63 protein-coding genes and 5 pseudogenes (2 of these 68 only partly in view) are annotated in these 56,558 nt (G+C 44.6%); 26 read left to right on the plus strand and 42 right to left on the minus strand.

The window, feature by feature from the left end; genetic code table 11:
* The 4 genes in view from queA to JEU20_RS03155 are tightly spaced (at most 49 nt apart) and all read right to left on the minus strand, a layout consistent with a single transcriptional unit that may run on beyond the window.
* Positions 1 to 724: the 5' portion of a tRNA preQ1(34) S-adenosylmethionine ribosyltransferase-isomerase QueA gene (gene queA, locus JEU20_RS03140; protein WP_198243626.1), read on the minus strand. The gene continues 296 nt to the left of window position 1, outside the view; 724 of the gene's 1,020 nt are visible here — the first part of the coding sequence; its start codon is at positions 722 to 724; the stop codon falls past the left edge of the window.
* On the minus strand, positions 721 to 1,752 hold the full coding sequence (locus JEU20_RS03145) for a MinD/ParA family protein (protein ID WP_198243627.1): 1,032 nt from the start codon (positions 1,750 to 1,752) through the stop codon (positions 721 to 723). The genes queA and JEU20_RS03145 overlap by 4 nt, the downstream gene beginning before the upstream one ends.
* Complete coding sequence (locus JEU20_RS03150; RefSeq protein ID WP_245395083.1) at positions 1,752 to 2,846, minus strand: type III PLP-dependent enzyme domain-containing protein; 1,095 nt, start codon at positions 2,844 to 2,846, stop codon at positions 1,752 to 1,754. The genes JEU20_RS03145 and JEU20_RS03150 overlap by 1 nt, the downstream gene beginning before the upstream one ends.
* Before the next feature lie 49 nt (positions 2,847 to 2,895).
* Positions 2,896 to 3,513 carry a 5-formyltetrahydrofolate cyclo-ligase gene (locus JEU20_RS03155; protein ID WP_198243628.1) on the minus strand — a complete coding sequence of 206 codons (618 nt, stop codon included), beginning with the start codon at positions 3,511 to 3,513 and terminating at the stop codon, positions 2,896 to 2,898.
* Between the two features lie 117 nt (positions 3,514 to 3,630).
* Here JEU20_RS03155 and JEU20_RS03160 point away from each other — a divergent pair, with 117 nt between their 5' ends.
* Together JEU20_RS03160 and JEU20_RS03165 are read left to right on the plus strand one after the other, a co-directional pair.
* Positions 3,631 to 4,539 (plus strand): NAD(P)-dependent methylenetetrahydromethanopterin dehydrogenase, encoded by a 909-nt coding sequence (locus tag JEU20_RS03160; RefSeq protein WP_198243629.1) that lies wholly within the window; start codon positions 3,631 to 3,633, stop codon positions 4,537 to 4,539.
* A gap of 174 nt (positions 4,540 to 4,713) precedes the next feature.
* The gene (locus JEU20_RS03165; RefSeq protein ID WP_198245830.1) at positions 4,714 to 5,613 is read left to right on the plus strand and encodes an NAD(P)-dependent methylenetetrahydromethanopterin dehydrogenase; all 900 of its coding nucleotides are present in this window, start codon (positions 4,714 to 4,716) and stop codon (positions 5,611 to 5,613) included.
* Positions 5,614 to 5,631: 18 nt separating this feature from the next.
* Here the strand turns inward: JEU20_RS03165 and JEU20_RS03170 are convergent, their stop codons facing one another.
* From JEU20_RS03170 to JEU20_RS03205, 8 genes are all read right to left on the minus strand, one after another.
* Positions 5,632 to 6,258 carry a response regulator gene (locus JEU20_RS03170; protein WP_198245832.1) on the minus strand — a complete coding sequence of 209 codons (627 nt, stop codon included), beginning with the start codon at positions 6,256 to 6,258 and terminating at the stop codon, positions 5,632 to 5,634.
* A 162-nt stretch (positions 6,259 to 6,420) separates the two neighbouring features.
* Positions 6,421 to 6,753, minus strand: coding sequence for a c-type cytochrome (locus tag JEU20_RS03175; RefSeq protein ID WP_198243630.1), 333 nt, complete (start codon positions 6,751 to 6,753; stop codon positions 6,421 to 6,423).
* Entirely contained in the window at positions 6,734 to 7,036 is a 303-nt protein-coding gene (locus JEU20_RS03180; RefSeq protein WP_198243631.1) for a c-type cytochrome, read from the minus strand. The genes JEU20_RS03175 and JEU20_RS03180 overlap by 20 nt, the downstream gene beginning before the upstream one ends.
* Before the next feature lie 2 nt (positions 7,037 to 7,038).
* A complete protein-coding gene (locus JEU20_RS03185; protein WP_198243632.1) occupies positions 7,039 to 8,592 on the minus strand; it encodes a cytochrome D1 domain-containing protein in 1,554 nt (517 codons plus the stop codon).
* Between the two features lie 23 nt (positions 8,593 to 8,615).
* Positions 8,616 to 9,224 carry a nitroreductase family protein gene (locus tag JEU20_RS03190; protein ID WP_198243633.1) on the minus strand — a complete coding sequence of 203 codons (609 nt, stop codon included), beginning with the start codon at positions 9,222 to 9,224 and terminating at the stop codon, positions 8,616 to 8,618.
* A gap of 3 nt (positions 9,225 to 9,227) precedes the next feature.
* Positions 9,228 to 10,238, minus strand: a complete 1,011-nt coding sequence (locus JEU20_RS03195) for a class 1 fructose-bisphosphatase (RefSeq protein ID WP_198243634.1) — start codon at positions 10,236 to 10,238, stop codon at positions 9,228 to 9,230.
* A 97-nt stretch (positions 10,239 to 10,335) separates the two neighbouring features.
* Positions 10,336 to 11,415 carry a class II fructose-bisphosphate aldolase gene (gene fbaA, locus JEU20_RS03200; protein WP_198243635.1) on the minus strand — a complete coding sequence of 360 codons (1,080 nt, stop codon included), beginning with the start codon at positions 11,413 to 11,415 and terminating at the stop codon, positions 10,336 to 10,338.
* 97 nt (positions 11,416 to 11,512) lie between these two features.
* On the minus strand, positions 11,513 to 12,499 hold the full coding sequence (locus JEU20_RS03205) for a transaldolase (RefSeq protein WP_198243636.1): 987 nt from the start codon (positions 12,497 to 12,499) through the stop codon (positions 11,513 to 11,515).
* A gap of 132 nt (positions 12,500 to 12,631) precedes the next feature.
* On the opposite strand from JEU20_RS03205, the gene JEU20_RS14750 reads away from it, so the two are divergent.
* A complete protein-coding gene (locus tag JEU20_RS14750; protein WP_214657281.1) occupies positions 12,632 to 12,793 on the plus strand; it encodes a hypothetical protein in 162 nt (53 codons plus the stop codon).
* Between the two features lie 2 nt (positions 12,794 to 12,795).
* Here the strand turns inward: JEU20_RS14750 and JEU20_RS03210 are convergent, their stop codons facing one another.
* The 8 genes and pseudogenes from JEU20_RS03210 to hxlA (JEU20_RS03240) form a co-directional block, all read right to left on the minus strand.
* Positions 12,796 to 13,509 (minus strand): hypothetical protein, encoded by a 714-nt coding sequence (locus JEU20_RS03210; protein WP_198243637.1) that lies wholly within the window; start codon positions 13,507 to 13,509, stop codon positions 12,796 to 12,798.
* Positions 13,510 to 13,609: 100 nt separating this feature from the next.
* Complete coding sequence (gene tkt, locus JEU20_RS03215; protein ID WP_198243638.1) at positions 13,610 to 15,595, minus strand: transketolase; 1,986 nt, start codon at positions 15,593 to 15,595, stop codon at positions 13,610 to 13,612.
* A gap of 117 nt (positions 15,596 to 15,712) precedes the next feature.
* Positions 15,713 to 16,258 (minus strand): 6-phospho-3-hexuloisomerase, encoded by a 546-nt coding sequence (hxlB, locus tag JEU20_RS14970; protein ID WP_245395084.1) that lies wholly within the window; start codon positions 16,256 to 16,258, stop codon positions 15,713 to 15,715.
* 3 nt (positions 16,259 to 16,261) lie between these two features.
* The gene (gene hxlA, locus JEU20_RS14975; protein ID WP_245395085.1) at positions 16,262 to 16,909 is read right to left on the minus strand and encodes a 3-hexulose-6-phosphate synthase; all 648 of its coding nucleotides are present in this window, start codon (positions 16,907 to 16,909) and stop codon (positions 16,262 to 16,264) included.
* 394 nt (positions 16,910 to 17,303) lie between these two features.
* Positions 17,304 to 17,672: a hypothetical protein gene (locus tag JEU20_RS03225; protein WP_198243639.1), complete on the minus strand. Its 369-nt coding sequence runs from the start codon at positions 17,670 to 17,672 to the stop codon at positions 17,304 to 17,306.
* A 109-nt stretch (positions 17,673 to 17,781) separates the two neighbouring features.
* The gene (locus JEU20_RS03230) at positions 17,782 to 18,006 is read right to left on the minus strand and encodes a hypothetical protein (RefSeq protein WP_198243640.1); all 225 of its coding nucleotides are present in this window, start codon (positions 18,004 to 18,006) and stop codon (positions 17,782 to 17,784) included.
* A 141-nt stretch (positions 18,007 to 18,147) separates the two neighbouring features.
* Positions 18,148 to 18,348, minus strand: coding sequence for a hypothetical protein (locus JEU20_RS03235; RefSeq protein ID WP_198243641.1), 201 nt, complete (start codon positions 18,346 to 18,348; stop codon positions 18,148 to 18,150).
* 353 nt (positions 18,349 to 18,701) lie between these two features.
* Positions 18,702 to 19,348 (minus strand): annotated as a pseudogene (gene hxlA, locus JEU20_RS03240) (3-hexulose-6-phosphate synthase).
* Between the two features lie 348 nt (positions 19,349 to 19,696).
* Between hxlA (JEU20_RS03240) and JEU20_RS03245 the strand changes: the two are divergent.
* Complete coding sequence (locus JEU20_RS03245) at positions 19,697 to 20,521, plus strand: HAD-IIA family hydrolase (RefSeq protein ID WP_198243642.1); 825 nt, start codon at positions 19,697 to 19,699, stop codon at positions 20,519 to 20,521.
* Between the two features lie 16 nt (positions 20,522 to 20,537).
* A complete protein-coding gene (dhaK, locus tag JEU20_RS03250) occupies positions 20,538 to 21,527 on the plus strand; it encodes a dihydroxyacetone kinase subunit DhaK (protein ID WP_198243643.1) in 990 nt (329 codons plus the stop codon).
* A gap of 60 nt (positions 21,528 to 21,587) precedes the next feature.
* On the opposite strand, the gene dhaL is transcribed toward dhaK, so the two are convergent.
* The gene (dhaL, locus tag JEU20_RS03255; RefSeq protein ID WP_198243644.1) at positions 21,588 to 22,223 is read right to left on the minus strand and encodes a dihydroxyacetone kinase subunit DhaL; all 636 of its coding nucleotides are present in this window, start codon (positions 22,221 to 22,223) and stop codon (positions 21,588 to 21,590) included.
* A 234-nt stretch (positions 22,224 to 22,457) separates the two neighbouring features.
* On the opposite strand from dhaL, the gene JEU20_RS03260 reads away from it, so the two are divergent.
* The 7 genes from JEU20_RS03260 (at position 22,458) to JEU20_RS03290 (ending at position 28,789) form a co-directional block, all read left to right on the plus strand.
* Complete coding sequence (locus tag JEU20_RS03260; protein ID WP_198243645.1) at positions 22,458 to 22,736, plus strand: type II toxin-antitoxin system RelE/ParE family toxin; 279 nt, start codon at positions 22,458 to 22,460, stop codon at positions 22,734 to 22,736.
* A gap of 9 nt (positions 22,737 to 22,745) precedes the next feature.
* Positions 22,746 to 23,033: a HigA family addiction module antitoxin gene (locus JEU20_RS03265; protein WP_198243646.1), complete on the plus strand. Its 288-nt coding sequence runs from the start codon at positions 22,746 to 22,748 to the stop codon at positions 23,031 to 23,033.
* Between the two features lie 42 nt (positions 23,034 to 23,075).
* Positions 23,076 to 23,978 carry a carbohydrate kinase family protein gene (locus tag JEU20_RS03270; protein ID WP_198243647.1) on the plus strand — a complete coding sequence of 301 codons (903 nt, stop codon included), beginning with the start codon at positions 23,076 to 23,078 and terminating at the stop codon, positions 23,976 to 23,978.
* 76 nt (positions 23,979 to 24,054) lie between these two features.
* Complete coding sequence (gene zwf, locus JEU20_RS03275; RefSeq protein ID WP_198243648.1) at positions 24,055 to 25,524, plus strand: glucose-6-phosphate dehydrogenase; 1,470 nt, start codon at positions 24,055 to 24,057, stop codon at positions 25,522 to 25,524.
* 10 nt (positions 25,525 to 25,534) lie between these two features.
* Complete coding sequence (gene pgl, locus JEU20_RS03280; RefSeq protein WP_198243649.1) at positions 25,535 to 26,245, plus strand: 6-phosphogluconolactonase; 711 nt, start codon at positions 25,535 to 25,537, stop codon at positions 26,243 to 26,245.
* Positions 26,246 to 26,302: 57 nt separating this feature from the next.
* On the plus strand, positions 26,303 to 28,123 hold the full coding sequence (edd, locus tag JEU20_RS03285; RefSeq protein WP_198243650.1) for a phosphogluconate dehydratase: 1,821 nt from the start codon (positions 26,303 to 26,305) through the stop codon (positions 28,121 to 28,123).
* Positions 28,124 to 28,162: 39 nt separating this feature from the next.
* Positions 28,163 to 28,789 (plus strand): bifunctional 4-hydroxy-2-oxoglutarate aldolase/2-dehydro-3-deoxy-phosphogluconate aldolase, encoded by a 627-nt coding sequence (locus tag JEU20_RS03290; RefSeq protein WP_198243651.1) that lies wholly within the window; start codon positions 28,163 to 28,165, stop codon positions 28,787 to 28,789.
* 10 nt (positions 28,790 to 28,799) lie between these two features.
* Here the strand turns inward: JEU20_RS03290 and JEU20_RS03295 are convergent, their stop codons facing one another.
* The 12 genes from JEU20_RS03295 to JEU20_RS03350 form a co-directional block, all read right to left on the minus strand.
* Positions 28,800 to 28,937: a hypothetical protein gene (locus tag JEU20_RS03295; protein ID WP_198243652.1), complete on the minus strand. Its 138-nt coding sequence runs from the start codon at positions 28,935 to 28,937 to the stop codon at positions 28,800 to 28,802.
* Between the two features lie 272 nt (positions 28,938 to 29,209).
* Positions 29,210 to 31,270: a TonB-dependent receptor gene (locus tag JEU20_RS03300; protein WP_198243653.1), complete on the minus strand. Its 2,061-nt coding sequence runs from the start codon at positions 31,268 to 31,270 to the stop codon at positions 29,210 to 29,212.
* A gap of 445 nt (positions 31,271 to 31,715) precedes the next feature.
* On the minus strand, positions 31,716 to 32,162 hold the full coding sequence (gene rplI, locus JEU20_RS03305; protein WP_198243654.1) for a 50S ribosomal protein L9: 447 nt from the start codon (positions 32,160 to 32,162) through the stop codon (positions 31,716 to 31,718).
* A gap of 44 nt (positions 32,163 to 32,206) precedes the next feature.
* On the minus strand, positions 32,207 to 33,118 hold the full coding sequence (locus JEU20_RS03310; protein ID WP_198243655.1) for a YybS family protein: 912 nt from the start codon (positions 33,116 to 33,118) through the stop codon (positions 32,207 to 32,209).
* A 19-nt stretch (positions 33,119 to 33,137) separates the two neighbouring features.
* Positions 33,138 to 33,365, minus strand: coding sequence for a 30S ribosomal protein S18 (gene rpsR / locus JEU20_RS03315; RefSeq protein WP_198243656.1), 228 nt, complete (start codon positions 33,363 to 33,365; stop codon positions 33,138 to 33,140).
* A 33-nt stretch (positions 33,366 to 33,398) separates the two neighbouring features.
* A complete protein-coding gene (gene rpsF / locus JEU20_RS03320) occupies positions 33,399 to 33,818 on the minus strand; it encodes a 30S ribosomal protein S6 (protein ID WP_198243657.1) in 420 nt (139 codons plus the stop codon).
* Positions 33,819 to 34,026: 208 nt separating this feature from the next.
* Positions 34,027 to 35,400 carry a flagellar hook-length control protein FliK gene (locus tag JEU20_RS03325; protein ID WP_198243658.1) on the minus strand — a complete coding sequence of 458 codons (1,374 nt, stop codon included), beginning with the start codon at positions 35,398 to 35,400 and terminating at the stop codon, positions 34,027 to 34,029.
* Between the two features lie 119 nt (positions 35,401 to 35,519).
* Positions 35,520 to 35,969: a flagellar export protein FliJ gene (gene fliJ, locus JEU20_RS03330; RefSeq protein WP_198243659.1), complete on the minus strand. Its 450-nt coding sequence runs from the start codon at positions 35,967 to 35,969 to the stop codon at positions 35,520 to 35,522.
* A gap of 18 nt (positions 35,970 to 35,987) precedes the next feature.
* A complete protein-coding gene (gene fliI / locus JEU20_RS03335) occupies positions 35,988 to 37,334 on the minus strand; it encodes a flagellar protein export ATPase FliI (RefSeq protein ID WP_198243660.1) in 1,347 nt (448 codons plus the stop codon).
* Positions 37,331 to 38,059 (minus strand): flagellar assembly protein FliH, encoded by a 729-nt coding sequence (fliH, locus tag JEU20_RS03340; protein WP_198243661.1) that lies wholly within the window; start codon positions 38,057 to 38,059, stop codon positions 37,331 to 37,333. The genes fliI and fliH overlap by 4 nt, the downstream gene beginning before the upstream one ends.
* On the minus strand, positions 38,046 to 39,065 hold the full coding sequence (gene fliG, locus JEU20_RS03345) for a flagellar motor switch protein FliG (protein WP_198243662.1): 1,020 nt from the start codon (positions 39,063 to 39,065) through the stop codon (positions 38,046 to 38,048). The genes fliH and fliG overlap by 14 nt, the downstream gene beginning before the upstream one ends.
* Positions 39,058 to 39,486, minus strand: coding sequence for a hypothetical protein (locus JEU20_RS03350; protein ID WP_198243663.1), 429 nt, complete (start codon positions 39,484 to 39,486; stop codon positions 39,058 to 39,060). The genes fliG and JEU20_RS03350 overlap by 8 nt, the downstream gene beginning before the upstream one ends.
* Positions 39,487 to 39,544: 58 nt before the next feature.
* Here JEU20_RS03350 and JEU20_RS03355 point away from each other — a divergent pair.
* A pseudogene (locus JEU20_RS03355) lies at positions 39,545 to 41,097 on the plus strand (IS3 family transposase).
* Here the strand turns inward: JEU20_RS03355 and fliF are convergent.
* On the minus strand, positions 41,094 to 41,807 hold the full coding sequence (fliF, locus tag JEU20_RS03360) for a flagellar basal-body MS-ring/collar protein FliF (protein WP_245395086.1): 714 nt from the start codon (positions 41,805 to 41,807) through the stop codon (positions 41,094 to 41,096). The pseudogene JEU20_RS03355 and the gene fliF overlap by 4 nt on opposite strands.
* Positions 41,808 to 41,855: 48 nt before the next feature.
* On the opposite strand from fliF, the gene JEU20_RS03365 reads away from it, so the two are divergent.
* The 4 genes from JEU20_RS03365 to JEU20_RS03380 are packed head-to-tail and all read left to right on the plus strand — an operon-like array spanning position 41,856 to position 44,564.
* A complete protein-coding gene (locus JEU20_RS03365) occupies positions 41,856 to 42,605 on the plus strand; it encodes an IS5 family transposase (protein WP_198243664.1) in 750 nt (249 codons plus the stop codon).
* Entirely contained in the window at positions 42,590 to 43,678 is a 1,089-nt protein-coding gene (locus tag JEU20_RS03370; protein WP_198243665.1) for a carbohydrate porin, read from the plus strand. The genes JEU20_RS03365 and JEU20_RS03370 overlap by 16 nt, the downstream gene beginning before the upstream one ends.
* Before the next feature lie 10 nt (positions 43,679 to 43,688).
* Positions 43,689 to 44,381: a CbtA family protein gene (locus JEU20_RS03375; protein WP_198243666.1), complete on the plus strand. Its 693-nt coding sequence runs from the start codon at positions 43,689 to 43,691 to the stop codon at positions 44,379 to 44,381.
* A gap of 12 nt (positions 44,382 to 44,393) precedes the next feature.
* Complete coding sequence (locus JEU20_RS03380; RefSeq protein ID WP_198243667.1) at positions 44,394 to 44,564, plus strand: CbtB domain-containing protein; 171 nt, start codon at positions 44,394 to 44,396, stop codon at positions 44,562 to 44,564.
* A gap of 133 nt (positions 44,565 to 44,697) precedes the next feature.
* Here the strand turns inward: JEU20_RS03380 and gmk are convergent, their stop codons facing one another.
* Together gmk and JEU20_RS03390 are read right to left on the minus strand one after the other, a co-directional pair.
* Positions 44,698 to 45,318 carry a guanylate kinase gene (gene gmk, locus JEU20_RS03385; RefSeq protein ID WP_198243668.1) on the minus strand — a complete coding sequence of 207 codons (621 nt, stop codon included), beginning with the start codon at positions 45,316 to 45,318 and terminating at the stop codon, positions 44,698 to 44,700.
* A gap of 360 nt (positions 45,319 to 45,678) precedes the next feature.
* Complete coding sequence (locus tag JEU20_RS03390) at positions 45,679 to 45,930, minus strand: EAL domain-containing protein (protein WP_198243669.1); 252 nt, start codon at positions 45,928 to 45,930, stop codon at positions 45,679 to 45,681.
* A 96-nt stretch (positions 45,931 to 46,026) separates the two neighbouring features.
* Here JEU20_RS03390 and JEU20_RS03395 point away from each other — a divergent pair, with 96 nt between their 5' ends.
* Entirely contained in the window at positions 46,027 to 46,953 is a 927-nt protein-coding gene (locus JEU20_RS03395) for an IS630 family transposase (RefSeq protein ID WP_245395203.1), read from the plus strand.
* On the opposite strand, the gene JEU20_RS03400 is transcribed toward JEU20_RS03395, so the two are convergent.
* The 6 genes from JEU20_RS03400 to JEU20_RS03425 all read right to left on the minus strand — a co-directional run bounded on the left by JEU20_RS03400 (position 46,940) and on the right by JEU20_RS03425 (position 52,028).
* Complete coding sequence (locus tag JEU20_RS03400) at positions 46,940 to 48,772, minus strand: EAL domain-containing protein (protein WP_198243670.1); 1,833 nt, start codon at positions 48,770 to 48,772, stop codon at positions 46,940 to 46,942. The two genes, JEU20_RS03395 and JEU20_RS03400, sit on opposite strands and share 14 nt — an antisense overlap.
* Before the next feature lie 181 nt (positions 48,773 to 48,953).
* Positions 48,954 to 49,298 carry a nucleotidyltransferase domain-containing protein gene (locus JEU20_RS03405; protein WP_198243671.1) on the minus strand — a complete coding sequence of 115 codons (345 nt, stop codon included), beginning with the start codon at positions 49,296 to 49,298 and terminating at the stop codon, positions 48,954 to 48,956.
* A complete protein-coding gene (locus tag JEU20_RS03410) occupies positions 49,295 to 49,714 on the minus strand; it encodes a nucleotidyltransferase substrate binding protein (protein WP_198243672.1) in 420 nt (139 codons plus the stop codon). The genes JEU20_RS03405 and JEU20_RS03410 overlap by 4 nt, the downstream gene beginning before the upstream one ends.
* 417 nt (positions 49,715 to 50,131) lie before the next feature.
* Entirely contained in the window at positions 50,132 to 50,485 is a 354-nt protein-coding gene (locus JEU20_RS03415; RefSeq protein ID WP_198245836.1) for a transposase, read from the minus strand.
* Positions 50,481 to 50,786 carry a hypothetical protein gene (locus tag JEU20_RS03420; protein WP_198243673.1) on the minus strand — a complete coding sequence of 102 codons (306 nt, stop codon included), beginning with the start codon at positions 50,784 to 50,786 and terminating at the stop codon, positions 50,481 to 50,483. Before JEU20_RS03420 ends, JEU20_RS03415 begins: the two co-directional genes overlap by 5 nt.
* 493 nt (positions 50,787 to 51,279) lie before the next feature.
* A protein-coding gene (locus JEU20_RS03425; RefSeq protein ID WP_198243554.1) for an IS5 family transposase occupies positions 51,280 to 52,028 on the minus strand; the annotation gives its coding sequence in 2 pieces (ribosomal slippage) (positions 51,280 to 51,689 and positions 51,689 to 52,028; 750 coding nt in all).
* A gap of 89 nt (positions 52,029 to 52,117) precedes the next feature.
* Here JEU20_RS03425 and JEU20_RS03430 point away from each other — a divergent pair.
* From JEU20_RS03430 to JEU20_RS15775, 8 genes and pseudogenes are all read left to right on the plus strand, one after another.
* On the plus strand, positions 52,118 to 52,255 hold the full coding sequence (locus JEU20_RS03430) for a transposase (RefSeq protein WP_198243674.1): 138 nt from the start codon (positions 52,118 to 52,120) through the stop codon (positions 52,253 to 52,255).
* An 88-nt stretch (positions 52,256 to 52,343) separates the two neighbouring features.
* Positions 52,344 to 52,621 (plus strand): annotated as a pseudogene (locus JEU20_RS03435) (transposase); the annotation flags it as partial.
* Between the two features lie 182 nt (positions 52,622 to 52,803).
* Positions 52,804 to 53,028 (plus strand): hypothetical protein, encoded by a 225-nt coding sequence (locus JEU20_RS14980; RefSeq protein WP_198245627.1) that lies wholly within the window; start codon positions 52,804 to 52,806, stop codon positions 53,026 to 53,028.
* 46 nt (positions 53,029 to 53,074) lie between these two features.
* The gene (locus JEU20_RS14985; RefSeq protein WP_245395087.1) at positions 53,075 to 53,902 is read left to right on the plus strand and encodes a transposase; all 828 of its coding nucleotides are present in this window, start codon (positions 53,075 to 53,077) and stop codon (positions 53,900 to 53,902) included.
* Positions 53,881 to 54,102, plus strand: coding sequence for a hypothetical protein (locus JEU20_RS14990; protein ID WP_245395088.1), 222 nt, complete (start codon positions 53,881 to 53,883; stop codon positions 54,100 to 54,102). The genes JEU20_RS14985 and JEU20_RS14990 overlap by 22 nt, the downstream gene beginning before the upstream one ends.
* An 803-nt stretch (positions 54,103 to 54,905) precedes the next feature.
* Positions 54,906 to 55,653 (plus strand): annotated as a pseudogene (locus tag JEU20_RS03445) (IS5 family transposase).
* A 44-nt stretch (positions 55,654 to 55,697) separates the two neighbouring features.
* Positions 55,698 to 56,486: pseudogene (locus JEU20_RS03450) on the plus strand (N-6 DNA methylase); the annotation flags it as partial.
* Between the two features lie 52 nt (positions 56,487 to 56,538).
* A protein-coding gene (locus JEU20_RS15775; RefSeq protein WP_425356670.1) for a transposase crosses the window boundary here: on the plus strand, positions 56,539 to 56,558 show its 5' end (the start). Its footprint extends 190 nt past the window's final position; 20 of the gene's 210 nt are visible here — the first part of the coding sequence; it begins with the start codon at positions 56,539 to 56,541; the stop codon falls past the right edge of the window.

A 56,558-nucleotide genomic window follows, 5' to 3' on the forward strand; every position in this document is an offset into this window, starting at 1 on the left:
GAGTGTTTTTGACCGCCTCCACCACTGCCTCAGAAACCGAATAATATTCCTGATGCATCAAATGCTGACTAAGGTCTTCAACCCGCACCGGTTGAAATGTACCGCTCCCCACATGCAATGTGACAAATACTTGCTTAACGCCTTTTTCTTGCAGCTTTCTCATCATCTCCTGGTCAAAATGTAGTCCAGCTGTCGGCGCAGCAACGGCGCCGGCTTGTTCGGCAAATACGGTTTGATAGCGATCAAGATCCAAAGCCTCATCTTCCCGCTGAATATATGGTGGTAACGGAATATGCCCTACCTCCGACAAAATTTTATCCAGTGTGGGCTCGCCACAAAATGTTAATTTGAATAAATCATTGTCACGCCCATCAACACTGCATTTGAATCCACCAGCCAATACAATTTCACTCCCTGGTTTTGGCGCCTTGCTGGCTTTCACATGAGCAAGTGCTTGTTTTTGACCGATAACACGCTCAATCAATATCTCGACCTTTCCTCCACTTGCTTTACGCCCATACAGTCGCGCGGGAATCACCCGTGTATTGTTAAAAACCAGTAAATCCTTATCAGTGACTAAGTCAATAAAATCCCTAAAATAGCGATCCTGCATATCGCCACTCTGTTTATCCATACACAGCATTCTAGATGCTGTTCTTTCCGCTAAAGGCCTTTGGGCAATCAAGTCTTCAGGCAACACATAATTGAAATCGCTTTTTTTCATATTTTTTGATTGAGCAGTTGATAAATTTTTTCCAGAAGCGCCTCACTATCGCCAAAATAACCAGTCCCAAACCGTTTCCGGTAAACATCACCGAGCTGCGCCATTAAGTCCTGAAATTGTTGTTTTGAAAACGTTTCATCGCTGACCATGAGCATCATCTTTACAATCGGCTCTTGCTCATCATTCTGCTCAAGTGGAATAGCGCTATTCAAATGACGTGATTTTTCAGCTTTGAGGGGCACAGCGTATTTTTTCCAGAAATGACTGAAATAAGGCCGCCGCCGTTCATTTTTAAATTGTTTTTTAATGATATCGGCAAGCGCATACAGGCAACAGCTGACCGATGAATCCGGTCGCGCCAAAATGACAGGTTTTTGATTTTTTACTGCACTTTTTAAAGCAGAATCCTCAACTAAATAGCCTAAAAAATTTACTTTCAGATGCAGATATTTATCAACCGCTTTTTGAAAATAGAAAAATACTTTCTGGCTCTTCCGATAATTCTCTACTCGGTTGACCAAGACAAACAAATTTCTTTTTACGCCATAGTTCCTGAGTATTTTTAATAAGGAAAATGTATCGGTTAACGACGTAGGCTCTGGAGTCATCACAAAAACCCGATATTGTGACGAGGCGACAAAATACAAAACATCTTGATGACATCCGGCCGCTGTATCGACAAGAATATAATCAAATTGTCTTTCAAGTTCAGCCAATGCCTCTGTTAATTTTTTACGCTGCTGTTCTGACAAATCCACACAACTTTGTACACCGGATGCTGCAGGAACAACCCAAATGTCGCCAGGCGCTTGAATCAAAATATCCTGAATTGTCTTTTCGCCTTGAATAACATGTTTCAAGGTAAATTCAGGCTCTATTTTCAACAGCAGGTTGATATTTGCCAATCCGGTATCGGCATCAAATACACAGACTTTTGCATGACGCGCCAATGCCACACCTAAATTCGCAGCTATATTTGTCTTCCCCACCCCACCCTTGCCGCTGGTGATTGCAATGACCGCTGCCATCAGCCGTCCCCCGTCTTCCATTGTTGATAAAATTCAGCATAGCCATCTTGTTTCAAGTGCGTGCACTCCTCGCCAATCAACTCATAAATGTTAGGCAATGGATAGCCATTGAAGCGATTAGCTTTTACCAAGCTATAGGCCCCGACATCTTTAAAAATAATTTTATCCCCAACTTTCGGCACATCAGCCAAGTAATATTCACCAAACACATCGCCTGCAAGACAGCTCGACCCTACTAAAACGACTGCCTGTTCACCGTGTTCAGGAAAATGCAGTGTCGGAGATTTTTGATATTCAAAAATCTCCGGATGCTGATTTACCGAACTGTCCAGCACGGCAATGTTTTTTCCATCGCTTTCAAAACAATCGATTACCTCGGAAACCAAAAAGCCCGCATCACCCACAACAGCCTTGCCCGGCTCGATAAAGACATCTACCTCAAATTGCCGACGCAAAGCCTGTATCAGTGCAATAAAAGCCGAATGATCATTTATTTGTGGATAAAGATAACCGCCGCCTAAATTTATCCATTTAAGCTTTGACCTGTTCTTTGCCAACAAGTCATGCATCCGCACTATGGTTTTCTGCATAGGCTTAACTGTTTTACAGGAAAAGACCGTATGCCAATGCAACCCCTGAATATTTGCCGGCAATCCATACTGTTCAAGTCGCCTGATATCAACACCAAGTTTGGAAACAGGCCGACATGGGTCAAAGCGATTATCGTCGAGAAACGATAGCTTAGGATTGACCCGTAAGCCGCACGAAATAGCTTCAAGTTTAAAACTAAGTCTCTGCTGTTGTGACAAGGAGTTAAAACTAATATGGGTGCAAAGCTGTGCGAGTTCTTCACATTCATCGACTCGCATACCAGGCGTCGTCAAATGAATATCGCCTGCTCCCGCTAGTATCGCTGAAGCAAAACGCGCTTCAAACAAGGAACTGACCGAAAAACCATCCACATAAGGTAGCACCTGCTGCAATACTGCTTGCAATGGTAACGCCTTGATCGAATAGAGCAATTTGCAACCACTCGCGCGTTTCAACTCACCCAATGCTGTCAGATTATGTGCTAATTTTTGCTGATCGATCACAAAAGCCGGTGTCCGTATATCAGCCGATTCAATGATCCGTGTTATTTTCTTATCCAGGGTAAACCGCCTTCTCGGTAATCACTTTATGCATATAAACATCATGCGCAGCCATCGGTACTTTTTCAACCAGCTGACTTTCGAAACACACGCCAACTACTCGTGCATCAGGCCTAACCGATTGCAAAAGACGATCATAATAGCCCGCACCATTGCCTAAACGCCCCCCGTTGCGATCGAATACAACGCCCGGTGTCATAATCATATCCAATTCTTCTACCCTTACTCGTTTTTTTGCATCCCCCCAGCTGCTCTGCGGTGGTTCCAAAATGCCCCACATACCAGGCACTAACTCCTCAACCTGATTTAACAGCCATAGCCCCAATACTTTTTGACCCTTTTCATCTTCCGTACAATACGGCACCACAATTCGTTTCGATGTCCTAAGTTGCTCCTGTAACGTATCTAGCGTTTGCACTTCCGTCCGGCAATGCACATACCACATCACCGTTTCAGCCGCTTGATATTCAGATTGCATCACAAATTGATGGCATATCGCATGACTCAACGCCACCTTATTCGTTTGTTGCTGTCGCTGTCTATATCCCCATTGCCGCAGTGATTCTTTTTCTAGAAATTTTGGATCTACACAACTTATATTATCTATCATAATCTCGTATTTAAGCGATTGTTAGTCTATGCTTAATTTACAGCGTGCCATATAAAACATGAAAACAATCTCATTTTTCTTTTATAATGAGGCGCTAAATAAGCACGCGAGGTTAACATGGATAAACCATTTATTTTACACATGCTGACAACAGCAAAAAACTTAAGCCCCTTTGATGTCAATATGGCTTTGGATGCCGGGTGGGTTTCCGCCGTTCCCTATATTAACGTTGAACCGAGCGAAGTCAGAGGGCTGGTTCAAGATGCTATCTTTTCCCGTAGTCCAAAAGGCTTAAAACGTACGGCTATTTTTATAGGCGGCCGCGAAACCAAGCAAGCCATGGATATGTTAAAATTGGCCAAAAATGCCATGGTTCCTCCATTTGAAGTCTCTGTCTTTGCTGACCCGAGCGGTGCCTTTACAACTGCCGCCGGTATGGTCGCCATCGTGGAAAAAGCCCTGATGGAAAAATTTGACACCACTCTTGAAGGCAAAAACATTCTGGCTTTAGGTGGAACAGGCCCGGTCGGCCAGGCCGCCGCCGTCATTGCCGCGAAAGCTGGCGCCAATGTCCGCATCATTGGCCGTCAACTCGACAAAGCCGAGCGCATCGCTGAACTTTGCAGCGAAGAATTTGGCGGAGGCGACATTACAATTACAGCCGGCGCTGATGCCGATAAAGGTGACTATATCAAAACCGCCGATATCGTCTTTGCGACAGGCGCTGCGGGTATTCAATTATTGAGCCCCGAGCAGATTGCCGCCGCACCACAACTGAAAGTTGCGGCTGATGTCAATGCCGTCCCTCCCTCAGGCATTGCCGGTGTAGATGCATTTGATAACTGCAAACCCATTGAAGACTCACCTTCCGGTGCCGTCGGTATTGGAGCATTAGCTATTGGCAATGTGAAATATCAAGCACAAAACCGCTTATTGCGAAAAATGCTGGAAGCCGACAAACCGGTCTATCTGAACTTTGAACATGCTTTTGAAGTGGCTCGGGATTTTGTTAGAGATAATGCTTAATTCTCACTAAAATCACTGACACAAGCCGGGGTTCCAAGCATGTCGCAAAAATACTGACTTTTATCGGAGAATTCCTTAATGGAAAAGTGTACCTTTCTGAATTTCTTAGCAAAATTTTTTCCACACTGCGCCTCTAAACCCAACGCGCATAACGAAAAACGCAGCATTTTGCATATGCTTGACCCTATGCTCAACAATAGCCCTTTTGACATCAACATGGCACTTGATGCAGGCTTTGATGTTCTGATGCCGTATTCCAATGTCAAGCTGGAAAGCGTCCACACCCTGACTCAAGACGCTATTTTTTCACGTGGTCCTGGCGGTGTTAAAAAAACCGCCATGTTCATTGGCGGGCGTGATATCGGGCTCGCCATTGATATGTTAAACACCAGCAAACAAGCCATGTTTCCGCCTTTTGAAATTTCTGTCATGGCCGACCCTAGCGGCGCATTTACCACTGCCGCCGCATTAGTTGCCTGTGTCGAAAAAGAGCTGCAGGAAAAACACAACAAATCTTTAAAAGAATGCAAGGCACTGGTTTTCGGTGGCACTGGCCCTGTAGGTCTGTCGACTGCTGTCATCGCAGCGCAACAAGGCGCACATACCACGCTGATTGACCACCTTTCACTGGATGCAGCACTGGATGCGGCAAAAGAATACGGCCGCCGTTTTAAAGTGGAATTACATGCCGCTGTGGCCGGATCCGATGAGGAAAAAGCTGAAATTGTTAGCGATGCCGATATTATCTTCTGTACAGCAAAGGCCGGTATTCAGGTTTTAAGTACCGCGGTGTTACGACAAGCAAAACAACTGAAAGTAGCGGGCGATGTCAATGCTGTCCCTCCTGCCGGGATAGAAGGCATTGACGTAAATGACTTCGGTAAAGCCTTAAAAGGCCTGCCCGACTCACAAAATACCGTCGGCATTGGCGCCTTGGCTATAGGCAATGTCAAATACAATCTACAGCATAACCTACTTAAATCCATGCTAAAGAGTGACAAACCACTTTTTTTGGATTTTCGCAATGCTTTTGATGAGGCACAAGCATTGTTTAATACTGGCGAAAAATCATAAGCTGCGTATAACAAAACGCTATATCTGGTTATATTTCAGCGCGAGTCGCGTTAATTCGACATCATTTTTAACATTTAATTTTTCGTATAGCCGATAGCGATAGGTATTGATAGTTTTATCACTCAACTTCAGCATATCCGCCATCTCCTGAATGCTCTTGCCTTGCAAAATCAGGTTACTGACTTCTGACTCGCGCTGGGATAATTTGGCAAAAGGCGTTTCAGCTCCATCGAGCCCCTGAAACGCCAGATTCTCGGCAATATCACTACTGAGAAACCGCTTGCCATGCATGACCGTTCGAATGGCATCGACCATTTCGTTGACAGAAGCCCCTTTAGAAACAAACCCCTTAACGCCTAGCTTCAACAGCTGTTGTGGTAAGGGGCCATCATCATACACAGAAACGACAATAATTTTTGTATCAGGTTGCTCTTTTAAAATACGCCGACAAGCTTCGACGCCGCCAATCCCCGGCATATTGATATCCATTAAAACAACGTCTGGAGATTGCTCTTCGACCAGCTTAACAGCATCTTCTCCCGAGCCACAGACGGCCGTAACTAAAATATCATCAAAAGAATTGAGCAGAACTTCAATCCCTGTTCTAACTAATTCATGGTCATCGACAACAAGTACTTTTATAATTAACGCCACCCACAAACTCCCTTAATTACTGTTTAATCTGTCTATATCTTTCTATAAGACAAAAATGTGATCCTTGGCAATACGTGATTTAAGTTGTGATGTTAATACGGAACGCCGCTGTCAGTCAATCCTTACAAAAGCTTAGGGATATCCCGCGTAACATCAGTTATTATAACACGCACGTCGCAGACACTTGACCAACCAATCTGCATCGTCTTGTGTTAAAAACTCTTTCCAGGGAGGCATAGCTGTTCCCGCCCGACCGTCTAAAATTGTTTTGATTAAAAATTGATCCGATTTATGACGCAAGTTATCTGGCAATAAGGCGGAGCCTAAGCCGCCTTTTAGCGTAATACCATGACATGAACCACAATCCTGGCTTAGTAAATTCTCCAAGTATTGTTGTCGCGCCTTGTCTGGTGCTGCATTGACCTCATCAACTGCAACCCATGCAAACACCAAACAGATCAAAATATTAAGGCTTAAGCCGCGCATAATAAGCTGTTATATTATCAATATCTTTAGCCGATAAAGAACCAGCGAAGGCATTCATAATCTCTGATACTCGGGTTTTATCTCGATATTGTTTTAATGACTGCTCAAGATATGCGCGATCACGACCAGCCAAAGGCGGAAAAGGTGCATCTGCCGATGGATTCCTGATGCCATGACATTGAGAGCAAACAGCCTGGGCTTGCATTTTACCGGCATAAATATTTGCTGCCTGCACGAAAGGCATCCACACTAAAAATAATAGACTGCAAAGTAGCTTATTCATAATCACTCCATCTCATCCGGAGACAAGCCTCGCGTCATATATTTCACCCTGCCATGCGAAAAAATACCCGCTGGACTTTCCATAGGAATGCTGGTTACTTTTTTCAATGAGAATGCATCATAGACAACGACTTCATCACCTGAATAACCGGCACTGACATAGAGAAATTTACCATCGGCGCTATATTCTGGAAAATAAGCATGCCCGCCAACATCCAATGTTTTGACGACCTCTAAGGTTTTTTTGTCAATCAATTGAATTGTCCGAGCGCGCCTGTCCTTACTGATAATATCCACCGCAACATACGGAGCATTGGCATGTGCAGCAGGCGATTCGGTTCCACCCGAAACAGGAATTTGCTTGATAACTTCCATCGTATCCAGATCCCAAACGCTGACCACAGTTTTATCGCAGGTTCCAAAATTAGTGCCAAATCCTAAAACACGCCCATCAACCTTTACTGCGGCGCCACCGCCAACATGTGGCACACAGCCAGCCGGCAATTTTTTGATGAGTTTACGTTCGGCAAGATCAATCGCTGCAACAATACTGTCGTCATAAGATGCCACCATCAGCTTACGACCTTTATGCGTCAAGAAGGCATCATGCAAATGCCGACCGACATTTTTGATTTTAGTCACTGGAAAGCCGTCTTTCAAATCAACAATCCAGACCTGCCCTGCATTTTCCAAAGCAATGGCAAAAATATCAGCATACGGTGTGCCGATAATCATACCTGAATCGGAAGATACAAAATTACCATCCGGGTCTATGCCTTCCAATTCAAATGTTTTTAATGGCTCAAGAGTATCCGCATCAAGAATGACCGCGTTATGGGGTACGAATGAGCCAGCCATGATGTATTTCCCATCCCTCGAAACGCCCATCCCCGGCCCATTAAACCCCGTCTTGATACTACGAACCGCCTTCATCGAGTAAAGATCAACCTTAAAAATTTCAGCGGTATCTGTTTTAACGTAAGCCCAACGCGGATTTGCCGGGTTAAAATCTATAATATGCGCGGCTGTTCCGGTTGGAATTTCACCGACGACCTGATGAGTTTTACTGTTGATAAAAACTGCCTTCGACCCACTTCCGCGACCATATTTTCCACGCGCAGCAACTCCGATCAAGTCATCCATATCGTCAATGGCATATTGCGGTTGTTCGGGCAAGGTTGATTCATCTTTAACATAAACTTGCAACGATGCCTTCATGTCGTCGATGGTCCAGGCCGGATTAGGCAATTTTGGCGTACTCTGTAAATGCTTAACCATCGCCCGAATCTGATCATCGCTGAGCTTGCCATAGAAAGGTGGCATCAAGGTTTCGAAACTGCCAGTCATGATTAGCGTTCGCAATGCGGTTGGGCTGCGCCCTTTTAATGTCTCCTTATCCAACGCCGGTGCTAAATAGCCACCATGATCTGAACCATGACAACTGGCACAATTATCCTGATAAAGCTGGTGCATATTATCTGATGCCGCCTCTACATGACCTATCAGGGCTATGGATAATATTGTCGTTAAAAAATGAGTTTTTTTATTCTTATTCATACCTTCTCTCCCCCATAAACACACTAAAAGCCGAAATTATCTTCGATAACGACCTCAGAATAATCCAGCTGCCCCGGGCGTGGGTTAGCCGGTTTTAGCGCTTTACCCACGACAACAAACATCGAAATTAAATGATCATCCGGCAGATTGATCATTTCCGCAACATCATCAAAATCAAAACCATCCATTGGACAGGAATCATACCCCATCGCTTTAGCCGCTAACATAATCGTTTGTGCAGCAATACCACATGACCGCATTGCTTCATCGCGCTGAACCTGGGTTTTACCTTGGTAATATTGTTGAATAGCCGGCAAAATATAATCCTGCGCTTCTTTAGGCGCATTCCGCCAATAGCGTTCAGGCTGCTTTTCCCACGCCTTAATATCGGCGCACAACACAATCAATAATGAGGCATCGGTAACTTGTGGCTGATCCCAAGCTGCTGCACGAATTTTTTCTCGCAAAACGTTGTCTTTGACCACAACAAAACGCCAGTGTTGAATATTAAAGGCTGTCGGTGACAGCATCGCTAACGATAATAACTTTCGCGTTTCTTCGTCACTGATCTGGAACGTTGGGTCATAAATTTTTACCGAACGCCTGTTTTCAATTGCCTGTAATGTATCCATAAATTATTCCTGCTGCTGATGATGATATGAAACGATACGCGCCACTTCTTTTTTTGAGCCTAATATCAAGGGCACTCGTTGATGAATGCCTTCCGGCTGAATATCCAGGATTCGTTGTCGCCCCGTATGACACGCACCACCCGCCTGTTCGACAATAAACGCCATGGGGTTAGCCTCATACATCAACCTGAGGCGCCCGGCCTGGTTTGGATTTTTCACATCATAAGGATACATAAAGACTCCCCCACGGGTCAAAATCCGATAAACCTCAGCCACCAGCGAGGCAATCCAACGCATATTAAAATTCTTATTTCTAGGACCGTCCTCGCCTAAAACACATTCATCCACATATTTCTTGACCGCCGGCTCCCAAAATCGCTGATTCGACATGTTAATAGCAAATTCGCTACACTCTTCAGTAATTTTCATATCCGGATGGGTCAAATAAAATTCCCCTACAGCCTGATCCAGAGTAAAGCCATTAACCCCTTGTCCGGTTGTCAATACCATAATGGTCGATGGGCCATAGAGCACAAAACCAGCGCACACCTGCTGACTACCCTTTTGCAAAAAATCATTTAGCGAAGGCTCTTTTTTACCTTCATAGCGCAAGATTGAGAATATAGTCCCAACCGTTAAATTCAAATCAATATTAGATGAACCGTCTAATGGATCAAATAAAGCCAGATACTTTCCACGAGGTGCGTCTTCGGGTAGCCTCACCCAATCTTCATTTTCTTCTGAAGCCATACCTGCCAGATGTCCATTCCAGCTTAAGGCATCAATCATGATTTCATTACTAATGATATCCAGTTTTTTTTGTACTTCGCCTTGTACATTTTCCGTTTCTGCATTACCCAAAATACCGATTAAATCGCCCTGATTGACGCGATACGATATTTTTTTACAAGCTAAAACAATATCATTTAATAATAAGCTGAAATCCCCAGAAACACCTCGCAAAGCGCGTTGTTGCTCTAAAATAAATTGCGTCAATGTCATTTTTCCTGACATAGTATAAATCCCGAGTTGTTGATATAGCGCACTCAAAAAAGGCCGGCTCAACTTTCGCTGAACCAGCCTTTTTATTTAAATCGTAAATCTGTTACCGTTACAGTAAATTCAAGGCATTCAAGTCTTCAAATGCTTTTACGATCCGTTTTACCATGTTAACCTGGCCGGCACGTTGCCAAACACGTGGATCATAGTATTTCTTATTCGGCGCATCATCACCTGTCGGATTACCAATCTGTCCCTGAAGATAGGCTTCATGCTCCTTATAATAATTCATAACACCTTCCCAAGCAGCCCATTGCGTATCCGTATCAATATTCATTTTGATAACGCCGTAACTGATCGATTCGGCAATTTCTTCCGGTGAAGAACCTGAACCACCATGGAATACAAAATTCAAGGTATTTTCTGGCACACCATATTTTTCAGAGACGAATTTTTGTGAGTCTCGTAAAATAGTCGGTGTCAATTTAACATTACCTGGTTTGTAAACGCCATGAACATTCCCAAAAGATGCGGCAATGGTAAAACGATGACTCACTTTGCTTAACTCTTCATAGGCGTAAGCGACTTCCTCAGGCTGCGTATATAACATGGATTGATCCATATCGCTGTTATCAACGCCATCTTCTTCACCACCGGTACAACCTAATTCAATCTCCAACGTCATGTCCATTTTCGACATGCGCTCCAGATATTTTGCGCAGATTTCGATATTTTCTTCCAAACTTTCTTCTGAAAGATCAATCATATGAGAACTGAATAATGGACGGCCTGTCTGCGCAAAGTGCTTTTCACCCGCATCGAGCAGACCATCAATCCATGGCAGCAATTTTTTTGCACAGTGATCAGTATGTAAAATAACCGGCACACCATAATGTTCAGCCAGATTATGAACATGTAATGCAGCAGAAATAGCACCTAATACTGAATTACGCTGACCTTCAGCAGGCAATCCTTTACCGGCATAAAAAGCGGCACCCCCGTTTGAACACTGAATAAAAACAGGTGAATTTGCCTGGGCTGCCGCTTCTAATACCGCATTGATAGTATCTGAGCTGATGATATTGACCGCAGGTAATGCACTCTTATTTTGCTTACAGTATTCGAAAATCTTTTGTACATCATCACCCGTAACTACACCGGGTTTAACAATTTCAGATAATTTTTGTGTCATTTTTTGAAATATCCTGATAGAAATAGCCACACCGTATCATCAGGATACGATGTGGCATAGGGATCATCTCTTAACAAAGAAAGTGATTTTTGTGGTTTTAAGCTTCTATTTCAGCTAATCGGTCAGCCAATAATTTTTCCAGCGTTTCTAATGCTTTTGAAAACCCTTCAATACCTTCTGATAATTTGTCAGATGCCATACGGTTTTCTTCATGCATTTTATCGAAAGTGGCTTTATCGATTGACAGCTTTTCAATATCCATAGTAGCTGCTTTAGCTGGATCTAGTTTTCTTTCCAATACGCCTTCAGTTGATTTCAACTCAGCTAATAATGCTGGTGCAATTGTCAATAGATCACAGCCGGCTAATTCTGTAATTTCGCCGATATTACGGAAGCTAGCCCCCATAACCTCAGTTTTGTAACCGAATTTTTTGTAGTAGTTGTAAATCGTAGTCACTGAAACAACACCTGGGTCTTCTGCAGGTGGATATGAATCACGGCCGGTTTCTTTCTTATACCAGTCTAAGATACGACCTACAAACGGAGAAATCAGGGTAATACCACCTTCAGCACAGGCAACAGCTTGATGCAAACCGAACAACAATGTCAAGTTACAATGGATGCCTTCTTTTTCCAAGACTTCGGCAGCTTTAATGCCTTCCCAGGTTGCCGCAATTTTAATCAGAATTCTATCCTTTGAAATGCCTGCTTTTTCATACTGGGCGATGATATCACGACCTTTTTGAATCGTGCCTTCGGTATCATATGACAATCTCGCATCAACTTCTGTTGAAACACGACCCGGAATAATTTCAAGGATTTTTAAGCCAAAAGAAACAGCCAATTTTTCAAAGGCTAATGAAGCTACTTCTTCAGCGGATGCGCTCGCACCTAATTCTTCTCTCGCCGATTTCAATGTATCATCAACAATACCTTGATATTGTGGCATTTGCGCGGCAGCCGTAATCAAAGACGGATTTGTCGTTGCATCACGTGGCTTAAATGTTTCTATTGCTTCAATATCACCTGTATCTGCAACAACTACAGTCATTTCACTCAGTTGTTCAAGTAAGTTCTTTGCCATAATATAAATACCTATCTATTATTGTTAAAAATTCATGTCGTTACCGCATGGAACGGCAACTGAAATCTATACTTTAAGACCCCACTCTGTAAGCTTTTTGAGATGGAATAAGCTATCCTTAAATGATAACATTTGATTGATTTTACAAAAAAGAAAGCCGAGTCTAAGAGCGGGTTAAATCCGAAATCTGCGCTTGCCCTTTCATTGGCAAGTAAAGGAAATCTTGTTGAATATAACATCCCCCAGGATAAGCTGCTCTCTGGGGGGATATTATTTTTATTTGTAACTGCCTAAGCTTAGCCTTTCTTTTTGCGCAGGTATTTCTCAACACCCGTTGCATTTTCTTCAGCCAACTTACGTGTACGAACAACCTGCTTTGCCAGATATTTTGCAACACCTGTTGTCGGCAAAGATTGTTGTTTTTTCGCTAAATATTTAGAAACACGGGTTTCTTTAGGTTGCTTTTTAGCTAAATATCTTTCAACACGAGTTACACCTTCTGCGGCTTCAGTGCTCGCTCTAGGCGCTGGTCTTGAAGCTCGCGCACGAGGTGCTGATGAAGGCGTTGATGGCGCACCTGCTTTTTTTCGATAAAAAAAGAAACCTGCAACAGCCAATGCCACAACAGCAATCAGCATCGTTTGATCTGAGCTTTCTTCTTTTGTCGCTACTGTACTTGTCGAATCTGATGAAGACTCTACAGAAGATGAAGAAGAAGTCGATCGTGTAGAAACGGATTCTATTTTATCGGCTTTATGTTTATATCCTGGATCTTGATAAACCACTTTAGGCTTAAAAGCCGCTGCTGGATAATTCGGGTCAGGTTCTGTTTGACCTGAAGAAAATGATGATGCTGTTGACTCAGAATGTTTATAATCCGAATCACTATATAAAACCTTAGGTTGAAAATCCGCTGCGGGATATTCATCTGATGTTGCCTGAGCCATTAAAGGACTCACTAACAACATAGCTGCTAATGTGCCTTTTGTAAGAAATAAGTTTTTCACCATATTCACCTATATGTTGTTAACGAGAGACTACTAACACTTCAGGTATTAATAGTCTCGCCGCTAATGGAATGCGTTAATACGTTTTTGTATTTGCTGTCATTTATAAAACATCTTTCACATGTTTTACCACATTCTCAACGGTAAAGCCAAAATGTTCCATAACAACCGCACCTGGTGCAGATTCACCAAAGGTATCAATACCTACGACACCACCATCTAAACCAACATACTTATACCAGTAATCAGTCACACCGGCTTCAACCGCAACACGCTTAACACCTGGAATTAAAATACTATCTTTATAAGCTTGATCCTGACGATCAAAAACACTCGTTGATGGCATAGAAACAACACGTGCATTAACACCATCGGAAGCTAACGCCTCTTTTGCTTTAATAGCCAAATTGACCTCAGAGCCAGTGGCAATAATAATCACATCTGGTGTGCCATTCGCTTCAGAAATCACATAAGCACCTTTACGAATAGCCGCAATTTGCTCATCGGTTCTTTCAATAAAAGGAACGCCCTGACGTGTCAATACCAAGCTAGTAGGACCAGTCATACGCTCAACCGCCATAACCCAGGAAACAGCTGTTTCAGTCGTATCTGCAGGACGCCAGACATCCATATTTGGAATCAAACGCATTGCTGCTGTGTTTTCAATAGGTTGATGCGTTGGACCATCTTCACCCTGACCAATGGAATCATGTGTCAATACAGCAATTGTGCGGATTTTCATCAATGCCGCCATCCGTAATGCACTTTTCGCATAATCGGAGAACATATGGAATGTACCGCCATAAGGCAGTAAACCACCATGTAAAGCCATTCCATTCATAATGGCGAACATACCAAACTCACGCACACCATAAGAGATGTAGTTACCTGGTTTTTTCCCATCAACATGTGTGAAGCTATCACAACTTGTCAAATTAGAGCCTGTCAAGTCAGCCGAGCCACCGATGAACTCAGGCAATGTCGGTGCTAATGCGGCAATGCATTTTTGTGATGCTTGACGTGTCGCCAAGCTCTCTTTCTTAGCATTCATATCGGCAATCAAGTTCGCCGCAGCCTGTTCCCAATCATTCGGAAGATCACCTGCCATACGACGTTTGAATTCTGCCGCTAACTCAGGATACTCTTTTTCATAGGCAGCGAATTTTTCATTCCACTCACCTTCAACCTTAGCGCCTTTAACCGTTGCATCCCAACCTTCATAAACATCTTCAGGGATTTCAAAAGGCTCGTACTCCCAGCCTAACTCTTTGCGCGTCAGCGCAACTTCTTCTTCACCTAAAGCCGCACCATGACAGTCATGGCTACCTGATTTGTTAGGTGATCCAAACCCAATAATCGTTTTACAACAAATCAGTGATGGCTTATCGGTTACTTTTTTGGATTCTTCGATAGCCGCGTTGATTGCTTCAGGGTCATGTCCATCGACAGACACAACATGCCAGTTATAGGCTTCGAAGCGTTTGACAGTATCATCTGTATACCAAGCATCGATATGTCCATCAATAGAAATATTGTTATCATCCCAAAATGCAATCAGTTTTCCCAATCCCCAGGTTCCGGCCAAAGAACAGGCTTCATGTGAAATACCTTCCATTAAACATCCATCGCCCATGAATACATAGGTGTAATGATCGACGATTTCATGCCCTGGTTTGTTGAATTGATGTGCCATCAACTTTTCAGCCATCGCGAAACCAACGCCATTTGCAATCCCTTGACCTAAAGGACCTGTAGTCGTTTCAATACCAGGCGCATAGCCATATTCAGGATGACCGGCACATTGCGAGTGCAACTGACGGAATGATTTCAACTGATCCATTGGCAGGTCGTAGCCCGTCAAATGCAACAATGAATAAAGTAACATCGAGCCATGACCGTTTGACAAAATAAACCGATCACGATCTGCCCATTTTGGATCTTTCGGATTATGTTTTAAGTGATCATTCCATAAAACTTCAGCAATATCCGCCATTCCCATAGGTGCGCCAGGGTGGCCTGATTTTGCTTTTTGAACTGCATCCATGGTTAAAGCACGGATTGCATTTGCTAATTTACGACGCGAAGCCATACGGTTCTACTCCTATATATTTTTTTGCAAACAGCAATGCTGTTTGTTTTTATAAATTTGATAAATCAAGCGCAGGCGGCCGCCGATGCATGTTCAATGCACCGACAGCCATACTAATCATTCCATATTAGCGTGTCTTTCTCTCATTTTTTCTTCCGGGATACCTTTTTCCCAGATCATATGCGCTACGATAGCCTCAAGAAAACACAGTGTTGAGAGTTCAAAAACTGTTCCCATTGGCATGCCTTTGACTTTTTCGTAAAGCTCCTCTTTCCCAATCTGGAAAACAGCATCGGCTAAATCGCCTATTGTTGATTCTTTTCTTGAGCAAATCAAAACGACTTTAGCGCCCACTGACTTAGCTTTCTTGGCAAATGATATCAGTTGCTCTGTCTCACCTGAACCTGAAATCACAATTAACAGATCACCGGCTTGAATACTTGGCGTAACAATTTCACCAACCATATAGACAGTGTATCCGCTATGCATCAAACGCATACCCAGAAAATTCCCGACTAATTTTGAACGCCCAGCGCCAGAAATAAAAATCCGGTTGGCTTCATCGAACATCTTCACTAACTTGTCATGATAAGACTCATCAGTTGCATCCAGAATTTCAGAAATTTTATTAATAACTAATTTTTGATTCTCTTTTTGCCACATCGCTTACACTCCTGCAGCATCAACCAATTCACGAATTTCACGCGCAGACTCAGCTGGAGAAGGTGCACCATAAATAGCCGCACCAACAACGATGATATCAGCGCCTGCTTCAACAACTTGTTGAACTGTGGCTTGTTTGATACCGCCCGCAACTGAAATACGAACATCCAGACCTAAACTGGCAATAGTTTGTAAATCACCAAATGGGGTTTGGCCAGCCGCCTGTGCATCTAATCCAGTATGAACACCGACAATCTGTGCGCCTGCCGCCGCGCCTTCTCTTGCACATTCTGCAATATCAGGCACATTGATCAAGTCAATCTGAACTTCTGCATTATGTGCTTTCGCCGCTTTGATAACACCACTAATAGTCGCCATACCAGAAACGCCCAGTACCGTACAAATATCAGCGCCTGCTGCATAGAAAGGTGTTGCTTCGTATTCACCCGCATCCATCGTTTTTAAGTCAACTAATAACAGATGCTCTGGAAAACGTGCTCTTAATTCTTCAACCAGCTTAATACCATTGTATTTAATGCAAGGCGTACCAATTTCGAATATATCGACATAAGGTGCAACTTGTTCAGCCAAGGCGACCGTTGCATCAAAATCCAGTGAATCTAAAGCCATTTGAATTAATGGTGTTGCCATATTATATGCTCCGTTAAGTTATAAATTTTTGTTTCAGACTTATTTCGATGGGGAACTTTAAAACAGAAAAGGTCAAAATGTCAATTTTATCAAACTAATGTTTTAGTTGATGAAATGGCTAATTTTGAACATCTTTTTGCTTTTTGTCGCATTTTAATGTCGTTTTTAGACACACCCCATTCTCATAATCTTATCTTCTAGTTATTATGTGTTTCAACAACCTCATTCCCTGTTGCAAAACACCAACAGTTTTATCATTTTGCCGTTCTCTCCATACTACAAACATCACCTTTTTAACAGATGTAAAACTTAAGCAGCCTTCTTTTTATTTAAATATTTTTCCACACCCGTAAGGTTATCGTATTTTTAACAGCATCTTCCGCAGCCTTTTTCGCTAAATACGCCTCAACCCTAGAAGCCTTGTTTGACTCTTGAGGTGCATTTTCAGCTTTTTGGCCAGATATTGTTCAACTTTAGTGCTTCCATTCACATTATCATTTTCAACATCTGCATTTTCAGAGGTCACTTCATGCACCTGCGAAACACTTTTATCTTTTCTGGCCTGGCTTTTCAAGATAGACAGCTTTAACAGATACTTCGAAACACTACTTATTTTTGAGCGCTGTTTTCCCAGCGTTTCTTTCCGGACCAGATACTTATCAACTCCGGTATTGTGCTCTTCAGCCGGTTTTGATAACGACCGCATAACAACATATTTTTCTACTCGAGTCAGTAGTGGTTTAGGCAAACTTGCTTTCTTCAACAGATATTTATCAACCCCTGTTCTACCCTCAGTGCTCGACAGCGTTCTTTTTTCGCTATATATTTAGTAACACCTGTCGCAACATGTTTTTTCTCAGACTCGGCCCGCGCTAAATATTTAGCAACGCCGGTTGCCGATGGATCAAACACTGGCTCATCCTGTGGAACATCTTCAACTTTTTAGGCTGCTTTGCCACTTCAGCCTCAGCAAGCCTGTATTTTTCTACCAAAGCTTCTGCAGCCTGTTTTTTTAAGGCTATTTCCTTTTGCCATAAAAAATAGCCTACTCGTGTTTCAGGTATTCTCGCTTTAGCCTCTTTATCCTTTTTACGCAAATACAATGCAACGCCTGTCGGAATATTTTTGGTTTCAAACTTTGCTTAACAACGTATTGCTCAACCCGGCTAACCCCTGGCTTTTCCTTTTTTAAAACACTCTGCTTCATAATGTATTTAGAAACACGCGTTGTAGTGGGCTTATCCGATAAAATACGCTTTGCCACATATTTTGCCACCCCGTTGCAGGGTTATGGGGATGCTTTTTAAATATTTTTCGACTCGGGTTACCGCAGATTTGCTTTCAAGGTACTTTTCCACACCCGTTCTACACGATACCTCTTCTACTGCTTCAGATTCTTGACTGCCTACTGCATTGTCATCAAAAGATAATTTTGGCAACACCCCAATCAAGCCTTTTATAAAACTATTTTTTTTTTCACCTGTAACTCCTTTGTCTTTTCCACATTCTCGAACACCACTAAATCAATACATTGCCCATCCGTTGTATCAATTTCAGCCAACCTTATCGACCCGGTTATGTTAGAACAATTATGACAGAAGTTGCGCACTTCATGCGCTCGCTTATCCCCTTGAATTCCGGACAGCCTGGATATAACGCCTGTCAAAATTATTCTTTGAAAAAATCTACCTCAGAAAAAAGGGCGAAATAAATTTCGCCCTTTTCGTCCCACTAACCTATAGTCTGTGCCACACAGACTCAAGCCATTTATATCAATGCGAATATGCAACAATTATACTGCCGCTGCATCAACCAATTCACGAATTTCACGCGCAGACTCAGCTGGAGACGGTGCACCATAAATAGCCGCACCAACAACGATGATATCAGCGCCTGCTTCAACAACTTGTTGAACTGTGGCTTGTTTGATACCGCCCGCAACTGAAATACGAACATCCAGACCTAAACTGGCAATAGTTTGTAAATCACCAAATGGGGTTTGGCCAGCCGCCTGTGCATCTAATCCAGTATGAACACCGACAATCTGTGCGCCTGCCGCCGCGCCTTCTCTTGCACATTCTGCAATATCAGGCACATTGATCAAGTCAATCTGAACTTCTGCATTATGTGCTTTCGCCGCTTTGATAACACCACTAATAGTCGCCATACCAGAAACGCCCAGTACCGTACAAATATCAGCGCCTGCTGCATAGAAAGGTGTTGCTTCGTATTCACCCGCATCCATCGTTTTAAGTCAACTAATAACAGATGCTCTGGAAAACGTGCTCTTAATTCTTCAACCAGCTTAATACCATTGTATTTAATGCAAGGCGTACCAATTTCGAATATATCGACATAAGGTGCAACCTGTTCAGCCAAGGCGACCGTTGCATCAAAATCCAGTGAATCTAAAGCCATTTGAATTAATGGTGTTGCCATATTATATGCTCCGTTTGTTACAGTTATTGTTTAGACATCATGCTTAACTAGCTGCAAACTCTAAAACAGTTCGTAGCGCAATGTCAATTTACAAGCCTGATCTTTTTGCCAGATCTGTCGTCTTAGCCTGCATTGTACAGCCCAAAGACTTGTTAAATATGGAGTTTTTCGCAAACATCTTGAACTGAAGAAAAAAACCCATGTTGTTAATTTTAAGGCATACTTTTGAATTCATCATCTCAAGCCGGTCTATTTTCTCATACTTTTCAGCAATGAGTGATGGTACCATTCAACAAACACCCAAAAATTAATATAAAACTATCATATTTTCTAATCACCGAAAACCCTATGACTCCTTTTTCTGATATTAAAGGTCTAATTATTGATATGGACGGGGTGCTATGGCATGGCTCACACCCTCTCCCAGGTCTTAATGACTTTTTTAATACCTTACGCCAACAAGCCATGCCTTTTGTTCTGGCTACCAACAATGCCAGCCTCACAGCGGCTCAATATATTGCAAAACTGGCATCCTTCAACATCCCAGTCACAGAACAAGAGATTCTGACCTCTGGCATCGCTACTGCCTGTTATCTGGCCGAACATCACCCCCCCGAATTGACACCTGTTTACGCTATCGGTGAAAGCGGCCTGCTAGAGCCTTTAGTTGAGCAAGGATTTATCCTGACTGGCGTGGACGATATTCGCTCTGAAGTCAATAACACCGGGCCTGATATTGTCGTTTCCGGGCTCGATAGAACATTGACCTGGCAAAAATTATCAACAGCGACACTCAATATCCGTGCTGGCGCGTATTTTTATGGCACGAATGGCGACACATCCCTGCCCACTGAAAAAGGCATTACCATTGGCAATGGCTCCATTTTGCAAGCTCTGGAGTCTGCTAGCGGCCAAAAACCCACTATCATCGGCAAACCAAAACCCATCATGTACCAACAAGCCATGAAAATATTGGGCACCAGCCCGGAACAAACCCTGGCAATCGGCGACCGCTTGGATACCGACATTCTAGGCGCCGTCAATGCCGGAATTCGCAGCATTCTGGTTTTATCCGGCATTTCCAGCGAAAAAGATTTACAATCTGTCAGCTATTCACCCACACTCATCATGCAAGATATTCGTGAAATAACGCTGGCCATTAAAAACCTGTAACCTGAGGAGAATCCGCATGAAGAAATTCATCAACGACACCGAAACCCTGCTCGATGAAAGTATTGTCGGCTTCGCCAAAGCCCATACCGACATTGTTCAACTTCATACAGAACCCACGTTTATCCGCCGCAACAGCGATACAAAAGCGGGCAAAGTTGTCATCATTTCGGGGGGTGGTTCCGGGCACGAACCGTTACATACAGGATTTGTCGGCCAAGGCATGCTTGATGCGGCCTGTCCCGGGCAAATTTTCACGTCCCCTACACCGGATCAGATGCTGGCTGCAGCTGAAGCCACCGAAAATGGAGGCGGGGTATTATTTATCGTTAAAAATTACGCCGGCGATGTGATGAATTTTGAAATTGCTGCCGAAATGCTCGACGTCTCGAATGAAAGTGTATTGGTCGATGATGATGTTTCACTACCTAAAGACCACAGCACAGGCCGACGCGGCGTTGCCGGCACCTTAATCGTCGAAAAAATTGTCGGCGCAGCCGCCGAACAAGGCTATGACCTGGCCGCATGTAAAGCATTAGGCGATAAAGTAGTCAAAGCTACTGCATCGATGGGCGTCGCTTTGAGCAGTTGCACCGTCCCAGCATTGGGAAAACCTACCTTTGACCTGGCCGACGATGAAATGGAAATGGGCGTCGGCATCCACGGCGAACGCGGTCGCGAAACACTTAAACTGGCTCCTGCCTCGGAAATCGTGAAGCATCTGACTCAAGCGATTGACGAAGATCTAGTTCCCGAAAAAGGCCAGCGCATTTTATTGCATGTAAATGGTTTTGGCGCAACGCCGCTGCTGGAATTGCATTTAATGTATGACCTGGCAGCACAACATTATGAACAACAAGGCATCGAAATATACCGTTCCCTGGTTGGTACCTTCACCACATCACTAGATATGGCAGGCTGTTCGATAACCGTCACCCTGCTGGATGATGAAATGCTGTCATTATGGGATGCCCCCGTCAACACAGCCGCATTACGCTGGAAAATCTAATCCCACCCAAAAAATGGCAAGCGTCCATAGCGCGGCGCTTGCCACATCATTGGTCACACATTACAAATGTTTTTCAATCACTTCGCTGACAGCCTTTATCATCAATTGCGCCGTCTGAGCGCCGGCGTCGATATGGCCTTTGCTACGCTCACCTAAAAATGATGCACGCCCTTTCGTCGCAATCATATCGCGTGTTGCCTCTACGCCTTGTTCAGCAACCGCATTAATTTCGGCCAACACTGTTTTTAAGTCCTGCTGCTGAGCGACGCCTTTCTGTAACGTTTGTGCTACCGGCACTAACACATCGAGCATGGTTTTTTCCCCAACATCCGCTCTGCCCCGCTTCTTGATCGACTCGACCCCGGCCATAAAAGCCTCGGCAAACACAGCCGCATCAACATCTTTACCCTTGGCTGTTTTCGCCATCGTCACTAGAAAACTGCCATATAAAGAGCCTGATGCACCACCAATAGTGGACATGACGATCATGCCTATTTTCTGCCAAGCCGATGGCCAATCAAGACCGACTAATTCATCCTGTTTCTTGCGCAGCGCCTCAAACCCCCGCTGCAAATTATAGACATGATCGCCATCACCGATTTCCTGATCCAACGCCGTTACCTGCTCGGCATTATCATTGATAATCTGTTCCATTGCCGCAATCATTTCGGGCAAAAGAGAGGTTTCTATACTCATTATTGCTGACTCCTGAAAAAATAGTTTACCCAGCATACTACACGCTACAAGGCTCTGGATGAAAAGGTGCAATATCTTTTTTAAGAAAGCCTTGTCCTTCAGGACGAGGTGCTGGGTTTACCTGGCAAAGCTGAACTGAGAATACTCTACCTGCTTTCATACTGTCCAGCCCAATATTGCCAGTTATAGGCGCAAATGATTGTAACCCGTAACGATATAGGTTACAATTGACATATGATACAGAGCTTTAAGCACAAGGGGCTGGAGTTATTTTTCAAAACAGGGAGAAAATCCGGCATTCAAGCCAAGCATTCTAAACGGATTCGACTCATTCTCGGCCGCCTGAATGCTGCCATATCACCTGACGACATGAACTTACCGGGCCTGTATCTACATCAGCTCTCAGGCAAACGTTCTCAATACTGGTCCGTGAGAGTTAGCGGCAGATGGCGCATTACATTTCGTTTTAATGGGAGCCATGCCGAAGTTGTTGATTATGAGGACTATCACTGAGGTTACACCATGTTAATGCATAATCCGCCACACCCAGGCGAAGTATTAAAAGAACTTTGTATTGAGCCTCTTGGCCTAACTGTTACCGATGCTGCAAAGGCTCTAGGCGTCAGTCGCAAGACCTTATCGGCGATTCTTAATGGTAAATCTGGTATCAGCCCAGAAATGGCTGTGCGCTTATCCATTGCATTCAATACATCATCTGAGAGCTGGTTAAACCAACAAACACAATATGACTTATGGCAAGCAGAGCAGCACCGTAAAAAACTTCATGTTCAGCAGCTGTCTACAGTATAAAGCGTATAACAATTCACTGCATGAGTGTGCTAATCTGCACCTATGAACACAAATCCAATCGACATCGATGTTTTATGCGTTGGCCACGCCTGCTATGATTTAATTTTTCAAGTTGATCACCACCCGGCAGCCGATGAAAAAATTTTTGCCAAGCAGCATCACGCCTGTGGTGGCGGCCCTGCAGCCAATGGCGCCGTCGCGGTCTCTCGCTTAGGCTTCAATGCCGCCTTTGCAGGCTTTTTGGGAACTGATTTATATGGTGACCGTCACCTGTCTGAATTTCAACAGGAGAATATTAACACCACACTGTTAATCCGCGGCCACCAGCCCACCCCCGTTTCTGTCATTCTAGTCAAACCTGACGGCACACGCGCCCTGGTGAATTACAAAGGTAAAACCCGCTCCCTGCCCCAGCATAGCCTGGACTTTACTGCGCTTAATTTTAAAACCGTTTTGTTTGACGGACACGAACCTGACATTTCAGTTGAATTGGCAAAATACTGCACGCTGCAACAGATTCCGATGGTGCTGGATGCAGGCTCTGTTCACAAAGGCACTCTGGCCTTAATGGACAAGGTTGACTATCTGGTCTGCTCAGAAAAATTTGCCCGTCAATTTGCCGATACGCCCGAAACAGCCCTGTCGCTATTGGCTGAAAAAGCACCGGTCGTCGTGATTACCTTGGGCGAAAAAGGCTTGATCTGGAAAACAGCGACACAACAGGGCCAGCTTCGGGCATTCAACATTACAGCCATCGACACAACAGGGGCCGGCGATGCCTTTCATGGTGCATTCAGTGCCGCCATCGCCGAGAGTATGAGTCTGGACGATGCCTTACACTATGCCAGTGCAACCGGCGCATTATGCTGTACAAAAATCGGTGCCAGAACCGGCCTTCCTGACCATAATGAACTGACTCAATTTCTGAACAAGCACCGTTTGTAGCACCGTGACCAACTTGTGACGAAGGATACCGACCTATATAATGGCCTGTTTTTTATGGCCACGAATTTGACTAAATATGGTATCGAACACAACCTATAAACCGTGTGACCTGGTTATTTATGGCGGCCTGGGCGACCTTGCTACCCGTAAATTGATTATCTCCCTATTTCGGCTGGAAAAAGCCGGCCTGCTCGAAAACGATAGCACCATTATCGCTGTCGACCGGTATGACAAAACCCGCGACGACTTTATCGCCATCGCCCATGACAGCCTAAAAAAATTCTTGAATGACGACATTGAGCCCGCTTTGTGGGAAAAATTTCAACAACGCCTGAACTACCTGCAAATGGACCTGACGCAAATGCAGGATTATGGCAAGCTGAAACCCCTGCTCTCGCCCGAAACTCATGTCCTGATAAATTATCTGGCGGTTTCACCGGTACTGTTCAAATCTATTTGCCATGGCTTGCAACAGGCCGGTGTTTTAAATGATGAAGCGCGTATCGTCATGGAAAAACCGATTGGCCATGACTTGAAATCCTGTATCGAAATCAATGACGCGGTCTCCGAAGTTTTTCATGAAGAACAAATCTTTCGAATCGACCATTATCTAGGCAAGGAGACCGTGCTTAATCTGCTAGCGTTACGCTTTGCCAATTCCATTTTCACCACTAACTGGGATCATAACAGTATTGACCATATTCAGATTACTGTTGCTGAAGCTGTGGGAATTGAGGGCCGCTGGGACTATTTCGACCATACCGGACAGTTACGTGACATGCTGCAAAACCATTTATTGCAGATTCTAACCTTTGTAACCATGGAGCCCCCGGTAAACTTGGAAGCCTCTAGCATTCGCAGCGAGAAAATCAAAGTATTAAAAGCCCTGCGCCCCATTACACCTCATAATGTTGAACAGGTCACTGTTCGCGGTCAATACGCTGCAGGGTTTCAACAAGCCACACCGGTACCAGGTTACCTTGAAGAAGAAGGCGCCAACCCGGACAGTGACACTGAAACCTTTGTCGCACTCAGGGTCGACATTGATAACTGGCGTTGGGCAGGCGTCCCGGTCTATTTACGCACCGGCAAACGGATGAATTACAAACGCACCGAAATTGTTATCAATTTCAAACAACTGCCACATAATATTTTTAAAGACAGCTATAAAAACCTACCCGCTAACAAGCTGATTATTCATTTACAACCTAACGAAGGTATCGACATTGAAATCCTTAACAAAGTACCGGGCATCGATGGCGATATCAAGTTACAGAAAACCAAACTGGATCTAAGTTTTTCCGAGGCCTTTAAACAAAACCGCCTGTTTGGTGGTTATGAAAAACTAATTCTTGAAGCCCTGCGCGGTAACCCGACATTATTCCTCAGCCGGGAAGAAATCGAACAAGCCTGGGCCTGGGTCGATTCGATTCAAACCGCCTGGAAAACACAATCACTTCATCCAACCCAATATCCGGCCGGCACTTGGGGTCCTATCACATCAGACAGCTTATTGGCGCGTGACGGCCGCGCCTGGGAAGCATGAGGTAAATACAATGGTTACACAATTTCTCTTTAAAACCCGCGATGAACTGTTCTCCAGCCTGGCACTGGCGTGTCAACGCCATCTCGATAACGCTTTAACCCAACAGCAATCGGCCAGTCTACTGGTTTCTGGTGGCAGTACACCGGCACCGTTATACCAAATCCTGTCTGAAGCCGATCTGGACTGGAAAAATATCCATATCGCTTTAGTCGATGAACGCTGGGTCGATAGTGATCACCCCGCCAGTAACGAAGCCCTGATCAAAAAAACATTATTGATTAACCGTGCCGCTCAAGCCCCTTTCACGCCGATGAAAACTGCGGCCACAACCGCTATCGAAGGTCAACCTGAAACAGAACAGCATTATCGTCAACTGCCTAAACCCTTTACCGTAACGATTCTCGGCATGGGCAGCGACGGCCACACCGCTTCATTGTTCCCCCACGCCGAAGGCCTGGATCGAGCCTTATCGCCGGATTACACTCAACTGACCGCCGCCATTATGGCGCAACAAAGTGAAGTCACCGGCGACAACACCGAACGCTTGAGCTTGTCATTACACGGTCTGTTACAATCCAAACGGCTGATTATTTTATTAACGGGCGAAGAAAAGCTGGCCGTTTTCAAACAGGCTTTAAAACCGGGCCCTGTGGAAGATATGCCGATCCGCGCTATTTTGCGTCAATCCACTGTCCCGGTTGAGCTGTACTGGGCACCTTAAATCAAGCGACACCCCAACTTTTTGCGTATTGCCATAGACAGCAACTGGAGAAAAAACATGCACCCAACCATAGAACAAGTCACACAGGACATCATTGAACGAAGTCATAAGGAACGTAATGCTTACCTGAAATACATTGACGCACAGGCTGAAAAAGCGCCGGTTCGCTCACATATGCAATGCGCCAACCTAGCTCATGCCTTTGCAGCTTGCCCCATCGCAGAAAAACAGGACCTGGCCGAAACACCTAAACCCAATATCGCTATCGTTTCTTCTTATAATGATATGCTTTCGGCGCATCAACCCTATAAAGACGCGCCCGACATCATCAAAGAAGCTATTCGTGAAGCCGGTGGCGTCGCCCAGTTTGCCGCCGGTGTTCCCGCCATGTGTGATGGCGTTACTCAGGGGCAACCCGGCATGGAACTGTCCTTGTTCAGTCGCGATTTGATTGCCATGGCAACCGCTATCGGCATGAGCCATAACACATTCGATGGTGCTTTATATTTAGGTGTCTGTGACAAAATCGTGCCCGGTTTGCTGATTGGCGCACTGAGCTTTGGCCATTTACCCGCCGTATTCGTCCCTGCCGGCCCCATGCCTTCAGGTATTAGCAATAAAGAAAAAGCCCGCGCCCGTCAGGCCTATGCCGTTGGCAAAATCAGCCGCAAGGAGCTCCTCGAAAAAGAAGCCGCGTCTTATCATTCCGCTGGCACATGCACCTTCTACGGCACCGCTAACAGCAACCAAATGATGATGGAAATCATGGGCCTGCATCTTCCCGGCAGCTCTTTCGTCAACCCTTACACGCCGTTACGCGACGAACTCACCCGTCAAGCCGCCCGTCAGGTGTTGAAATTTACTGCAATGGGAGACGATTACCGCCCCATTGCGCGTATGGTTGACGAAAAAGCACTGGTCAACGCCATCATCGGCCTACTCGCCACAGGAGGCTCGACTAACCATACCATGCACCTGATCGCCATTGGCCGCGCGTCCGGTATTACGTTGAACTGGGATGATTTTGACCGCTTATCCAAAGTTATTCCTCAATTGACCAAAATCTATCCAAACGGCGCCGCTGATGTGAATCATTTCCACCAGGCAGGCGGCATGGGTGTACTCATCGCCGAATTGTTAAAACACGGGCTACTACATAAAGACATTCTCACCGTCGCCGACGAAAAAGGCATGGACAGTTATACCAAAGAACCGGTGTTAACCGGCGTAAAACTAACCTGGAAACCGTGCCCTGAACAATCGCGTAACCCGGATGTATTAAGCAGCGTGGAAAAACCTTTTGCACCGATGGGCGGTCTGCATGTCATGACCGGCAATTTGGGACGCGGCGTTTCCAAGGTATCCGCCGTCGCAGAGGAACATCAGATCATTGAAGCCCCAGCCGTCGTCTTTGACGACCAGGAAGATTTTTTGGCCGCCTTCAAACGCGGTGAACTGGAAAAAGACTTTGTCGCTGTCATCCGCTTTCAAGGGCCGCGCGCCAATGGCATGCCGGAGCTGCACAAACTGACCCCGCCACTGGGCGTTCTGCAAGACAAAGGCTTTAACGTCGCATTGGTGACCGATGGCCGCATGTCCGGTGCATCAGGCAAGGTTCCTTCGGTTATTCACCTGTGTCCTGAATGCGAAATGGGTGGCCCGCTGGCAAAAGTTTTAGAGGGTGATATCATTGCCCTGAATCTTCAAACCGGCGATATTAATGTCCTGGTTGACGAGGATGAATTCAATGCGCGCACACCGATACCGAATCGCGCCAATAATCACCATTATGGCATGGGGCGGGAAATGTTCGGCCATTTCAGACTAGGCGCATCAACCGCCGAAACCGGCGCATCCAATTTGTTCCCAGTCGATTAAGCCACCTACATTTATTAAACATTTAACGGAAAAAAAACTATGCCAACGATCCAAGACATCATGAACACTTCGCCGGTTATTCCGGTCATGGTTATCAATAAACTGGAACATGCCGTTCCTTTAGCGCACGCCCTGGTTGAAGGCGGCCTGAAGGTGTTGGAGATCACTCTACGCACACCTGTTGCACTAGATGCCATTCGCCAAATCAAGTCGGAAGTCACCGATGCCATCGTTGGCGCAGGAACGATTATCAATATCGATACGTTAAACCAGGCCATTGACGCCGGCTCTGAATTTTTAGTCAGCCCTGGCGTCACTAATAGCCTCATCAACCATGCTATCAACACCGGCGTGCCGATTTTGCCCGGCGTCGCGACCCCTAGCGAAGCCATGAAGCTAATGGAGAAAGGCTTGACCGCAATGAAGTTTTTCCCGGCGGAAGCGGCAGGTGGCGTACCGATGCTAAAATCCATCGGCGGTCCGTTACCGCAAATCACCTTCTGCCCGACAGGCGGTGTCAATCCGGAAAACGCCAAACAATACCTGGCGTTAAAAAATGTCGCTTGCGTCGGTGGTTCTTGGATGGCACCAGCCGACCTGGTCGATGCCGAAAACTGGGATGAAATCCGCCGACGCGCCACACAAGCCGCGATGATCTCCCGCTAACTATTCCGATTCAATGGGTTTGTTTTCCAACAAACCCATTGTACTTTTGATCCGCATCCGCTTGAAACGGTTTAAAATCGGAGCCGTCGTATTCGTAATACTCGCCATATTTGACTGCTCTTTTCAAACCATTATCCTTATCAATCATTATTCCAAACCATCAGCCAACGCCTTTGCCCGAATTAACACTGAAAAAGTGCTGTTCCCGGTACGTTATAAATAGTGGGAGAACAAGGGAGAGATGTGACTGAAAAATAGAAATAATAGCTTAAATGCCTTCTTCAACCTACAGGTTATCCACACTATCGCTTTTGTTAAATTCTGTCTACAGTTCGGGATATTTTTCGAGGGCTGATGAAATATTCAGGCTAATTCAACAAATGGCGCAACAATTTGCTGCGCCATTTGGAGTCCAACTACTTACCAGCTATAGCTTAAAGTGGCATAAACATTGCGACCTGGAGAGAATACCCGGCCGTTGGCGCGATTGAACAATGTATAACCCCCTAAATGGTTTTGATAACGTTTATCCGTAATGTTTTCAACTCCTGTTCCAATCACCAAACCTTTCACTGGCTCATAACTAGCCCGCACATTCATCAACATATAACCGGCTGTTTTCAATTCATTATTGTAAGCAGCTACATCACCTTGCCTAGCGACAAAAACCCCTTCAACAGAACTCATCCAGCCAGCATTCTGATAAGTTAACTGGGTACGCCCATTCAATGGCGAAATACGATATAAATCATCATCACCCGTCGGCGCATTGACCCGCTGCCCCCGAACATAATTCAAACCAGCGTCAATACGCCAATTATCATCAAGACTATAACCCGCATCCAAGTCAACACCAAAAAACTGAGCATCAATATTACTAAATTTAAGCACATTAGCATCAATAGCTAAAGCATCGGCAGCAATATTAACCTCTGTTGAAGGAAGACCTTGGATATAATCATCGACATAATGATAAAAAACCCGCGGCGAGAAATAGGCTCTCTCAGTATGCCAATCCACTCCTAACTCAAACTGATAAGCCGTTTCATGATCCAGATTCAGGTTTCCAACATAAACATTACCATCCGCCAAGCCTCCCGTAGCCGAAGAAACTGACCAGTTATACAGCTCTTGATAACTAGGTGCGCGGTTCTTACGTGCGAAACCAATTTCTACGTCCAAATTTTCGCTCATGGCATAACGTAATACAGACACCAAATCAACATCTGTAAATTCTTTATTGCGGTCAGCCACATTGAATGCATTTGCCAATGCCAAACGATTTACCAACAAACCTCCCATCATATTATTTGTTGAAACCTGTCCAGAACTTGACCAGGTATGAGTAAATCTGGCACCCAACTCCAAACTAAGGTCCCGCGCCACTTCTCCATCCCATTCGGCGAAGAAGCTATATCTGTCACGTTCCACATTGGAAAAACCAGTGGTTTGAAACGCCATCATCCCATTCAACATACTGCCCGAGACATCCGCGTCATGATTGGACTGGTCTCCATTGATACCGAGCGTCAAATCACCCGACATAAAGGGCATGGTAAAGGCAATATCCAACCCACCCGCTTCAACAGTCGTCCGATTAGCCATAAGCATGGAACCAGTCCGCAAGGTATAATTATCCATCCAATGACGCATTTTTTGATAATACAACCCTGCCTTCAAATTATAACCATCGCCTAAATCCCAGCTATAACGCGCATCATACAAACCACCCCTAACATAAACAACATCCATCGGCAATGCTGGTGTTCCTGATGCCCCAGTATCAATATTGTTATAGTTGATTTCTGCTTCATGACCCTCTCGACGATAAGCATAGCCAGTCGAAAAACTGTTCCTGTCATATTGCGTTGGTTTTTGCCGTAGGTCGCCGTCTATTTTGTAATCATGCCCTTTTTCTTCGATACCACTCAAATAAACCTTATGGTTTTTATTGGCCACGGCCCCCATCAGGACGCCCACCTTTCCCTCCTGAACAGAACTGTAACCCATTGAAGCCAACCCGCTAAATTCAATATTATCATCTTCAGCAAAGCGACCTTTCTGATATTCAACTTTCATTGCTCCACCTATTGTGTCTATTCCACTACTGACGGGAGCAATCCCTCTATGTACTTTTAATGACTTTACTAAAGGCGCGGGCACATGACTCAATGGTGGATCCATGCTATTCGGACCAACTTCCTTAAAGTTCGCACCGCCTACATTTATATTGATTCGTGGACCATACATACCACGATATGAAGCAATCCCCGTCAAAGGCCCATTACGGTTGACCGCTGCTCCGGGAACCCGCTCCAACAAGGATGCCGTGTCTTTCAATACCGATGAGTCTGGCGCCGTTGAGAATGTCCCCGGCCGCTCATAAACCCCTTCCACTACAATCGTAGGCAATTGTTGCTCTTCTGCATAAGACATAGCTGGAACAGCCAGCAAGCTAGCAATGGCAAATTTAAGTTTCATAGAATGTGTTTCCCCTCAAAAACAGATTAATAAACCATTAATAATGCACTTTTTATGCCTACTTATTTTTTGTTTTAAAATCATAAGGTTGTAAAAATAACCAGTTAAAATTTAATTAAACTATGTTATTTAACACATTTTTACTGTGTGATATGACCTATTTTTCATTTTTCTAGCCACTCCCTGACTGCCATAAAACACAAACCTTATAAATCCAGCACCTTGTCATTGATGGAGGGGGGATGAAAATGTGCACTATTTTCTTAAAGAAAACCTTGTCCTTCAGGACGAGGTGCTGGATAAACACAAAAAAACCGCTCCCTGTCATGCGCTATTTGCACACAAAAGGAAAGCGGTTTTTTGTTATACCTTCAGCCCGTTTTAACAGATTTTGCTGTCGCTTAACCCATTCTACAGAGCATTGCTAAAGCTTGGCGTTAACGTATCATTCAGCTTCTACTTTAACAGGCACTTTGACGATAACATCGGTATGCAAGTTAATATCGATTTCGTATTCGCCCACATGACGAATAACACCCTCTGGCATACGGACTTCGCTTTTTTCAACGAGCGAGCCAGCCGCTGTGATCGCTTCGGCAATATCATGCGTACCGATAGAACCGAACAGCTTACCCTCTTCACCCGCCTTATGCGCTAAGACGATTGTCAGTTGACTAATCGCATCCGCACGTTTTTGAGCTGCCGCCAATTTTTCAGCCGCCGCTTTTTCAAGCTCGGCACGACGTGCTTCAAACTCCTTGATTTTTTCAGCCGTTGCTGCAACAGCTTTTCCTTGCGGAATCAGGTAATTTCTAGCATAACCTGCTTTAACTGTAACTTTATCACCCAGATCGCCCAGGTTTGCTATCTTTTCCAGAAGAATAACTTCCATCGTTCAATACCTCATTTTTATCGACACTGTCGAAAACAAGAATCTTATCGATTCCCTTGATTTGAAATTTTATTGCGTAAGTCCAGCCAGGTATCACCCACCCCAAATAACGCCACTGCAATAGCGACTTGAGGAACCAAAAACAAGGTGACGTATAAAAATGGCACTAAAAAACGTGCCTGTTTCATTCTGGCAAAAGCCTCATGTATTGCTGCTGTGCCTGTAATGGTATACAGCACAAACAACAATACCACCAGATTCCAGCATATTTCGGCGACTGTACCGGATAACAATACCGCCATCAGTAAAATAACAATTGTCGCTATTGCCAATGGCTTATGTGTTCTCAATGACAAAAACTCTGTTCTAAAACCACCTGGATTATAGAGTAACGCTTGCCACCAACGCCCCAGAAAAAGGCCGAACAACATGCTATACACCATACCGGCCGCAATCGCACCTGTCATAATATGCGATAAAACCTTAATCTGGTTTTGTACTTGCTCTAATGGAATGTCTGCGCCACTGTCAAGCATCGGTTGCAATAAATGCGTCAACACCGAATGCCACAACTGAACAGGCTCAGGATAAATCAAATAGAACCCAAGCACACCCAACATACCCAATGCAACGGCAATCTCTACCGCAACCGCCAAATGCCTGCCTTCACGCAACACGATTGAGATCAACCAGACTGGCAACCAAAGAATCAGCCCATACATCAGTACAAACTGAAAATTGCCAAACTTGATATAGCCCAAAACAGCAGTTGCCAGACAGGAAATGATTAAAATCGTCAATCCATCAATCGCGCCACGCCTTAACGTAACTAATGCAACCGTGGCTGAACTTACAACACTAACCGGCGGAATAAACAACGAGATAAATGCCAGCGTCGAAGCCACAACCATGGCTTGAATGCGCCCTTGCATAATATAACTGGCAAGAAATCTCATGTCTTTTCCGTATTAACGCTTATTTATGGGCGTCGCAAAAAGGCAATAACGCAATATAGCGTGCGCGTTTAATTGCTGTCGCTAATTGGCGTTGATATTTCGCACTGGTTCCGGTAATCCGGCTCGGGACGATCTTTCCGGTTTCAGTGATATATTCGCTTAACAAATCTAAATCTTTGTAGTCGATAACAGGGGCATCTTCACTGCCGAAACGGCAGGTTCTTTTACGTCTCATATTACGTGCCATAATTTTTCTCTAAGTCCAGTATATTAGGGTGGGTTATTCTGCAGCAGGCGCAGGTTCAGATGATTCTTCAGCCGCTGGCGCCGCTTTTTCCTCGACGACAGCTGTATCTTCGGCCTTGGCTGCCTGAGCTTTGTTTTCAGCTTTAACAATTGCAGATGGCTCTGTGATCGCTTCTTTTTGAGCAATCGTCAGACTGCGCAGTACAGCATCGTTAAAACGAAAACCACTTTCCAGCTCGTCAAGTGTAGCTTGATCACATTCAATATTCATCAACACATAATGTGCTTTGTGAATTTTTTTGATGGGATACGCCAACTGACGACGTCCCCAGTCTTCCAGGCGATGTATTTTCCCACCGGCTTCGGTAATAGTCGTTTTATAACGCTCGACCATAGCAGGCACCTGAGCACTTTGGTCAGGATGGACTAAAAAGACAATTTCATAATGTCGCATATTTTCTCCTTTCGGGGTTTGGCCTCCCGCTGTTGAAAGACAACGGTGAAGCAAGGATAGAATATCAGCGTTACAGCCAATATCCCATAAAACCGGCCATTATACTGTCATTAGACACTACATCACAATAATTTAATGACTGACTATGGTGACAGGCTGCTTTTGGTGAGAAATTAAGAACGCATCCTGCATTGCAAAAGAGGCAAATTCAAGCAAACAAACTCAGCATACCTTGACTGACCATCGCCCGGCCTGCTTCAATTTCATCCATGACGGCGGCGGCCGAATCTGCTACAGCCTCATGTGGCGAATTCGAATCTGCAGCATTCTTGTTGTCGTCCTGACCGGTTTGCTGTTCGAATCCGTGAGAGGACTGTTTTTGCTCTGATTGCTGTTGGGATACATTCACATCAACCAAATTTAATTGTTGAGCGGCCAACATTTCTCTCAGCCGAGGCAATGCTGCCTCGATAGATTCCCGGACTAATGGATTATGTGCCTGAAAGGAAACACTAGTCTGATCCTTATCGACATCAATATGAATACTGACAGGCCCTAAATGACGCGGGTTCAGATTGATTTCTGCGGACGGAATCGCTTTTTGGTGCAACCAGACAATTTTTTCGGCAAATTCTTGCCCCCATTGGGGATGAGTGATTGCAGTTTGCACGACAGGCAGACTGTTTCGCGTATCCTGAGTCGGAACCACGGCACGCTGTAAATGTGCCAAACTTGAGAGTACCGCCTTATTATCTATTCCTTTCTGTCTATTTTTTATCTTTTGCTCCACACTGAGTTCATCAATCATGGTTTCACTTGGATTGGCATTCAGACTGGCATTTTGTTTTATTTCATCTGAAAACAGCGCTTGATTCTTGTCTAGCACTAACTGCTCTGATCGTGTCAAATCGTCAGCGACTTGCAGTTTTATATCCTCATCCCGCGCCGGTGCAGTCGCTGTATCCATCAAGACAGTCTGTTGCCTGGAATTTTGCTGCTGCAATAACGACTGCACCGCATCTTGCATTTGTGTCAGTTCCGTTTTAGCCGCTGAAGATGCCAATGCCTTTTGGAATGGATCGTTTTCAAGCGTTTGCTGCAACTCGGCGACTGTAGTTTGTACGGTTTGAATGGGGTTATTGAGATAAGAGGAAGGCTGTAATTGTCCTGTAGCCTGTAATTCATCAGCAACTTGCTGCCCTTCAACTGTCGGTAACTGTTCAGGATTTATCGCATTGCCATCTGTATTTTGTACCTGATTGGCCAAAGGCTCAGACTGCTGAATGGCCTCTAGTCGCCCCATAATATCCGACAAGGCTGTCAGCGTTTGCTCAAGATTGATATTGCCATCAGACGGCAAAAAATTGCCTGTATTTGCAAAAAAACCAGCTTCGCTTACGCCTGAATCCGGCAAAAAATCTTTATTTGTCGAAACAGCATCCTGCAATCGTTGGAGCTCTGCCATTAAAGCTTCAGAAAATGACGACGGTAACGTGCCATCTGCCGCCAGCGTTTGCTGCAGATTTTCCAGGCTATCAAAACCGGGAAACAAGGAAAGAATATCAGTGGCTTCTATATTCATAAGGTTTCTCCAACACAATGGCCTGTTTCAGGCGTAGTTTATCTACCCTTTTACTAAGCAGTTCCTGTGCCAGATTTATCCAGCACCTCGTCATTGATGACAGGGATGAAAATGTGCCATCAGTATGAGGTGCTGGATTTATTGCCACATCGGGCAGAACGATTATCTTGCTCGTTTTGTTCAATTTTTTCAGCGTACTTCAAAACCTCCGCTAAGGCTTTTTCATCCAGCTTTTTCAGGCTTTCGGTTTTTTGGTGTTGCCGCTGCCACTGCTGCTGCTGTTGCATCACCGCCTGTTTTTTTTGCTGTATGATGTTTTTTTGGTCGTTAATAGCTTGATCAAGTTTGGCCAAAAAAATACGATACTCAGCAAATTGCTGGCTGGAAAGGTTTTGGCCGCCTTGTGATAAATCACGCTGTTCATAGTCACGTCGGTATTGCTTAAGACTCTCCAGCTTCACCACCGCATTGTTATAGTGTTGCTGGCAAACACCAAGCTTTTCCAAAGCCTGTTTTTCCTGGCGTTGGTAAAGCTCAATAACCACTCTGAGTCGCTGTGTTTTTTTCATTATGTCTTATCCTGAATCCTACTCATCGATCAGCTGACTCAACTCTGTCAAGCTTCGGCTGATGTCTACGGCTTCATTCATATCTTGTTGCAAAAATGCCAGAATTTCATTGTTTTTAGCAATGGCATAATCAATTCTTGGATCTGATCCCGGTTGATAAGCTCCAACACTAATCAAATCTTTATTTTGCTGATAAATGGAATAGAGTTGTTTTAATTTCCGGGCTTTTTGCTGATGATCCGGTTCGACAATATCGGCCATGACTCGACTAATCGAGGCTTCAATATCGATTGCTGGATAATGTCCAGATTCGGCCAATTCACGTGACAATACAATGTGCCCATCAAGCACACCGCGCGCCGCATCGGCTATCGGATCATTGGTGTCATCACCTTCTGCCAAAACCGTATAGAATGCCGTAATTGACCCGCCCTCTTCGTCTGCATTGCCAGCACGCTCAACCAATTGTGGTAACTTTGCGAAAACCGACGGTGGATAGCCTTTTGTCGCGGGCGGTTCATCAATGGCCAATGCAATTTCCCGATACGCTTGAGCATAGCGAGTCAAAGAGTCCATCAGCAATAAAACATCCAGCCCCTGATCGCGGAAATATTCTGCAATACTGGTCGCCAGCAATGCCCCATGAACCCGCATCAAGGGTGAGTCATCGGCTGGCGATGCGACAACAACAGCTCGATGCAAACCTTCTTCACCCAATATTTTAAGCACAAACTCGTTGACTTCCCGACCCCGCTCACCGATCAGTCCCACCACGACCACATCAGCCGAGGTAAAACGCGTCATCATGCCTAATAAAATACTTTTACCCACTCCGGTTCCTGCAAACAAGCCCATTCTTTGCCCACGCCCGACGCTGAACAGAGCATTGATGGGGCGCACACCGACATCCAATAATTCACGAATGGGTTTTCGACTTAATGGATTGATCGGCTTACCGGATAGCGGGACTTGATCATCGACCAACAAAGGGCCCTTAGCATCGAGAGGCTGTCCTGCACCATTCAACACCCGACCTAACAGACCAAAACCCACTTTTGCTAAACTGTTGGTGCCTAACGGAATCACTCGACAGCCTGGCTCCAAACCATGCGTAGAACCTGTTGGCATCAAAAACAATCGCTCACCGGCAAAGCCAACCACTTCCGCCCCAATCCGACTGCCATCTTTTGCTTCGACCAGACACAGTGACCCAATCGGTGCACGACACCCCTCAGCCTCCAAGGTCAAGCCGACCATACGACACAATCGCCCTTCGACAATCAATTCCGGCGCTTCCTTTAAGCGTTCGGCATAAGGCTCGAGTCGCTCCAGCCAGACTTCGCTACGATCGGCCGCCGGAATCATGGCACTTTATCGTCCTGCCGCTGGCCACCCAACATTTTAGCCACAATAGCCGCCAGTCTGTTTTCAACACTGGCGTCTACATGCGAAGCGCCGCTTTCTACAATACAGCCACCGCGTGTCAACAACGGATCTTCTTCTATGCGCCATTGGGCTGATTCTGTATCCAGTTTCAAGGCATCAATGACCAAGGCTGCATCCTCGGGATGTAATTTCAGGACCAAATTCTGGTTTGCCACTGGCAAGGCTTTTATCGCTTCTTTGACAACGGCCACAATTTGACCGCTATCGGTTTTAATTTCCCGCCGAATCAACTGGGTTGCAATACCAATTACCAAGTCAAGCAAGGCTTTTTCGACCCGTTCATCCAACTGCTTAAAAGGTTCATTCAAAGACTCCATCAACCGATTAAAATCCGATATTTGTTGCTTGAGCACCTTGGATTTTTCTTCATACCCTTGTTTTTGGCCTTCTTCATAGCCTTGTTTGAAACCCTCTTCCTGCCCTTGTTTGAAGCCTTGTTCATGACCTTGCTTGAAACCTTCTTGTCGACCTTGTTCAAAAGCTTCCTTGTAAGCCTGCTGCTGCATGTTTTCGATTTCTTCAACCGTCAATACCGGCGCTTTTTCCTGCTCCGATACCTTTGCCGAAAAATTTTCCAGATCACGCCAGGTATCGACATTTTTGATTTCATCGTCAGGAAAACGAACGCGATTAGACAAGCTCATCACCTCCGCCAGCACCTAGTGTGATCTCCCCGGCATCGGCCAGTTTCTTAGCAATGGCCAAAATATCTTTTTGCGCCGCCTCGACTTCACTCAAACGGGTTGGTGGTGCAGCTTCTAGGTCATCGCGTAACATTTCTGCCGCTCGCTTAGACATATTGCTAAATATTTTTTCTTTTAACTCATCATCGACGCCACGTAATGCCAATAAGAGCTGATCGGTTGATACCTCACGCAGCAAAGTTTGAATACCTCGATCATCAACGGCCGCCAAATCTTCAAAGACAAACATTTTGTCCTGGATTTGTTGTCCAAGTTCAGGGTCACTTTCGTTGATTGACTCCATCAATTCCTCACTGATAGAGCCTTCGACAAAATTCAATATATTTGCCGCCGCATCAATCCCGCCAACAGAAGACGATTTGACGCTATCACTACCGGTCAATTGTTTTTCCATCATTTCATCCAGTTCTTTCAAGGCGGCCGGCTGCACCCCTTCAAGCGTTGCAATCCGCATCAAAATATCCGAACGCATATTTTCCGGCAGTAAAGCTAATACTTCAGCCGCTTGGTCGGCATCAAGCAAAGACAAAATAATGGCAATAATCTGCGGATGCTCCAAGCGTATCAAGTCGGCAATCGAGCGTGAATCCATCCATTTAAGCTGTTCAATCCCTTTACTGTTCGCGCCCAGCAGAATGCGGTCGATAATACTGCCGGCTTTATCTGCGCCTAAGGCATTGGTCAACATATTGCGGATATATTCATCCGAATCCAAGCCTAAACCGGTTTCATCCTTGATTTCGGTAATGAATCGTTCAAGCACGGCATCGACCATTTCCGGACGAATCCCTTCCAGTCTCGCCATCGTCGAGCCGATGTTTTGAACCTCCTTTGGTCCCATATTCTTCAATACACTGGCCGCTCTATCCTGGCCTACGGCCAACAGCAACAGCGCCGCCTGCTCAGGCTTGGTCAATTCCAACTCGGTGCTTTGCTCCTCAGCCATCTTCTTTCACCCACCCCTTCAAGACTTGCGCTACCAGCTGCGGATCTTCGTCTATCAACTTCTGTACATATTCCAGCCGTTTTTCATAACTTTGCGGCGCTTCCAACAGCAACAGGTCTTCAGCGCCGGCGGCCATTGCCAATTGTTCATCTTGAATAGCCTCTACAGGCACCGCGACCGGCTTACCGTTTTCATCGAATTTGACCACGCCGCCTATCGCTTCGGCTTCCTCACGCACACGCGCTAATTCCGCCGCCAGCACATCATCTTCATGCCGCGCAATCAATCCACGCATCACCGGGCGCAACACCCCTAAAACCAGGAACAAGACAACTGCAACGGCGGCTAATTGTTTAAGCGCATCGGCAAACCAGGGCTGCTCCCAAATCGCCAATTCAGGCAGTGGCGCCAAATCATCCAATGTATCCCCCTATGTCAACATACCTGTCGCCTAGGAAATTTTAAATCAGGAGACAAAAATGAGCGTATTTAGCCAAGAATTTAAAGTACAATCAGTAGAAAAAGCATTATCCAGAAGACCAGAACAATCGCTAAAGCAAATTGCAGTTACTTTAGGTGTGGGTTACTCCACACTTCAAAAATGGATTCGGTTAGCTAAGAAAAATCAACTCGAAAAAACAGAGTCAAACATGTCAAAAGAAAAAAGCCCTCAAGATTGGAATACAGTAGAACGTTTTGAAGCCATTGTTCATTGTCATCATCTCACCGATGATCAGGCTAGCGCCTATTGTCGTGAACAAGGCATCTACTTACATCATCTAAATACCTGGAAAGCGGAATTTTTGTCAGAATCTAAATCAACAGAATCCGTATATAAACAGGCGCAAACAAAACTCAAACAAGAAAACAAGCGTTTGCATAAGGAGCTAAACCGCAAAGAGAAAGCGTTATCAGAAACAGCGGCTTTACTGGTGTTATCAAAAAGTGCCAAGCGATCTGGGGGAAAAGGCGGCCGATTAATCGCCTACTCAGATCGCCAACACTACAGCGCACTCATTGATGAAGCCGTTGACAATGGAGCGCGGCAGAAATTAGCCTGTGAACTGGTGGGTATATCAGCTCGAACCTATCAGCGTTGGAACCGGGGAGAAGGACTCTCAGAAGACCTACGCTGCACAATACAGCGCCTGTGCACAATCAATTATCCGAGGCCATCAAGCAAGAAATCATCACCGTGATTAATAAACCGGAATACAGCGCTTTAACGCCGCATCAAATCGTTCCGAGGTTATTGGATTTGGGCTGCTATCTCGCATCAGAATCAACCTTTTATCGTGTCATGAAAGCCCACAACCAGCTTAAGCACAGAGCTAAAGGAGCCGCAGGTCAGCATAATAAACCGCAGTCACTCAAAGCCACACAGGCCAATCAAATCTACTCGTGGGATATTACATTTATTAAGCCCCGTCAAAGGGCAGTATTTTTACCTCTACATGGTGATGGACATCTATAGTCGGAAAATCGTAGGCTGGCAAGTTCATGATGCCGAATCAAGCGCACACGCTGCTGATTTGATCGAAGATATCGCTCGCCGGGAAAACATCGACAAGCAATTGGTGATACATTCTGACAACGGCAGTCCGATGAAAGGCGCAACATTAAGGGCCAAATTGGTCGATTTAGACATTGCCACGTCGTTCAGCAGACCTCGTGTCAGTAATGATAATCCTTATTCAGAATCGTTATTTAAAACAGTCAAATATCATCATACCTTTCCAGAAAACCCTTTTTAAAACATTAAGCGAAGCCAGGAACTGGGTTGAAGCTTTCGTTTGTTAGTTCAACAATGAACATCAACACAGTGCGCTCAAGTTTGTAACACCCAACCAACGCCATAACGGCTTAGACAGCGCCGTACTCGAAAAAAAGAAAACGAGTCATCGAGCAAGCAAAAAGAGACAATCCAGAGCGATGGAATGGACGACAAACACGAAATTTAACGCCCATTGGCCATGTTTATCTTAATCCGGATAAGGAAAATTTCAACACAACAGAATGTCAAGCAGCTTAATAAAATTCATTTCGTAAATTATTGCAAAAAATGCGACAGGTTGGTTGACATTTAGCGGTATTGAAGGCGACATTGCTCACCGTTACCTTGTCGCCCCGACTCGCATCATAACCCACAGCTTGCTTGACCAATTCTTCCAGTTGTCGCAAATCTTCTGCCGAATAAGGCCTTGAGCTAATTTCTCCCTCATCCAACACGACTTTTTTATTATCTACCACCACGGCAATGGATAGTTTTTTAACCACGCCGGTTGATAAACGAGTGTGGGTAATCGTTTTATCTAACTCATAATTACGAGTAGCACTTTTACGAATTGATTTTGGCGTTGTTGTATTGTTTTGTGCCTCCGCACCACTCGCTACCTCCGGTGCCACACCTGTCGGTGGCGGCTGATTAGACAGGGCACCAGGCACCCCTTGCACCGCAGACTGCGTATTTTCCTCTTCCTGAGTTTGCTCACTGCGAATCGCCGGCAAATCAGGATTGAACATCTCCTGGGTTTTTTCGGTTATGGAGAAATCCACATCCGCTGACACCTGGGTTCTTAAGCCATCGCGCCCGACAATCGGAATCAAAATATTTTGAATCCGGTCCATCAGATGTTCTTCAACCTGTTGTTTGTATTCAAACTGTTTCGTCGTCAAAAACAGATTGTCGCCAGTGTTTTTACTAGGGGCTGTTGCCGTTTTGAAAATCCCCTTGAAATTCAATAACTCCGCCACATAGATTGTTTATTTTGACTCAAAAACAAGCAAACTATGCCGCGACAACTGCTTACGGATGAACTTTGGGAGAAACTGAAGATAATTATGTTGAAAATGGGAATTTATGACAAACCTTGTCTTCGAAAAACAGTCGAAGGTATTTTTTATCGCTTGCGAGTAGGTTGTCCCTGGAGAGATTTACCCACGGCTTTTGGTAATTGGAATGCGGTATATAAACGATTCAATGACTGGTCTCGTAAAGAAAAACTGATGGGTATTTTTAACGCCCTGGTTGTTGACCCAGACCTGGAATGGGAATTTATTGATGGGAGTATTGTGAAAGCACATCAGCATAGTAGTGGTGCGGCCTGTGAACAAGAAACAGCGATAGGGAAATCTGTCGCCGGGAACACCAGTAAAATTCATATGGCCGTTGATGCCTGTGGTCTTCCTATTCATTTCTCAGTGACAGGCGGCGAAGTTCATGACTGTAAAGAAGCACCGAAATTAGTTGCAGAGCTCCCAAAAGGTGACTATATAGTTGCTGACAGAGGCTATGACAGTGAAGCATTACGTCTTCAAATTAAAGACAAAGGGGCTGTTCCTGTTATCCCAAGAAAAAAGAATTCAACTCAGGGAAATGATGAAATGGATTGGTGTCTCTACAAATATCGCCATCTCGTTGAAAATGTGTTTGCAAGACTTAAGCATTTCAGAGCGATCGCCACGCGATATGACAAACTCAAACGAAATTTTGAAGGCTCTATCGCTCTGGCTTGCGCCTTTTTATGGTTACCTATGTGAAATGGCAACAGCCCCTAATTATTGAGAAAAAATTTTCCGAAGAAGACTATTTACAACTGGATATTCAATTTGCCAATGGCCCGGGCGTTGATGCGCCGTTACAAGGGGGTGCGATGGTCAATAATGATGTAATGGAAGACCCCGCCCATCATAACGAACCATATATCGCCAAAGCTTTTTATGAACATCATTGGCACTTTTTTGATCAATTTGAACTGATCCTGGATATTGGTAAATTTGGTGTCAATGATTTTTTTGATGTCGGTAAAGACGTATCCGACCAAACCTCACAGTTTCTTAACCAAGCCATCAATAACAATGGTGCCTTTGATTACGTGCAAGATTTAGAAGGTCACGGCTATACCTATGGGGCGCGCTTTGGACTGGGCAATGATTCAGTCATGCTGGATGTGGCCTTCTTTTCATCTGATTCCTATTTACAAAACATCAGCAAAAAGAATTCCGTCGTCGTCGGTTTGACCTGGACACCAGAATGGTATCCGGGCATTAAAAGTGTTTATCAAATATATGGCTTCAGTAATTTTGGTGAATATGCCCGTTTTGATAATCAAGGCCGTTTAATCAGCAAAGATGTCAGTAAAATTGGAACTGAAGATAATGCCGATGATTTAAGTAAAACTGGTTTTGGCATCAGTATCAATCATTCATTTCCTTCCGGTATCAATGTATTTGGTAAATATGGCCGACAGGATGATGACCGCGATGTCCGTCATTATCAGGATATGGACGAAACTTATATGGTTGGTTTTGATATTCATGGTGAAAACTGGAACCGAGAAAATGATGTTTTCGGCATTGCCTTTGAAATTGATCGGTTGACAGGCAACCACCGTAAAGCACAAGAACGAGGTTATGAAGGCTTTTTTAGTCGCACAGGCGGGATTGGAAAAGGGAATTATGCCGATGAACGCGTGCTCGAGGTCTATTATAAATATGCCTTCAATAACTACGTGCATATCAGCGCCGATTATCAATGGATCAATAATTTTTATTACAGCAAGTTGATTGGTGATGTACACTTTTTAGCCGGTCGTTTGAATGTTACTTTCTAAAAGGGTTACTATGTTTTTTAAAAATATTGTCCTGGCGGCCTTTATCACCGCCATTGTCGCCAGTATCGCTTACAGCGCCTATCAAGAAGTGGCCGTCACGCCGATTATATTAGCGGCGGAAGAATTTGAAGTGCCCGAAGTGACTGGCAGCGAAACAGAAGAAACCTGGTCGCCGGAAAACGGCCTCGAACGCCGTCTGTTTACCTTTTCAGCCGATTTTCTGACCGCTTTTTCCTTTAGCCTGATGCTGATCAGCGCCATGGCAACTCAACGCAAGCTGACGCTGTTGCAGGGTTTAGGCTGGGGCATTGCCGGTTATCTGTGTTTTTTCGTAGCTCCGGCCTTAGGTCTGCCGCCGGAAATCCCCGGCATAGAAACATCATCCTTGGTCGGCCGACAACTGTGGTGGCTGATTGCCGTGATCTTCACCGCCGCAGGACTCTGGCTTGTTGTGTTTGCAAAAATTCCGCTTAAAACAGTCGGTATTGTGATATTGATTGCGCCTCATCTTTTGGGCGCACCGAACCCGGAGACCCATGCCTTTGCCAATCCTGACCCGGTCGCTGTGGCCCAATTAACCGAACTGTGGCATCAATTCATCTTGCAAACCAGTATTGCTAATGCCTTGTTATGGCTTATAATTGGCGAAATCGGTGCCGTATTTACGCGCAAATGGATTTTGTCACTTGATCAACACACATAAACAGGTTTTATTATGACGCAACAAACACTCGAACAAACGTCGCTGTCGGCCAAGTCGATCCAGCTTTTAGCCGCGGCATTACTGGGCTTTTCCATCTTTGCTATCACTGCCCTCTCCCCCATCGAGGTTATCCACAATGCCACTCACGATACCCGCCACAGCGCAGGGTTTCCTTGCCATTAAGCTTATAGACATGTGGGATGGGAACGGCTGTAGGATGCAGAGCAAAGAACAACGCAAGGTGTAGTTGCCAAGAGCGACGGCTAAAAACCCATCAAAATGAGCAATCTGGATGATGGGTTTTTATAGCCAAGTTTTACAATGACTCACCTAACAAGCCTGTCAACAGTTTTTTAAGCTGTTGCTTCTGCGCAGCAAGCGTCAAGCGATTGGCCATAACAATACTTTTTAATTCGGCCAGAGCCTGTTGAAAATCATCATTCACTAAAAGATAGTCATATTCTGCATAATGCCGCATCTCACTGACTGCATCACGCATACGCCGGGCAATAACTTCGTCATCATCCTGGCCACGGTTTTGTAAGCGCTGCTGCAAGACCTCAATTGATGGCGGCAGAATAAAAATAGACTGACACGGCAGTATTTTTCTAACTTGTTGTGCCCCTTGCCAATCAATTTCCAAAATCACATCCTGTCCTGCCGCCAGATTAGCTTCAACCGTTTTCCGCGCCGTGCCATAAAAATTATCGAACACCTGCGCATACTCCAGAAATGCCTGCTCGGCGATCATCGCCTTAAAATCATCGACAGAAACAAAATGATAATCTACCCCATCCACTTCACCGGCTCGCCTCGGCCGCGTGGTATGCGAAACAGACACTACCACATCCGTCATATCGGCGATAAGCTGTTTTACCAGACTGGTTTTGCCCGCCCCTGATGGCGCAGAAATAATATAAAGCGTACCTTGTGTCATCGTTTTAAGTTATACAATAAAAATCGTAACTACTCGCTCGGTCATCACTTAATGGACGTAGGGTAGTTACTAAAAATCAATATTTATTGGGCCAGCGCCCGGCCGACAACAATACCAGATAACCCCTCGGTTAGCAGCAGAAAAATTACCGTTACCTCACGCCGACATCCCGAGTTTAATTTGATGTTACGCAGTAACTCTTCCCTCATCCCACGCAAAAGCAGCGGGAACCAGGGGACAACTTTGTGCGCTCTGTGTCGATAAGAGAAAGGTCAGAGATGGCTTTTTCTTTCTCGGTAATGGTGAACGGCGAATCATGGAAATGAAAATCAAGAACCACCGCGTAATATCAGATTGTAACTATGACAAAGGCGTCACTTGATAAAGGTTCCGAATTAACCAGGCATTGACCGGCTCAGGCTTGCCCAGAAAAAATCCCTGTCCAAATTCAATACCCGTTTCGCGTAGGAAAATGAGTGTTTTTTCATCTTCGATAAATTCTGCCACACTCTGCATGGACAGGCCCGCCGCCAGCGTATGTATACTCTTCGCAAATGAGAATTTAGCATAAAAAGATGACGTAATGGAGTGAAATATATAAAATAAGGCCATGTCGAATTACACCCTTCCAGAGACTGAATTAGCCGATTTGCGCGAAGCCATGGTGAGCTTCGAGAAAAACGTGATGCAGACCGAGTTAAAGCCATCATTCTTTTAGGTTCAGGCTGGTCAGCAACAAACGTTGCCGAAGCACTTCTCATTGACCGCAATACAATCCGTACCTACTATCGAAAATATAAGAAAGGTGGTCTTGCTAAACTCCTACAAACTCAGCATGTTGGAAGTGCCAGTTTCTTATCGGTTTCAGAAGCGACCGAGTTGGATGAATATCTGCAGAAAAATCTTCACTTAACCGCTAAATCGGTTGCAGCTTACATTAAAGAGCGTTGGCAGGTTCGCTATAGTGAACGCGGTGTGACAGCCTTGCTGCATCGCTTGGGTTATGTCTATAAAAAGCCCAAGCTGATACCCGGCAAAGCTAATGCAAAAGCCCAACTGGAGTTCCTTGAGAAATATCAACAACTAAAGGAAGACAAGCAGCCCGAAGACTTGATATTGTTCATGGATGGTGTTCATCCACAACATAATCCTGTAATGGCTTGTGGTTGGATTAAGCGTGGTGTGGAATTCACGATTCAGAGTAATACCGGGCGTCAACGTCTCAATGTCAACGGTGCAGTCAATATCGATTCTCTGGATACTGTCTGCCGCTTCTATGACACCATCAATGGCGAGGCAACGATTGATCTTTGTAAGGCGATTGAAGAACGTTACCCGAAGGCTGGGACTATTTACATCATTTGCGATAATGCACGCTACTACCGATCAAAGGCTGTCAGACAATTTCTTGAAATGTCGCGAATTGAATTAGTGTTTTTACCGCCGTATGCGCCGAATCTTAATTTGATTGAACGGTACTGGCGATATTTCAAGAAAGAAATCTTATATGACCAGTATTATGAAACATTCAAAGAATTCAAAATAGCCTGCGAGACATTCTTTTCTGAGCCAGAAAAGCATGTCGACAATTTGCGCTCACTTTTAACTGAGAATTTTCAAATTATCGGTGCATGATGGTTTGCTCTATTTTCATGTGCGGAGAGTATATTAGCTTGAACAAACGTTGAATAGCAGAGCTATTACCAATCATACATGTCAGGCTGCCATCTATTTTCAGGAAATTTGCCGCACCGGCCTCAGCCAGTTCCACCACTGTTTTCAGGGAAGAGAAACCAGTACCGAAGTCGTCAATGGCAAATGTCACCCCAGTCTCCTGATGCAAACCGATCACCTGTTCGACACTGTTCAACATGGTTTGCTCGGTGAGTTCAATCACTAAGGTGATGTTTTTTAAAGGCCCCTGAATCATATCTTTTAAGTGTTGCTGATACGCCGGGCTGTTTAATGAGGCTGGGGAGCAGTTAATGAACAACGGCTGATTCAGCTGTTCCAGTGCATCAGCATAGCGCGCGATGGTGTTGAGTATCAGAGTGTCAAAACGTTCGATCAAATTCAGTTCGATCAGTTTATCGATAAACAGGCCGGCACTTAAAATACCGTCATCCGTATTCAGCCTGCCCAGCGCTTCAAATGCGGCGATATTACTGTTCTGGGTATTGAGTAATGGTTGTAGGTGAATATCGAGTTGATCCTGTTCCAGTAATTGATGCAAATTGACACTCATGGCCACCTGGGCTTTGATCCAGACATTAATCGGCTCAAGCGATGCTTCATCATCAAGCAACTGGTTTTCCTTGAGCGTATGACCATGCAAATAGCGTATCAACTGACGGATAGTGGTGCGATCCACCAGCTTGAGGTGGGTTAAATTGATGGTATGCCGGGTCAATTCAATCCCCTGTTTTGCCAGCGCGTCACTGATAGGCTGTAGCAGCGACAAGGTTTCATCCGCAGTCAAGCCCAGAGTCAACACATAGAAATCCCCCATCAATCCTCGGGTGTAAGCCAAATGAGAGCGGTTTTTCTCCAGGCTGTTCTGTAGCTGTTTATCTACCTGTTCCAGCAACGCATCACCGACGTCTTCACCTTTAAGCTGATTGATCTGGTTCAGATTACGTACATTAAATAGCGTTAGATAGGCTTGTTTATGAATATAGCCCAGATTTTCCATAAAATTGAGAAACAAACTCATGCGGTCGGTTTCGTAATTAAAATACAACGTGGCCAGCAGAGCGCTAAGTTGTTTTACCCCGGCGACCAGATCGGTATAGAGCAGATAGGCTTGCTCATAGTGCTTTTGTAGCAATTTGACATACAACAGTGCGGCTTGGCGCATAATGTTTTTGTGGGCATCATGCACTTCTGTACAGGCTAAAGGATCCAAACAAACGATCAATGTTTCCGGATAATTTAAGGCCTCGATAAAGTGAATATTATTATTGGCGATATGTTTAAACGCATCCAGATCATTTTCTGTCAGCGCTTTTCTTAACGTTCTGAACCAGCGATCATAAATTTGCAGTAGATATTGTTTTTCCGGTTTCGCCAGCACTGGAAACAGATCATTTGCCTGCGCCAATGTATGCAGGTAGCGCCGGGCAATAATGTTTTTACTATGCTCAAATGCCCGATCTATCTGTTCAAACGCATCCAGAGGACTATCATAATCCGCCTTGAAATACGCTAACATGATTTTTTTGAGCGCGTTAATCTCGCCTAATAGCAACGCATAGGGCAGTTTAAGCTCTAGTGCTGTCTGGGCAATATCCTCAGCGGCTTGAGCAGTTTGCTCAGGTTGAAGCACGACTTTAAGAAAAGCACGCACCATGGTATCAACGGATACAAGCTGCTCGGAAGTTAATGAATCGGGTAAGTGTTTCTGACGAAAAGCACGAAGTGCTTCAATGAAATGATCGATTTGAATGTCTGTCAAGTGCATAACCTGCTATTGCCTTCGGCAATAAAAACTTATTTGTCGAGTTTACTGTAATTCTAATCTGTTTTTTAGTATTGACTAAAAACATTTTATCCTGCTTGAGCGCATTGTGCATAAACTCCCACAGAACCCATAAAAAATCAAGCTGTTAATTCCTCAGCGATCATTTCTGCCTGCTTTAGTACAGCCTCAGACTGCTCCGGCCTTTCACCGCCTGATCGCGGTCATAGATTACCAAGCCCACCCTATCGATATGCTCGATTAACTGACGGTTTTTGATGTCATGATAATTTTGTAGGTCGATCAAAAATGGAATATCGCTATCATCCAGCGTCAATAAAATATCTGCAATCATAAAACGATCCACATTTTCACCCAGCACTGCCAAATCAATATCGCTGCGTTCATGATTTGTGCCTTTTGCGCGTGAACCGTACAATTTCACTTGTTGAATGCCCGGATAGTTGGAAAATATCCGCCTAAGGGTTTGCAATGTTCGGTCATCAAGGCCAATCGTTTTCATGCGTTGTGAATGTCATCAAGCAAGGAAAGATACCATTCATCCAGTAATGAGAGATAGCTATCACGAATGGACTGGATGATTATTTCAAATTTGGCAAAATCGTAGGTATGGCTCATCAGGTTCCGGTCACCGATCATCTTTAACCAGATGTCGGGATTCTCTATATATTTGGCATTAAACGCCTGTCGGATAACCGCTTTCGGCGATATTTTATCCAACACTATGCCATCGCTTTCCATTCTATCTTTAAGCACCTTCCAGGCAAGTTCAAAGGTATATTCAAAGCGTTGAATAATCCCTTCTTTTTCAAGTTGGCTAAGCTGAGCCGGGTCTTTTTCAATCGCTTCACGCAATAACAGGAAAGCACGCTGAAAATTGGCAAAGCGCTGTTGCCAACGGATTTCTGGGGCATTCATAGTTTGATCCTCTGTAAATTATCGCGAACTAAGACCTTAGCAAACGTTACTGGAAATTATTCGATATTCTGAATCTGTTTGTAGAATACAAAAACAAAATACCAGTAAATACAATATGCTATTTTTATCTCTGTACATGACAAAAATTCACTCTACCCCAGAGCAGTCGATATTCGCCCTATTTAGCGGTACAGGGCAAAGCAGCGAAATGATTTTCTTAATCCGTTTTCTTGACTGCCCCAAGGCATTAAACATCTCAGACCGAATGCAATCCAGCCCATACCTGAATATACTTTGCGTCCGACGTTGATGCGTTTTGGTTTTTATCGGCAAGACACAGTCATGTTTCCATTCACCGACTCTATGCGACCAGCAAAAGGCAATGACAGGCAATACCAATAGTTTTTTTATCCGCTGCTAGCCTATCACGCGCGTGTCTTCAAGCTTAAAACCTCGCCCCTTCAGGCAGCCGAACAACGCTTCGATTTCCCAACGCAAGCCATAGACTTTACCGGCCTCTTGGTTTAAATGGTGAATCGCTAAAATTAACAGCTCTCCATCTGCCAAACGAAGTCCACTCAGATAAACAGAGCAACTCCCCAAGCATCTTGGGTCAGAGATATTCAAGGCATCTCCAGGTTTAAGTGTTCGAAACAAATCACCCACCGAGACACTTTCGCCACGGCTATTTTCACTGAGACTATTGTTACGAATACGGATATAAAAGGAAATCTTCTGGTCTATCAGCCAGCCTATCCACGCCTCCCTAATAAATCCAGCACCTCGTCATTAAGGGCAAGGTTTTTTTGAGGTGCTGGATAAATTCACGATCGGCTAAAAGCCCCTTGATTCGATGCTGGCCAAATCGACTGATAAAACGCTTCATCAGAGCAATGCGCTCTCGTGTGTTTGAATTGCCACGTTTGTTTAAAGGCAGCCAATAGACAGGAATGGCCGCACCTCGGTAAACAATCGCCAGTACCCGTAGATTAATATTCGTTTTGCCCCATTTCCAGTTCGTTCTATCCAGCGACAGATAATAATCGTTTTCGATGAAACTAAAAAGCTTCATGATAAAACCGGCTACCTCATTATAATCCAGCCAATGATGGCTAAAAAATCGCTGTATTCGTCGATAGCGAGAAGAGATCAGTGCCTGACTGGGAAAAAATACGGCCAGCTGGCCAGGTTGACTGTACCCACTGCCATTAAAGCGACTAACATGCCAACGAAACAATCCATTCTTGCCTTGTTCCAATGAAAGTGCTCATTTAACATAGTCGTTAGTTCGTTGATTTGTAATTGGCCTTTATTCATGTTCGCGAAAACAAAAATAGAGCATTTAATTACATTTCAACGAGCTATGCTAACTTTCTGTATTTTTTGTCATGTACAGGGATTTTTACTTTAACAAAAAAATCGTTTCGAGGGGAAAACGGGGTATGTTGAACCGGTTTTTAAAATGAATTTATTTATCACATTCAATGTATACCAGCTAACCCATCGATTGCGCTCCAGAACTGAATGACGATAACGAACAAGACACTGTAGGGGCTGTTGCCATTTCACATAGGTAACCATAAAAAGGCGCAAGCCAGAGCGATAGAGCCTTCAAAATTTCGTTTGAGTTTGTCATATCGCGTGGCGATCGCTCTGAAATGCTTAAGTCTTGCAAACACATTTTCAACGAGATGGCGATATTTGTAGAGACACCAATCCATTTCATCATTTCCCCGAGTTGAATTCTTTTTTCTTGGGATAACAGGAACAGCCCCTTTGTCTTTAATTTGAAGACGTAATGCTTCACTGTCATAGCCTCTGTCAGCAACTATATAGTCACCTTTTGGGAGCTCTGCAACTAATTTCGGTGCTTCTTTACAGTCATGAACTTCGCCGCCTGTCACTGAGAAATGAATAGGAAGACCACAGGCATCAACGGCCATATGAATTTTACTGGTGTTCCCGGCGACAGATTTCCTATCGCTGTTTCTTGTTCACAGGCCGCACCACTACTATGCTGATGTGCTTTCACAATACTCCCATCAATAAATTCCCATTCCAGGTCTGGATCAACAACCAAGGCGTTAAAAATACCCATCAGTTTTTCTTTACGAGACCAGTCATTGAATCGTTTATATACCGCATTCCAATTACCAAAAGCCGTGGGTAAATCTCTCCAGGGACAACCTACTCGCAAGCGATAAAAAATACCTTCGACTGTTTTTCGAAGACAAGGTTTGTCATAAATTCCCATTTTCAACATAATTATCTTCAGTTTCTCCCAAAGTTCATCCGTAAGCATTTGTCGGGGCATAGTTTGCTTGTTTTTGAGTCAAAATAAACAATCTATGTGGCGGAGTTATTGAATTTCAAGGGGGATTTTCAAAACGGCAACAGCCCCTAGTGTTTTTACCGCCGTATGCGCCGAATCTTAATTTGATTGAACGGTACTGGCGATATTTCAAGAAAGAAATCTTATATGACCAGTATTATGAAACATTCAAAAGAATTCAAAATAGCCTGCGAGACATTCTTTTCTGAGCCAGAAAAGCATGTCGACAATTTGCGCTCACTTTTAACTGAGAATTTTCAAATTATCGGTGCATGATGGTTTGCTCTATTTTCATGTGCGGAGAGTATAGTTGCTGACAGAGGCTATGACAGTGAAGCATTACGTCTTCAAATTAAAGACAAAGGGGCTGTTCCTGTTATCCCAAGAAAAAAAAGAATTCAACTCGGGGAAATGATGAAATGGATTGGTGTCTCTACAAATATCGCCATCTCGTTGAAAATGTGTTTGCAAGACTTAAGCATTTCAGAGCGATCGCCACGCGATATGACAAACTCAAACGAAATTTTGAAGGCTCTATCGCTCTGGCTTGCGCCTTTTTATGGTTACCTATGTGAAATGGCAACAGCCTAGATAAAAAAGAATTTATGTTCTATTCTTTTATTTCGTTCATAATTTACAATTGTAAATAACCATCCCCCCATAAGCGCCAACTTAAGCCATTAAATCATTGATTACGTGTTGAAAAATAAAGGTGTGGCCACCACATAGAGTCTTTGCCGACAAAAGTGAAAACCCTATGAAAAAGCAGCCACCTCACATAGATACTCGTTTTGAACAATTTGTGCAAGAACTTCCAGAAGATTATCAACAACAAGCCTATGAATTTAAAGCCTTCACGCGTGCGCGCAAGATCCGTTCGCCCTTACAACTGTTACAGTTGGTGATGCTCTACTGTGGTCTGGATTTCTCCTTGCGGAGTTGCGCCGGCGAGGTGGCTCACTTACAGGGCTCACTTAAGTGATACGGCGGTAAAAAGACTGGCGGCCTGCGTTCCTTGGGTAAAATCCTTGCTATCGGGCGTATTTGGGTTGCATCAGGTGGTTGACAGTGGTTCATTAAGCTTCGTTATTATTGATGGCTCGACCGTGCAGGAACCCGGTGCGACAGAAACCACGTATCGGCTACATATCGCGATAGATTTGATTTCACTGACATTGCGCCAGGTTGAAGTCAGTACGGACAAGATTGGCGAAAGCCTTGACCATTATGTGCTGGAATCGGGCGATGTCGTGTTGATTGATCGTGGCTACAATCAACCGAAGTCGTTGGTGCCTTTTATTGACCGAGGTGGCGATATTGTGCTGCGCTATAACGCACACAGCATGAATTTATACGAGCTTGACGAGCACGGCAAAATGATAAAAATTGACTGGGAAACGAAATTACAACGTCTCGGGAAACAAGCGGGGGCTATTCCGGTTTATTTGTGCCATGATACTAAACGAATCGCCTGCACGGTACATGCGGTTCCGTTACCTGCCGAAAAAGCGGCGCAAGCCCGGCGTAAAGCGAAACTCAGAGCGCAGAACAAAGGACGTACAGCCCAGGAAAAAACGCTCTATCTCAGTGAATGGGTCTTAATTTTAACGTCCGTGCCGGTCGAGTTGCTCAGCACCGAAACGGCTGCCGCGCTCTATCGTGTACGCTGGCAGGTGGAATTGGTGATCAAACGGCTGAAAAGCCTGTTGGCGATCAATCAATTACGTGCCCGTAAAGACAGTCAATTGGCCGAATTGTATTTACAGGGCAAACTTCTGTATGCGGTGGTTACGGAAAAGATCGCGCAGCGGTGTTTTACCAAGGCCTTGACGAAATGGATGGGCCGCGTGCATTGACACCCTGGCGTTTGTATAAAACGATTGCTGAGGACATTAAATCAGGATTGAACGCCTGTTTTCCGAAGCAAGAACGCTTTCAGCGTGATTATTTGAAAAGCGTTAGCGAACGCCCGAGAAAACGTTCGTTGCAGAGTCTACCTGAACCGATTTTGGGAATGATTCGACAATGCAGAGAGCTGGGCGTAAGTCGTGTTTAATCAAGTGGTTGGGGGCTTAAGTTGGCGCTTATGACCATCCCCCTGCTCCCGCTGCTTGGCAATTTCCAGCCGCTTCAACTGCTTCAGCACATGATTCAGCATTATTCAAAACCGCCTCAAGAGAACTATCTATAGCTACTGAACTTTCCCATCTTATCACCGCACTACCAGAATTTGAGGTACTCGTATTACAAGAACTAGTATTACTTCCTGTGCTAGTACAAGATGACGAGTTACTGATCACATTGCCGATTTCGGCAACACTACATACGAATATCAAAGACCCATTGGGTGTATTATTAGTACTACCGCCAGATCCACCCGTCCCAGCACCTGGGGTAGATGGGAATTCAAACGCCATTACATTACAAGAAAAAAAACTAACGCCATTGCACCTATGTTTCTTATACCACAATATTTTTTAGCCATCGGAAGTCTCCACGTTACTTACTGAATAAACAGAAATTTAAATTAACACCATCAACCACTTACTTGAGTCACTCAACAATCACAAGCTCGTAATCCCTAATTAAATAAACTCTCTGTAGCTGTAAAATATATTCTCTGCCTATCACTCATAATCTTCAATACGTATGACTACTTACCAAGACCTCGTTTCATGATGACATAGCTCATAACTCAGTCTCGCAAAGCCAATTTTTTATAAACGAGCATATCTAAGCGTTTAAACTAATGAAAAACATAAGATATCATTAGGGGCTGTTGCCGTTTTGAAAATCCCCCTTGAAATTCAATAACTCCGCCACATAGATTGTTTATTTTGACTCAAAAACAAGCAAACTATGCCGCGACAACTGCTTACGGATGAACTTTGGGAGAAACTGAAGATAATTATGTTGAAAATGGGAATTTATGACAAACCTTGTCTTCGAAAAACAGTCGAAGGTATTTTTTATCGCTTGCGAGTAGGTTGTCCCTGGAGAGATTTACCCACGGCTTTTGGTAATTGGAATGCGGTATATAAACGATTCAATGACTGGTCTCGTAAAGAAAAACTGATGGGTATTTTTAACGCCCTGGTTGTTGACCCAGACCTGGAATGGGAATTTATTGATGGGAGTATTGTGAAAGCACATCAGCATAGTAGTGGTGCGGCCTGTGAACAAGAAACAGCGATAGGGAAATCTGTCGCCGGGAACACCAGTAAAATTCATATGGCCGTTGATGCCTGTGGTCTTCCTATTCATTTCTCAGTGACAGGCGGCGAAGTTCATGACTGTAAAGAAGCACCGAAATTAGTTGCAGAGCTCCCAAAAGGTGACTATATAGTTGCTGACAGAGGCTATGACAGTGAAGCATTACGTCTTCAAATTAAAGACAAAGGGGCTGTTCCTGTTATCCCAAGAAAAAGAATTCAACTCGGGGAAATGATGAAATGGATTGGTGTCTCTACAAATATCGCCATCTCGTTGAAAATGTGTTTGCAAGACTTAAGCATTTCAGAGCGATCGCCACGCGATATGACAAACTCAAACGAAATTTTGAAGGCTCTATCGCTCTGGCTTGCGCCTTTTATGGTTACCTATGTGAAATGGCAACAGCCCCTAAACAAAAAGACACAAAAACGGACTTATATGACACAGCAAAAACTGACATTATCCAAACTCGAAACTCTGCTACTCAAAGCCTGCGACATTCTTCGCGGCAAAATGGATGCTTCTGAATACAAAGAATACATTTTCGGCATGTTGTTCTTAAAACGTATGTCCGACCAGTTTGATCATGAGCAGCAGGCGCTCAGAGAGGAATATGCTAAAAGCGGGCTGGATGAAGCCGTCATTGCCATGCAACTTGCCAAACCCAATAAATACAGTTTTTATGTGCCAGAACGCGCTCACTGGAATACATTGCGCCATCTGAAATCCGATGTCGGATCTAATCTGAACAAGGCGCTGGCGGCGTTGGAAGAGGCTAACCTCAAGCGCGGTATGGAAGATGTGCTCAAGCATATCAACTTCAACCGTAAAGTAGGCAAAAAGCCCATGTCCGATGAAACCTTGGTGGAGTTTATTCAGCACTTTGATGACATCCCTTTGGCCAATGGCGATTTTGAGTTTCCTGACCTGTTGGGTTCAGCCTATGAATATCTGATCAAATACTTTGCCGACAGCGCCGGTAAAAAAGGCGGCGAGTTCTACACGCCCAGCGAAGTGGTGCGCCTGCTGGTGGAAATTATCGAACCGGCAGAAGGCATGGAAGTGTATGATCCAACGTGTGGCTCAGGCGGCATGCTCATTCAAAGCCAACAATATGTCGAGGAAACAGGTGGCAGTTCCCGTAACCTGCATTTAAGAGGGCAGGAAGATAATGGCGGCACCTGGTCTATCTGCAAAATGAACATGATCCTGCACGGCATCAGTGGCCCCCTATGTCAACATACCTGTCGCCTAGGAAATTTTAAATCAGGAGACAAAAATGAGCGTATTTAGCCAAGA

This window comes from methane-oxidizing endosymbiont of Gigantopelta aegis (assembly GCF_016097405.1).
Classification (GTDB): Bacteria; Pseudomonadota; Gammaproteobacteria; order Methylococcales; family Methylomonadaceae; genus Methylomarinum.

What these genes read in the sequence shown, in the direction of transcription:
- JEU20_RS03210 (WP_198243637.1), bottom strand. Translation starts at nt 13,509, where the DNA reads ATGGTGAAAAACTTATTTCTTACAAAAGGCACATTAGCAGCTATGTTG.
- fliJ (WP_198243659.1), bottom strand. Translation starts at nt 35,969, where the DNA reads ATGAAAAAAACACAGCGACTCAGAGTGGTTATTGAGCTTTACCAACGC.
- edd (WP_198243650.1), top strand. Translation starts at nt 26,303, where the DNA reads ATGCACCCAACCATAGAACAAGTCACACAGGACATCATTGAACGAAGT.
- JEU20_RS03365 (WP_198243664.1), top strand. Translation starts at nt 41,856, where the DNA reads ATGCCGCGACAACTGCTTACGGATGAACTTTGGGAGAAACTGAAGATA.
- rpsR (WP_198243656.1), bottom strand. Translation starts at nt 33,365, where the DNA reads ATGGCACGTAATATGAGACGTAAAAGAACCTGCCGTTTCGGCAGTGAA.
- JEU20_RS03160 (WP_198243629.1), top strand. Translation starts at nt 3,631, where the DNA reads ATGGATAAACCATTTATTTTACACATGCTGACAACAGCAAAAAACTTA.
- JEU20_RS03390 (WP_198243669.1), bottom strand. Translation starts at nt 45,930, where the DNA reads ATGGCCTTATTTTATATATTTCACTCCATTACGTCATCTTTTTATGCT.
- fliG (WP_198243662.1), bottom strand. Translation starts at nt 39,065, where the DNA reads ATGGCTGAGGAGCAAAGCACCGAGTTGGAATTGACCAAGCCTGAGCAG.
- fliI (WP_198243660.1), bottom strand. Translation starts at nt 37,334, where the DNA reads ATGATTCCGGCGGCCGATCGTAGCGAAGTCTGGCTGGAGCGACTCGAG.
- JEU20_RS03265 (WP_198243646.1), top strand. Translation starts at nt 22,746, where the DNA reads ATGTTAATGCATAATCCGCCACACCCAGGCGAAGTATTAAAAGAACTT.
- JEU20_RS03175 (WP_198243630.1), bottom strand. Translation starts at nt 6,753, where the DNA reads ATGCGCGGCTTAAGCCTTAATATTTTGATCTGTTTGGTGTTTGCATGG.
- JEU20_RS03195 (WP_198243634.1), bottom strand. Translation starts at nt 10,238, where the DNA reads ATGTCAGGAAAAATGACATTGACGCAATTTATTTTAGAGCAACAACGC.
- JEU20_RS03370 (WP_198243665.1), top strand. Translation starts at nt 42,590, where the DNA reads ATGGTTACCTATGTGAAATGGCAACAGCCCCTAATTATTGAGAAAAAA.
- JEU20_RS03185 (WP_198243632.1), bottom strand. Translation starts at nt 8,592, where the DNA reads ATGAATAAGAATAAAAAAACTCATTTTTTAACGACAATATTATCCATA.
- JEU20_RS03145 (WP_198243627.1), bottom strand. Translation starts at nt 1,752, where the DNA reads ATGGCAGCGGTCATTGCAATCACCAGCGGCAAGGGTGGGGTGGGGAAG.
- JEU20_RS03270 (WP_198243647.1), top strand. Translation starts at nt 23,076, where the DNA reads ATGAACACAAATCCAATCGACATCGATGTTTTATGCGTTGGCCACGCC.
- JEU20_RS03165 (WP_198245830.1), top strand. Translation starts at nt 4,714, where the DNA reads ATGCTTGACCCTATGCTCAACAATAGCCCTTTTGACATCAACATGGCA.
- JEU20_RS03205 (WP_198243636.1), bottom strand. Translation starts at nt 12,499, where the DNA reads ATGGCAAAGAACTTACTTGAACAACTGAGTGAAATGACTGTAGTTGTT.
- rpsF (WP_198243657.1), bottom strand. Translation starts at nt 33,818, where the DNA reads ATGCGACATTATGAAATTGTCTTTTTAGTCCATCCTGACCAAAGTGCT.
- hxlB (WP_245395084.1), bottom strand. Translation starts at nt 16,258, where the DNA reads ATGTGGCAAAAAGAGAATCAAAAATTAGTTATTAATAAAATTTCTGAA.
- JEU20_RS03155 (WP_198243628.1), bottom strand. Translation starts at nt 3,513, where the DNA reads ATGATAGATAATATAAGTTGTGTAGATCCAAAATTTCTAGAAAAAGAA.
- JEU20_RS03295 (WP_198243652.1), bottom strand. Translation starts at nt 28,937, where the DNA reads ATGATTGATAAGGATAATGGTTTGAAAAGAGCAGTCAAATATGGCGAG.
- JEU20_RS03310 (WP_198243655.1), bottom strand. Translation starts at nt 33,118, where the DNA reads ATGAGATTTCTTGCCAGTTATATTATGCAAGGGCGCATTCAAGCCATG.
- JEU20_RS03290 (WP_198243651.1), top strand. Translation starts at nt 28,163, where the DNA reads ATGCCAACGATCCAAGACATCATGAACACTTCGCCGGTTATTCCGGTC.
- pgl (WP_198243649.1), top strand. Translation starts at nt 25,535, where the DNA reads ATGGTTACACAATTTCTCTTTAAAACCCGCGATGAACTGTTCTCCAGC.
- JEU20_RS03260 (WP_198243645.1), top strand. Translation starts at nt 22,458, where the DNA reads ATGATACAGAGCTTTAAGCACAAGGGGCTGGAGTTATTTTTCAAAACA.
- JEU20_RS03410 (WP_198243672.1), bottom strand. Translation starts at nt 49,714, where the DNA reads ATGAATGCCCCAGAAATCCGTTGGCAACAGCGCTTTGCCAATTTTCAG.
- rplI (WP_198243654.1), bottom strand. Translation starts at nt 32,162, where the DNA reads ATGGAAGTTATTCTTCTGGAAAAGATAGCAAACCTGGGCGATCTGGGT.
- JEU20_RS03375 (WP_198243666.1), top strand. Translation starts at nt 43,689, where the DNA reads ATGTTTTTTAAAAATATTGTCCTGGCGGCCTTTATCACCGCCATTGTC.
- fbaA (WP_198243635.1), bottom strand. Translation starts at nt 11,415, where the DNA reads ATGACACAAAAATTATCTGAAATTGTTAAACCCGGTGTAGTTACGGGT.
- JEU20_RS14980 (WP_198245627.1), top strand. Translation starts at nt 52,804, where the DNA reads ATGAAAAAGCAGCCACCTCACATAGATACTCGTTTTGAACAATTTGTG.
- tkt (WP_198243638.1), bottom strand. Translation starts at nt 15,595, where the DNA reads ATGGCTTCGCGTCGTAAATTAGCAAATGCAATCCGTGCTTTAACCATG.
- JEU20_RS03300 (WP_198243653.1), bottom strand. Translation starts at nt 31,270, where the DNA reads ATGAAACTTAAATTTGCCATTGCTAGCTTGCTGGCTGTTCCAGCTATG.
- JEU20_RS03405 (WP_198243671.1), bottom strand. Translation starts at nt 49,298, where the DNA reads ATGAAAACGATTGGCCTTGATGACCGAACATTGCAAACCCTTAGGCGG.
- zwf (WP_198243648.1), top strand. Translation starts at nt 24,055, where the DNA reads ATGGTATCGAACACAACCTATAAACCGTGTGACCTGGTTATTTATGGC.
- JEU20_RS03180 (WP_198243631.1), bottom strand. Translation starts at nt 7,036, where the DNA reads ATGAATAAGCTACTTTGCAGTCTATTATTTTTAGTGTGGATGCCTTTC.
- hxlA (WP_245395085.1), bottom strand. Translation starts at nt 16,909, where the DNA reads ATGGCAACACCATTAATTCAAATGGCTTTAGATTCACTGGATTTTGAT.
- JEU20_RS03190 (WP_198243633.1), bottom strand. Translation starts at nt 9,224, where the DNA reads ATGGATACATTACAGGCAATTGAAAACAGGCGTTCGGTAAAAATTTAT.
- JEU20_RS14990 (WP_245395088.1), top strand. Translation starts at nt 53,881, where the DNA reads ATGGATGGGCCGCGTGCATTGACACCCTGGCGTTTGTATAAAACGATT.
- fliH (WP_198243661.1), bottom strand. Translation starts at nt 38,059, where the DNA reads ATGAGCTTGTCTAATCGCGTTCGTTTTCCTGACGATGAAATCAAAAAT.
- JEU20_RS03420 (WP_198243673.1), bottom strand. Translation starts at nt 50,786, where the DNA reads ATGAAGCTTTTTAGTTTCATCGAAAACGATTATTATCTGTCGCTGGAT.
- JEU20_RS03380 (WP_198243667.1), top strand. Translation starts at nt 44,394, where the DNA reads ATGACGCAACAAACACTCGAACAAACGTCGCTGTCGGCCAAGTCGATC.
- gmk (WP_198243668.1), bottom strand. Translation starts at nt 45,318, where the DNA reads ATGACACAAGGTACGCTTTATATTATTTCTGCGCCATCAGGGGCGGGC.
- dhaL (WP_198243644.1), bottom strand. Translation starts at nt 22,223, where the DNA reads ATGAGTATAGAAACCTCTCTTTTGCCCGAAATGATTGCGGCAATGGAA.
- JEU20_RS03245 (WP_198243642.1), top strand. Translation starts at nt 19,697, where the DNA reads ATGACTCCTTTTTCTGATATTAAAGGTCTAATTATTGATATGGACGGG.
- JEU20_RS03325 (WP_198243658.1), bottom strand. Translation starts at nt 35,400, where the DNA reads ATGAATATAGAAGCCACTGATATTCTTTCCTTGTTTCCCGGTTTTGAT.
- dhaK (WP_198243643.1), top strand. Translation starts at nt 20,538, where the DNA reads ATGAAGAAATTCATCAACGACACCGAAACCCTGCTCGATGAAAGTATT.